Raw genomic sequence first — 57,671 nt, 5'->3', positions numbered from 1 at the left:
ATTCAGATAAAAAAATGTTTCAAGTTTAGAGTTTCAGTTTTAACATTAACATGAAACTTTAAACAATACAACCTTAAACAAAAATAAGATGATTTTAGAAATGAAAGTCCCATCACCAGGGGAATCAATAAAAGAAGTTGAAATTGCAACTTGGTTAGTAAAAGACGGAGATTATGTAGAAAAAGATCAGGCAATTGCTGAAGTTGATTCAGATAAAGCTACTCTTGAATTGCCTGCTGAAATGAGCGGTGTAATTACACTAAAAGCTGAAGAAGGTGATACAGTAGCAGTTGGTGCTGTAGTTTGTTTAATTGATACTGATGCGGCAAAACCATCTGGTTCTGCAGCTGCACCAGCAGCAGAAGCTCCTAAGGCTGAAGCTCCAAAAGCAGAAGTAAAAGCTGAGGCTCCAAAAGCGGTTCAGGCTCCGGCAGCAACAAGTTATGCAGCCGGGACTCCATCTCCTGCAGCAAGAAAAATATTAGACGAGAAAAATATTGCTCCGGCAACTGTTTCAGGAACTGGTAAAGGCGGAAGAATTACTAAAGATGATGCTGTAAATGCAGTGCCTTCTATGGGAACTCCAACTGGTGGAAGCCGTGGAACTGAGCGTACTAAATTATCAATGTTACGTCGTAAAGTAGCAGAAAGATTAGTTTCGGCTAAGAACGAAACAGCTATGCTTACTACTTTTAACGAAGTAAACATGACGCCAATCAACCAAATTCGTAATGAATACAAAGACGCTTTCAAAGCTAAACATGGTGGTTTAGGTTTAGGTTTTATGTCTTTCTTTACAAAAGCAGTAACAAGAGCTTTACAATTATATCCTGAAGTGAACTCTATGATGGACGGTGATTACAAAATCGCTTACGATTTTGCTGATATCTCAATCGCGGTTTCCGGACCAAAAGGATTAATGGTTCCTGTTGTTCGTAATGCTGAACTTTTAACCTTCCGTGGAATCGAAGCTGAAATCAAAAGATTGGCTTTAAGAGCTCGTGACGGTCAAATTACAGTTGACGATATGACTGGTGGAACTTTTACAATCACTAATGGTGGTGTTTTCGGAAGTATGTTATCTACTCCAATCATCAACCCTCCTCAGTCAGGAATCTTGGGAATGCACAACATTATCGAGCGTCCAATCGCTGTAAACGGTAAAGTTGAAATTCACCCAATGATGTATGTTGCTCTTTCTTACGATCACAGAATCATCGACGGACGTGAGTCAGTTGGTTTCTTAGTGGCTGTTAAAGAAGCTTTAGAAAATCCGGTAGAATTATTGATGAACGGAGATGCTAAAAGAGCATTAGAGTTGTAATCAAATAAATTCTTAGAAATAAAAAAATCCGTTTAGAACTTCTAAACGGATTTTTTGTTTATTTGCCTAACTAACCAACTCATTTATGTCAACCAAAAAAAAACAGGCAGCAATAGGCTTTATCTTCATCACCATGTTAATCGATATTACCGGATGGGGAATCATCATTCCGGTTATTCCAAAACTGATTAAAGAATTAATACACGGAGATGTGAGTGAAGCTGCAAAATATGGAGGCTGGTTGACATTTGCTTATGCGATGACACAATTTTTGTTTGCGCCGTTAATTGGTAATTTAAGTGATAAATTTGGGCGAAGACCTATAATTTTAATTTCCCTTTTTGCTTTTGCACTGGATTATGTTTTACTGGCATTTGCTCCAACCATTACATGGCTTTTTATAGGAAGAATAATTGCCGGATTAACCGGGGCAAGTATTTCAACCGCTTCGGCATATATAGCCGATGTGAGTACGCCGGAAAACAGAGCCAAAAATTTCGGAATGATTGGTGTAGCTTTTGGACTCGGATTTATAATTGGGCCAGTTCTGGGTGGTATTCTGGGACATTACGGATCGAGAATTCCGTTTTATGCAGCAGCAGTTTTGTGTCTACTTAATTTTCTGTACGGATATTTTATTCTACCCGAATCATTATCAAAACAAAATAGGAGATCAGTTAATCTAAAAAGAGCTAACCCGATTGGTGCTTTTTTGAACTTAAGGAAATATCCTTCGCTTTATGGATTGCTGATTGCCTTATTTTTGATTTACATAGCAGCACATGCCGTGGAAAGTAACTGGAGTTATTTTACGATGTATAAATTTAACTGGAACGAAAAGATGGTCGGAATTTCGCTGGGCGTTGTCGGAGTTTTAGTAAGTCTCGTTCAGGGCGGTTTGATACGATGGACCAGTAAAAAATTAGGAAACAAAAAAAGTATCTATATTGGAATGTCTTTATACACCCTTGCCATGTTTTTGTTTGCTTTTGTTTCAGAAAGCTGGATGATGTTTCTCTTTTTGATTCCGTATTGTCTTGCGGGAATAGCCGGACCTGCATTGCGAGCCATAATTTCCGGCCATGTTTTGCCAACAGAACAAGGAGAAATTCAGGGTACAATTGCCAGTTTAATGAGTGCTGCAACGATTATCGGTCCACCGGTAATGTCGGGTCTTTTTTATTATTTTACGCATCAGGACGCGCCTTTTGAATTTCCGGGAATGCCTTTTATACTTGGAGGAATCTTGATGATGAGCAGTGGAATTGTTTCTTACCTTTCATTGAAAAAACATTCGAATAATAATTAATCAAATTTATAAAAGTTTAAAATCCCAAATTCCAGTTAAGGAGTTTGGGATTTTTTATATGTAAATTTTAAGAGAGATTATTTATGCCCAAAAAGGAATGTATTTTTTATATTTTCTAGAATTACTGGAAGGATCATCATCTTTTATCAAACCTTCAATTATTGTGTCTTTTATAATTCTTGAGGCTATTGCTGAATTCTGTTCTTCAATTTGAAAACGCTCTCTTAAACTTTGATTTGTCATTATGTCATTTGACACATAACATAAACATGCATGTTGGTAACAAGCTCTAACTTTATCTTTTTTATCTAAATGATTAAGTTCTTTATAGCTAAACATTGTAATTCTGGTTCTTTTTTCAGATACAATAAAGTCTACTGCAGGTAATTGGTACATTTCATTGTAAAAAATCACTTTATCTATACCGCTTCCCTTTTCTTCGCATATACCAAATCTTCTTAAGATATCTGCTAATTTTTCATTTCGGGATATGTACTCATCAATAAAACGCTGAGGTGTTATTAGAGGTAAACCTGGATTGGAAATTTCGATTCTGTCTGAAAATATCTCAATCATAGGAAATCCTTTTTCATTAAAATCTTGATGGATAAGAGCATTAGCGACTAATTCTCTTATTGCAATCTCGGGATACATTTTTGTTTCTTTTCTAAAAGCTCTTCCTATTTCTTCATTCGCAGGTAACTGGCCATTTATCCAGTCAATGAGTCCGTCAAACCCGACGGCATATCCTCTTTTACCAATTTGTTCTCTTATTGTTTCGACTTTATTCTTTCCCTTATATACAATTACTCTAACCGCCTTTCTCCCTATTTCGTCAAATTCTTCAAGATTTTTAGCTAATAAAATAGCTCCTAATTTAGTTATATCATAATTGCCCTTACTCTTTTTTATAAATTTTTCAGAAATGAATTTTTCAATTACTCCTTCCTGAGTATTTGGGTACGGGAGTTTTAATAATTCGAAATAGGTCTGAGAATTAAGTAAACTAATTATTTCCGAAGAAGTAACATTTGTTTTTGCAACAAGGTTTTCTAATGGTTTATCGGGAGATTTTCTCCAAATTTTCCCTTCTTTTTCAGGGAATTCACTTAATTTTCTAGTATAGCTAGCTATTCTGATATATGGAATATGTAGAAAATCTACTGGACGATTGTCAGCGCTTGGAATTATAATCATAGAAATCCGTATTCCATCATCATAATCAAATTCATGAATTCTGAAATCAATTTTTGGGGCTAATCGATTAATAAGCCAGCTTTCCAAATCTTCTCCCCCTTTCTTATGTGATTTTATTTTAAAAGTTGTTCCTATAACTTTATGAGTTTTATCTTCTACTCCAAAAATCAAATAACCAAAAGGTTGGTTATGTAAGCAAGCTCCATTCGATAATGCTGATATTCTTTCACCTATTTCTTCAGCTGAATGATAGTTTAATTTAAATTCAACCCATTCACTTTCGTTAGGCTGTTTAGTTAAATCGTTTACGATATTTATTAACTTTTTTTGTTCCATAATCAAATAACCATCAAATAAGAAACCCTTGAATTTATTGGGATTAAAAGTAAAAATACATCTATTTGTCAAATAACTATCAAATAAGATTCTCTTTTTGGTTTTAATTGTTGATAACTTTTTATTTGTTTTTGATTAGTTTTTATTATTGCTTTAAGTACAAATAATGATTAAAATAATCAATAATCGCTTTTCCTTCCAGCAAAATATCAGCGCCAATGATGCCATGAACAGGTTTTGCTTTGTATTGCTGCAAAGCTTCATTAACGTGTGATAGGTCAAAAATTACCAGACTAAAATCGGTATTTTTCCAGGAACCCAACTGAAGCATATTGTGCTTCGAAATTTGTGTTTTCATTCCGGTTCCGCCGGCACCTGCAGCTTTAGTTTTAGATTTTTTTGTGGTTAAATCGAATTTTTCAATACTTTCAAAACCCACACAGGAATTTGATGCGCCGGTGTCTAAAATAAAAGTTCCAGAAACACCATTGATTTTGGCTTTAATAGATAAATGCTGTGTTTTGGTAACTTTGAATTTTATTTTTTTGTATTTCTCTTTTTTGAGAACCTCGTGAAGATTTTCCATTTTAGATAGTGATTGAAAACCAAAAATAAACCAATTACAGCCAATAAACTAATGATGTACCAGATATAATAGGCTGATTTTTCTTCTGGAGAAATAGAGCCGTAATAGACAAACGAACTCCAGTAATAAGGAGATTTTTTAGCGTTTGGAATCGATTTATCATTTAAGAAATCAAGTTTTGAGTTTGTATTGGCTTCAAAGTAAGTTTGCTTATTTTTGATATTTTTATAGAAATCAGTCATAAAAACCGACGTTGTATAATCGTTTACTTTCCATAACGAAAACAACAAATTCTGTGCTCCTGCAAACTGAAAACCTCTTGCTACACTCATCGCTCCTTCGGCTTTGTAAAGTTTTCCAATTCCGGTTTCACAGGCACTCAACACTACTAAATCCGGATTTATATTAAGATTGTACAATTCTGAATATAAAATTTCCTGATCATAAAATTTAATACTTGCAGGAGTTTGAATATCACCCGATGAAGCATGTGTGCTTAAATGCAGAATCGAATAATTAGAAACGTTATTTTTGAAATTATCGAAACGGGCATCGGTGTTTTCTAAATATTTGCCTTTAAAATTACTCCGGATTGATGCCAGTTCTTTCTTCGAATAACTCAATTCAAAAGCCGTTTTTTCGAAAACAGGAAAAACACCCAAAACGGTTTTTTCGGATTTAGAAATGGGTTTGGAATTCAAATAAATATTCGCCGAAGTATTATAGGCGATCTTAAAATCGTTCAGCAAATAATGCATTTTGGCAAAATTTGTTGTATTTGATGTACGTGTAATCAATGCTTCAAACGGAAGAAAATTCAAAATGCCATCAGGAACAATGATTAGGTTTTGATAAATCGAATTACCAGGCAATTGTAATAGATTATAAACATTATTTCCGGAACGATTATAACCCGCAATATCATTTATAATAGCATTGGCGTCATTAAAATAGTCCAGAAAAAAAAGAATATCAGCTAATTTTCCGTCTCCAATAGGAACTCTGTTTAATGAAATTTGATTGTGTTGTAAAGTAAAATAATACAATTTTTCAACACCCATGAAATAATAAACCATAATGGCTTTGTCATTTTGTAATTTCTTGAACAATGATTTTAAATCACAATTTTCCGGAATATAATCTTCATTTTCAGTCTGAATTTTCTTCAGTGAAAGCGTCAATTCATTTTGCTTTTGGATAAGATTATTGATTTTCGAAATATCTGCAGCATCTTCTTTTTGCTGTTCTTTTAAAATGGCATTATTTAAATTTTGAAATTCCTGCAAAAGCTGTTTTTCTTCTGCGGAAGCGTTTTTAATATTCGAACGATAACTTTTTAAAATTCCAGATTTAGTTCGTTCAGATAATTGAAAGGCTTTATTCATATATTCAGTTTTTCCTTCCTTTTCATATAAATTTTTATAAATCGAAATACATTTTTCAGTTCGGTTTCGTGATCGCAATTGCATCAGGATTTTGGAGTTTTCGTAAACCAAACCGTTCATCAGTAAATCTTCAATGTAAAACGAAAGTTCAAAAGCTTTTAATGCTTTTTTTGGCTGTTTAAGCTGTAGCATTTCTGCCTGAAGGTCGATTGCATCTGTCAAAACAGTTTCCGGATATAACTGGTTTTGATTTGGCAGAAGGTTTTTAGAATTATAACTTGGAATTAAAAGTTTAAAAACACCCGAAATTTGCTTTGTACTTTCGTCATATTTTCTTTCATCAAAAAGTAATAAAGCTTTTTCATAATAAAGTTTAGCCAGTTTTCGAGGCTGATGGTTGGGCGTTTTTAAAAACAGTTCTTCAGCTTTTTCTATATAAGAGTTTGCTGTTTCGAAGTTTCGTCTTTTTCGGTTAAGTGTTGCAAGATTTCGATAAGAATTCGATAAAGTTTCATATTCATCTTTTTCTTTTTGAAGAAATTTTATTGAGGATTCAAATGCTTTTTCAGTCTTTTCTCTTGTTCCGGGGAATAGTAAATTTCCTCCTGAACTTAGTAAATAATTACTTCCCAGATTATTCAATAAAATTCCTCTCTGGACATTCGATAATTTTTCAGTTTTTAAAGTATTTTCCAAAAGTTCAATGGCCATTGAGATCTTGCCCGAACTCTGATAAACATTCGATAAATTGAGGATTGCTGCTATTTTTTGTGATTGGTTTTTCTCTGTTTCAGCAATAAAATAATACTGTTTGATCGTATTTTCAGCACTGTCATAATCGCCCAAAACAGTGTATAAATTGCCCAGGGGTTTCAGGCAATACTCAATAATATCGTAATTGTTAAGTTTGTATTTTTGGTACAATTGCCAGGCTTTTTCATAACCTGAAACCGCATTGTGTGTCTGTCCAAACTGATTTTGATAATACGCCTTGTTGCAGTTTAAAACCACTATGGACAATAATTCGTCTTTGGTTTTTGGTTTTGGATTTTTCCAGAAAGCGGTTTCGGTATTGGTTAAGTTTTGCAGCGCTTTCGCAGAAGGATGGGCAACAAATGAATCAATTGCGTTGTAAATTTTGTCTTCGGGGTTTTGTCCAAAAACAGTTAGATTCAGGAAGAAGAGAATTAAACCATATAAGCAATATAAGTTCATATAATGTACTGCGTGTTTTGTTGTTTCACAGAGATACACAAAAGTTTTTCACAAAGATGCACAAAGATTTAAAATGAATTTGCGAATCTCTGTGTGGTCTTTGTGAAACTCTGCGGAATAACTTTTAAAACTTCCAAATCCCATAAATCTGAAAATAATTAAAATTTTTCTCAAAATTCATCACATAACGAGCCCCTAAACTAGGGCCAATTCTTGCAAATCCTGCAGTTAAATCGAACAAAAGTCCTGTATTTAAATTTGCCATTGATGCTTTAGCAGAATTTGATTCTGTTCTGGTATTAATTATAAGTTTATCGGAATCTCCCTCGTAAAGGTCTATTTTTTTGCTCTGACGCTGTTCCTGCGCAACATTTATGTTTGCCTGAAAACCGGCACCAATTCCTATGTAATTATTGATGTTATAGCGAATAAGAACCGGCACTTCCCAATTAACGCTTTTGTTTTCTGTACTTGTTGTGGTGCGTTGTCTTTGCTTTACACCATTTGCATTGGTGATTGTTTCTGTAACCACATTAACTGCGCTATCATAATTATTTAAACTGTTAACCCATTCTGCCTGCCAGTAAAAGCGGTAGGATTTAAAAGGAGAAATAGTTGCACCAACAAAATAGCTCGTTGAATTATCTAAATCAGGATAGAAATTATACCCGGCTTTAGCGCCAATCGATATTCCGGGTAAAAATCGGGTAGTGGCGTAATTGGTAATGATAGGTTCATTTTTGTCAAAAATTATTGCTGTTCGGCTTTTGGTTTTTACCTTATGAAAGTCTTCATTAAATTTCATTGAATATCGTACAAAACCTTTAGTACTGTCTTTTTCCTGAACGTTTTTTTGTTCAGTTCCCGGCAAATAAATATTCTTGAAAGTAAATATGATTTGTTTTTGCTTGATGATAGTGTCGAGACAGCTTATGGTTGGTTCTTGGCCTTTTGGACAAATAGGGCATTCAGGATACATTCCTTCAATCTGGAATGTTTTTTTGTCGAACATATCCGGAATATCGGTTTCTAAACGAATTTTTCTGGCAGGTCCTTCTCCATTGTTTTGAAAACGGGTTTTAAATTTCACTCTTTTAAATCGGACGAATCTATAATTAATCAAACTTCCGTTAGACCCCATTTTGTTGGGATCGTGAGAGGTTACGATTTCCATTTCGAGGTTTTTGACTTTATGGTTTTTAAAACTGCGGTTTGGCACAAAAATCCCGCGCATGGTAACTGTTGCACTGGTATCTTTGATCATTTCCGGAGTGGTTTTGAAAGTATAAAAGACATTTCGGGTTTCATTTGGATTGGCTTCGTCAAATTCCAGGATCGAAACATTGTGATAAAGAGTATGTGCCTCTTTTAAACTTGCCTCTAAATCTTCTTCGGTTGTAGTATTTTTATATTTTTTGAATTTAAAAGTGTTTTCGGCAGAAGCCAGATAGGATTTCGTATCATCTAGATCGTCAATTGAAGCTACTGTGTTTTCTTTTACTTCACGTTCGCCTGAATAGGTTCGGAAATCGACCAGTTCGAAATTATTGTTTTTGAATTGCTTCTCATTATAAAAAAGATACAGTTTCCCATTTGAGACATAATTTTCCAGATTTTGATAACTCACTACAACTAGCATTTCCTGTTCCGGAATGGGGTCACAGTTTTTTTGAATGGCAAATCCGTTTTGGTCGGCAATCGAGGCGATGTCCTGATAAGGATCATCTGCTATTTCGTTAACAGCGACTTTTTTTGGCCGTGTAGCAGGAGGTTTTCCGTTATCATAATTGTTGGTAACGGCTAATCGGGCGGTGTAATTCCCCTTGTTTTTGTAGACGTGTTTGGGTTCTGCCTGTTTGCTGTAATGTCCGTCTCCCATTTCCCATAAATAAGAGTAGCTTGGTTTTGGCGCACCGGCAATTGGAATTAATGGAGGTGTTTCGGGTTTAAACGTTACCGAGTTTCCTTTTTGGGTATAGCTTATATTTGCTCTTCGGGTGATGGTGTCTTTTACTTTGGTTTGCGCCAACACCATTGCTGATGATAGAAAAATAAAACAGCATAAAAGTTTTTTCATGGTCGAGGAGGTTTTTTAGCCCTGATGGGAGCGGCATCCTTTTTCTGGCTTCTTTAGACAGAAAAAGATACAGCGGACAGCAGGATTAGCTTCTGAAAATCATCAGAGTTAGTTTAAAACAGCATTAAATGTAAAAAAAAGTGATGAGCAAATCATCACTTTTTCCTAAAAAAAGTATTTGAAAGTTACTGAATGGCATTGATTGCTGCTACCAGTTGAGCTTCTGAACCTACTGTTGTTTCAGCCAAAGTAAAGCTGTAGGTTTGATTAGCGGCAATTGTAACACCTTTGATAGCATAACGCCATTGACCGTTATCTTCGGTAGCAAAAATGATGTGACAAGCTAAACCAACAGGAATCTGGCCATAGTGTTCGCTGAATAATCCGGCAGCTGTGTAAGTATCTAACTTAGCCAATGCATTTTGTCCTTCTCCGTCATAAGATAAGTAAATTGCACAATTGTTATTGTCATAACCTTCTGGAGCATCTACTAAAATAGTAGTTTTAGGTCTTGGATCGCTGTAGAATTTATCAACATTTGTCCATCCGAAGTTTCCAAAAGTTACATAATAATTGTTTCCTTCGCCCTGAACCCCGCCTTTTCCGCCTGTACCGTCAGCACCGTCTTTGGCTTCTCTCCACACTAAGTTTTCATCTTCATCAATGTTTCCAAACCAAAGTGTCATGGCATTATCCAAACCGCCAGTTAAATTAGTTGGTACAACCAGATTTATAGAGCAAGAAGTTGCCAGATCTACACCACCTTGCGTTGCTTTAATAAAGAATTCACCTCCGGAGATCAATAGGTTTTTCTTTCCGTCTGCCATTAAACCCATAGTTGGTTTATTGGTTACAAGCATATTTCCTTTGTCAAAAATTTCAACAAAATCAATGTTAATAGCACCTGTTACAGCGTTTCCTGCTTTAGTAAGACAGTTTCCGTTAATGGTGATTTTTACACCTTTTGCTGATGTAAGCGTAATAGCACCTGCACCTGCTGTTGCTGTAAAATGTTGTGTTTTTCCTGCCAAAGCCTCATCTCTTACAGCTGCAAATTCTGATGCCGATGGTGGTATAATTTTTTCGTCTTCACTGTTGCTGTCATCACAGCTTGCAAATGTTGCTAATGCTAAAAATAATAGTCCGATTTTTTTAAAATTTGTGTTCATGATTTCTAATTTTTATAAATCTGAACTGATTTTGATCAGTTGGTTTTCAGATTCCGGTTGTTAATTTAATTTTTATATTCTTATATCAATTCAGGTTTGATATTGTTACCCTTATTTTTAAAAATTCTTTTTATACCGTTATATCAAATCGCCTTTACAATTGTTACCCCTTTATTCGAAGTTTTTTTGAAACTATTTAGAAAGGCACTTTTCTTCAAAAACATTTCCGTCTTCGTCTAGTGCCACCAAAATTTGTTTTTTGCGAAGACTGATCAGTAAATAAAGCCAGACTATTGACCAAAGTCCTATGGTTGCAAAAACCAAAGTCAGCTGCAAAGAAGAATTGATTTGTTTTTTTTCTTTGGATAAAACCACATAAGGAAGTTTGTCGTTTTTTTCAATCACGATAAATCCATTGCGAATTTTGTTCGACAGTATCTGTTGAAACTTGGCAAAATCTTTCTCGGTTGTAAATTGATAACTTCCCATTTCTATGTGATTTTTAATTCTAAATAACCCTTTATTACTCTATATCAATTTGCGGTTATTATTGTTACCTCCTTTTCTGTAACTTTTTTCAGATTCTTTTTTTTACTTTAGCTAATAATTTTCGATATGGAAAAAAGTAAAACACATTCTGACCAAATGTATATTGACGGTATAGCGGCAAATGACTCGGCAATAATCCGTTCTATCTATAAAAATTTCGTTCCCAAAGTGGTTTTCTATATAATGAATAATTCCGGAGACAAGGATCAGGCTCAGGATGTAGTTCAGGAAATCATGATTTTGCTTTTTAATCAGGCAAAAGCCAATACATTACAGCTGACTTGTCCGTTTGATGCGTACTTCTTTTTGTTGTGCAAAAGGAAATGGCTTAACGAATTGAAAAAAACTTCGAATAAAGGGGTAACAATTAATGAAGATTTTGCATCTATCAATGAATCTGCTCTTGAATTGGTTCAGGAAGCCGAACAATTTGATGAAAAACAGCAGCTTTTTGATATGATGTTCCAAAAATTAGGAGATAAATGCCAGGAGGTGCTAAAACTGAGTTTCGCCATTAAATCGATGGAAGAGGTTGCCGAAAAACTAAACGTAACTTACGGATATGTCCGTAAAAAGAAATCGCTATGTATCGGACAGCTGACACAATGGATTCAGGAAGCAAAAAATTTTAAATCTCTTAAAAATAATTAGCCATGAACGAAGAACGCTACCTATTATTTGATCAATATCTGCTGGGAGAAATGACTGTTGAGGAAAGAAACAGCTTTGAAAAAGAGATCTCAGAAAATCCGGAATTTGCCGCTGAATTCAGAACTTTCAAAGAGGTTCAGGTACAACTGGAAAATAAATTCGGGCATGAGCAGGAAAGAAAAGCGTTTAAAGAAAACCTGTCCAATATTGCGAATAAACATTTCAATAAAGAAAAGCCAAAAGTGGTATTGATGCGTCCCTGGTATTATGCGGCGGCGGCATCTGTGGCAATTTTATTCGGATTGTTCTTTTTTGACTACAATCAAAATCCGTCTTTTAATGATTATAACCATCCCGGACAAGCTCATTTTACAGAAAGAAGCAATACAAATGTAAACCTGATACAGGCCGAAAAAGCTTTTAATGACAGAAAATTCAAAGAAGCGATTCCGTTTTTTGAGGCAGTTTTGAAAGACAAAAAAACATCCGAAATTCAATATTACTATGGTGTTTCTTTGGTGCAAACAGGCCAATATAAAAAAGCAGAGGGAGTTTTTAATGAATTGAAATCAGGAAACTCTGTTTACAAAGACAAATCACTTTGGAATCTGGCTTTACTAAAATTAAAACAAAAAGATTATAATGGATGTAAAGAAATCCTGGAGACTATTTCTCAGGACTATGAAGACTATGATGAGGTTCAGGAGCTTTTGGATGCTTTGGATTAGATATTTTACTAAGAAACACTGAGAATTTTACATAGAGATTCGCAAAGTTTTTAAAATACTTTGCGAATTTTTTTTATTGCTTTTTGCCATTCTGAGGAACGATGAATCTCCATAAATAATTCCATCCAGAGAATCGCCAATCTTTGTCGAGTTTCTAGCGAAGATTCCTCGTTCCTCGGAATGACAAAAAGGATAAAAAAATCTGTTAAATCCGCGTTTTTACAAAAGTGAATCCGTTTCATCCGCGTCCCAATCTGCACAATTGCTATTCTTTTAATATTGTCGTAATTTTGACAACTTTAAAAAACATACAATTGAATTCAACGACAATTATTACCGATACCCACACGCATTTATATTCTGAAGAATTTGATCAGGATCGTGACCAAATGATTCAGAGAGCCATAAACGCAGGAGTAACCCGTTTTTTTATTCCCGCTATTGATGCTGCAGCCACACAATCAATGTATGATCTGGAGCAAAATTATCCGGATCATGTCTTTTTGATGATGGGCTTGCATCCCACTTACGTGAAAGACAATTATCTGGACGAGCTGCAGCATGTTGAAACAGAGCTTTCAAAACGGAAATTTTATGCCGTTGGTGAAATCGGAATCGATTTGTACTGGGATAAAACGCATTTAAAGGAGCAGCAAATCGCTTTTAAAAGGCAAATTCAGATGGCAAAGCAATACAGACTGCCAATCGTGATTCATTGCCGCGACGCTTTTGATGAAATATTTGAAATTCTGGAAGAAGAAAAATCAGCTGATCTGTTCGGAATTTTTCATTGTTTTTCCGGAACGTATGAGCAGGCACTTCAGGCTATTTCGTATAATATGAAATTAGGAATAGGCGGAGTAGTGACTTTTAAAAACGGAAAAATCGACCAATTCTTAAACCAGATTGATTTAAAACATATCGTTTTAGAAACCGATTCACCTTATCTGGCGCCCATTCCATACAGAGGTAAACGCAACGAAAGCAGTTATTTAACGAATGTAATTGCAAAACTGGCTGAAATTTACGAACTTTCAGAAACTGAAATTGCAGAAGCAACAACGCAAAACTCTAAAGACGTTTTCGGGATTTAATCCCCTGATTACAATACTTTGATTTTTTTTTTGTTCTTTTGCCCACCTAAATTGATATTTATAATGCAGAAATTTGACGCGATTCGACCATTTTATGATTCTGAAGTAAATGAAGCACTTCATGGAGTTGCCAATCATCCGATGATGAAAACCATGATGAATTTTACTTTCCCGGAATTAAATGATGAAGTCTGGAAAGAACAATTAAGGAAAACGCACTCTATCCGTGATTTTCAATGCAATTTTATTTATCAGACCATTCAAAAAGTACTCGAAAAAAGTTCAGAAGGACTTACGACTTCGGGTTTTGAAAAGTTAGAAAAAAACACTCCTTATTTATTTATTTCGAATCACCGTGATATTTTACTGGATACGACTTTACTGAATGTTTGTCTTTTCGAACACGGTTTAGTAATGACAGCATCGGCAATTGGTGATAATCTGGTAAAAAAAGCATTTTTGAGCATACTGGCAAAACTGAATAGAAACTTTTTGGTTTTAAGAGGTTTAACGCCGCGTGAAATGCTGCAAAGTTCTAAATTACTGGCCGAATATATGGGGCAGTTACTGCTTCGCGAAAATCGTTCGGTTTGGATTGCACAGCGAGAAGGCCGTACCAAAGACGGAAATGACGAAACCAATCCGGGTGTTTTAAAAATGATCGCAATGGGTTCTGATGAAGCAAACCCGATGGATTATTTCAAAAAATTAAAGATTGTTCCGGTTGCTATTTCCTACGAATACGATCCTACTGATGTGTTGAAAATGCCACAATTAATGGCAGAAGCCAACAATGAGGTTTACGTAAAAGATAAAAATGAGGATTTCATGACCATTTTAAGCGGTATCATGGGAACTAAAAAAAGAATACATATCTCAGTGGGAGATGTTTTAGATGCTGAAATTGATCAGATTGTTGCCGAAAATGATAATTCGAACAAACAGATCCAGGCTTTGGCACAAGTGATAGATGATTCTATTTTGCAGAATTACCAATTATGGCCAACCAATTTTATTGCCTATGATATTCTGAATGAAACAGATAAATATGCACATTTATATAAAGAAAACGAAAAATTACTCTTTGAACGTCGTTTAGAAATGCGTATTGGAACTGACAATGGCGTAGCCAGACAAGGATTTTTAGCCATGTATGCCAATCCTGTGGTGAGTAAATTAAAATACCAGGATGTCATCTAAAGCTAAAATACTCTTAATTTATACCGGTGGAACCATCGGAATGAGTAAAGATTTTGAAACAGGGGCACTTAAAGCTTTTGATTTTGGAAAATTGCTCAAAAATATCCCCGAAATAAAACAACTGGATTGCGAAATCGAAACGGTTTCGTTTGAAAATCCAATTGATTCTTCGAATATGAATCCTCAAATGTGGGCTAAAATTGCCACTATTATTGAGGAAAATTATGAACAGTTTGATGGATTTGTAGTCCTTCACGGTTCAGATACCATGTCGTATTCTGCATCGGCATTGAGTTTTATGCTCGAAAATTTAGCAAAACCTGTTGTATTTACCGGCTCGCAATTACCAATTGGAGATTTGCGTACTGACGCCAAAGAAAACCTGATTACGGCCATTCAGATTGCTTCGCTTCAGGAAGACGGAAAACCTGTTATAAACGAAGTCTGTCTGTATTTCGAATACAAATTATACCGCGGAAACCGAACTTCAAAAGTAAATGCTGAGCATTTCAGGGCTTTTACAGCACCTAATTATCCGGAATTGGTAGAATCAGGCGTACATCTCAAATTAAACCGACATTTATTTCTTCCAATAAAAACAGATGCGAAACTGATTGTGCATAAAAACCTGAACAATCATGTAGCCATTATAAAAATGTTTCCCGGAATGAGCGAAACCGTTTTGGCTTCAATCTTAGCGACTAAAGGTTTAAAAGGAATTGTTCTGGAAACCTACGGCTCCGGAAATGCTCCAACTGAAGATTGGTTTTTGAACCTGATCAAAAAAGCGATTCAAAACGGCTTGCATATCGTAAACGTAACACAATGTTCAGGCGGAAGCGTGAATATGGGACAATATGAAACCAGTACTGTATTGAAATCTTTAGGCGTTATTTCAGGAAAAGACATTACGACAGAAGCTGCCATCACTAAATTGATGTATCTATTAGGCCATACGGTTACGATTCCGCAAACGGAGTTTAAAACCATTTTTGAAACGGCTTTACGGGGCGAGATTTCACTTTAGCAATAAATAATAGCGAGTATTGAAAGGATTTTTGAAAATTACTTTTCTAACTCATTTTTTTTCATGTTATTTGCAAACCAAAATAGAGAGGTGTCCGAGTGGTTGAAGGAGCTAGCCTGGAAAGCTAGTATATGGGTAACTGTATCGAGGGTTCGAATCCCTTCCTCTCTGCAAGAATTAAATCCCGCAATTTCATTTATTGAGATTGCGGGATTTTATGTTTTTACGATTTTTTTGGAGGCTTATTTTTGTAGAATTAGAATTTCAATTTTATTGCTCTCATATTGAAAAGATATTATGCTTTGTAAGTCAGTATGTTAAGTTTTTTTGTTCAACGTAAATAATTTAATAGATTAAAAAAATTATGTTTAGCTTTGCCGAAATTACTTAATTACCAAACACACCTTATTAACAAAAGTTAATAACTTTTGTTAATAAGGTGTGGAAGTATAATATTTATTGATTAAATTAGTTGATAGTAATGCAATTTTTTTAATAACCTAAAAAGATCTATTATGTATTTAGCACAAACAAGCACCTTGCAAACACAAGCGCCTTTTTATGTAAATATCTTACAAGATATAATATCTTCTAAGAATTTGCAAAATAAGGCTGATATTGACACAGCAATAACTGAAGCTAGAGAAATAGCCAAAGGGGAGAAAAATATTTTTGCTATTGATAATAATCATTATTTTCTTGTTACAACTCTAATATCAAAATATAAAGAAAAGCTCTTAGCTTTTCAAGATAATTCTTTTGAAAATGATACTTACAATGAAATTTTAGAATTGTTGAAGTAAATTTATTTATGGATTATAAAAGTATAGAGTTACAAATTCTACAATTAGAGGAATCTTTTTCGAAAAGCAGAAGTAATATTTATTCCGATCCAAAAAAGCAAACTCATTTTGATGAGTTACATATATTGTTTAAGGCAATAAAAAAAAGTGACTACAAACACTTTGATTTGTTAAATTTACAAAATCATTTTTTCTTACTAAACTATATTTTTAAAGGACTTGAATATCTTGATAATAGTACTTTAAATATCATACCTTATGAGATAATTTCATGTTTAGAATACGCTTTAGAAGATTGGATTGATAAGAATAAATTTATCATTGCTACCTCTTTATCAAATAAAAATTTGGATTTCTATTTTGAATCAACTGATAGCAACGAAGAATTTAATAATATTAATATTTTAATAGACGGTCTTTACTGTCATAAATTAACTCATAGATTAATTAAAATTAGTCTACCTAAAGTTCTTTCAAGGGATTATTTATCTTGTGTTGTGTTGTATCACGAATTAGGTCATTTTGTTGACATGGAGTTGAATATTTCAAAGAAAATTTTTTTGAAAAATTATCATAAAACTGATCCTACAAATTATGATGAATATAGATTTTTATGTCATAAAAGAGAATATTTTGCAGATTTGTTTGCAGCTCAGTATATAAATGACGCTTCAAATTTATTTCTTAATTATATTGCATTTGATAATCCTGATTGTGAGACTCATCCGGCAACTAACAAAAGAATTTCCGTGGTTGAAAATTTTTTAAAGGGACGAATTTGTTCAGAATTGAATGAATTTAATTCAGTTTTAAGTGTTTCAGGTCCGACGGAATTAAAAATTAGGTACAAAAAATTAGATATTAATAAATCTGATTTTTTAAAATTAATCCCTCAAAATATAAAAAATGTAGATGAACTACACTATATATTTAAATTAGGTTGGGATTTCTGGAATACTTCCGAAAGTAATTTTTTAAAGAATTTTGAATCAAGGCAAAAGTATCACATTATTAATAATCTGATTGAAAAATCAATTTCTAATTATACTATAACTGAAAAATGGCAAGAAATTTTATAAAAAGAATGTTTGGTTCAGATGCTAGTGGTACTCTTACAAAAGTAGAATTAGAAAAATTAATAAAGAAAAAAGAACTAATAATTTTGCCTTTATTAGATCAAGGTCAAATTGGAGAAGTAAGTATTGATTTAAGAGTAGGAGTTGACTTTTTAGCATTACATCAAGGTAGAGAAGCATTTATTGATACTACTGAAGATTCAATGTCAAAAAGACCAATTAAAAGTCATTTTACTGAAACGAGAAGGAAGGTAGGAGAAAGTTTTTTGTTGCATCCTTCGCAGACTATTTTATTTTCGACCTTAGAATATATTAAATTACCTAGTGATATATATGTAATTTTATCTTTGAGAAGTTCTTTTAGTCGGTTAGGGCTGACAATCTCAACAATTGTCCAGCCGGGATATTGTGGATGTGTTTCAGTAGAATTAGTAAATGCCGGAAATACTCCCATAAAAATAATGGTTGGTTCAAGATTTATTCAAGCGCGTTTTGTAAAGCTGAATAAAAAATCAAATTATTTTAATAGTACTAGAAAATATACTTGCCAAGTAAGACCAATGCCTTCCAAAGCAAATGAAGACGAAGAGTTAAAAAAACTTAAGAATTTATACGATAAACTGTAAAAAAATACTTTTATTGGTAATGTAATTCCAAAAGAACTCAAGACATTTTTAGATTCATTAAGGCAAATAAAATACAGAAATTTCTTTCAAAAAATAAGGTTGTAGATTTTGGTGATTTAGGATATCTTCTGTCTCGGCCTCCAATTCCAATAAAATAGGCAATTAAAAAAACAAAAACCTCTAATATAGCCCCGATAGAAATGACATCCTTTTGTGGCGGGGTTCGCCATAAAAGATAAAATGGATAGCGGGACTAAAGGTGTTTTGAAAACAGATTTCTGCTTCTTGAAAAACAATTACAAGGGTAAATAGTTTTGTTCGTGATTCTTTTTTACATTATTTTATTAAATAAATTATTATATATTTGGCGCCGTTGTCAATATATAACTTTAATGGATTTACCTCCTTATTCGCCAGGTCTTCATAAACTGGTTACCCTGCATGTCGATAAAATTTTAGCACTAACTGATAGTCAGGGTTTTGTTGCTGTAACCAATTCCGTTTTAGAAAAATATGAGTTAGAAAAGGTGGGTATGGTGGTGCATGATTTTGAAAACAGCAGTTTTACGATTTCGTTCTGCCTTAAAGAATCACATATTTGTATACACACCTGGCCAGAATACAATCAGCTCACTTTAGACGTTTATTTGTGCAATTATCTTCAGGATAACTCGCATAAGGTGCGTAGTGTAGTGGCAGATTATATCTCCTATTTTGAAGCGAAAATTATTAAGGATTTTGAAATTAACCGATAAAACATGAAAATTCCTTGTTACGATTGTAATACTGAAACCGAATTAGAGGTTGGTTTTGAAGTACTTAATTTTGTCTGTCCTAATTGTCTAAGCTTGTATGTAGCCGACGATGAGGGAAAATTTCGCAGAAAGTCACAATATAAAGCTGAACCAGAAGTTATTCCGCTGTCCATTGGCGATACTGGTTTTTTAAAAGGAAGCCAATATAAAGTGACTGGTATTTTGAGGAAAAAAGTGCATCCTGATTACAGATGGACAGAGTTTATTCTGCAAAATCAAGCCAAAGAGTTTCTTTATCTGTCGCTTTCAAACGGGCATTGGATGATGCTTACCGAAATGGAAAAGATTGACGATTTAAAAAAAGGGACTAAAATTCTGAAGTATGAGGGTAACGATTATGATTTATTTGAACATTCGGATGCTGAAATAGTTAACGCACAGGGATTTTTTGATTTTGAGATCCCGGTTAACAGATTAACACATCTTACTGAATTTATAAATCCGCCATACATTGTTTCGGTGGAAAGAATGAAGAATGTTCAAACGGCTTTCCATGGAGAATATGTCAGAAAGAGCGAAATCAAGAAAGCTTTTCCGGGAATAACATTGCCATATCAGTCAGGAGTCAGTATGATTCAGCCATACCGTTTTGATCTTAGAAATACGGGTATTATTTTCTGCCTTTTTGCTTTGCTGATTATAACCGCAAACTGGTATATTTATAAAGATCAGTTTGAACAGAATGTTTTTTCTAAAACAATAAAATTTAGCGAATTCGACAATAAAGAGGTTACAAGTGATGCTTTTGTTTTAAAAGGAGGTTCGGCTCCGTTAACGATCAAGGTTTCAACAAGTGTTGATAATTCATGGGCAAACCTGAATGTTGCATTAGTGAATGAGGATACAAATGATGAAATTTATGCCAATAAAGACATAGAATATTATCATGGATTTTCTGATGGAGAAAGATGGGCAGAAGGAAGCAGTTCTGAGGAGTTTAATATTTGCGGGGTAAAAGCCGGAAAATACCATCTTTTGATAACACCAATGAAAGCTCCTGAGGATATCAATAACAGCGAAATGCGGGTAAATGTAGTCTGGAACGAACCTTCGAGCCGAAATGTATGGTTAGTAGTTATCGGCATGATTGTTATTTACTTCATTATCCGATTTTTTAAATTAAATTTCGAAAAAGAACGCTGGGCAGACAGTTCTTATTCCCGTTACGAAGAATAGATATGAAAAGAATTTCTGATTTTATATACAATAACTCACCTGCAATAGCAATTGGACTCTTTTGTTTTGGAGTCTATCTGTATTTTGCAATTGCCGGAAACCGTATTTGCGACTGCGAATCTACTGAAACTTACAAGTCAACGGGAAGCCGTACATCCTATAACCGTTTTTATCACAAATAAAATTTAACAATATGGAATTTATACACGCACAGCCAATAGTTAATTCAATAATTTATTCTTTTTTAGGAATAGTCATTTTATTGATCGGATATTTTATCATCGAAAAACTGACTCCTGAAAGCACATGGAAAGAAGTTGTGGAAAAAAATAATGTTGCTGTAGCGATTGTTCTGGCAGCTTTTATCATTGGGCTTTCAATGATTATTAGTGCCGCAATTCATGGGTAAAAAGTTTCTCAGGTTTGAATTTCTTTTACTGTTTGCCGTATTTATAATCGCTACCTGCGGACTCATTTACGAATTGGTTGCAGGAACACTGGCGAGTTATTTATTGGGCGATTCGGTAAAACAATTTTCATTTATTATTGGAGTTTACCTGTTTTCAATGGGTATCGGCTCCTTTTTTTCAAAGTTTTTCAATAAAAATCTGCTCAACACTTTTGTTGAGATCGAGATATTGGTTGGACTGATTGGCGGATTGAGTTCGGTAGTTTTGTTTTTACTGTTCGAGAGCGTTGCATCCTTTCAGTTTATACTGTATTTATTCGTTTTTGTAACCGGATTTCTGGTCGGATTGGAGATTCCGCTTTTAATGAATATTTTAAAAGACAGAGTCGAATTCAAAGATCTGGTTTCGAATGTTTTTACGTTTGATTATATCGGAGCCTTGTTGGCATCGATATTGTTTCCTTTGGTTTTAGTGCCAAAATTAGGCATCATGGGAACGTCGCTTTTCTTCGGAATGATCAATGTCAGTATCGCCATTGTTTTGTGTTTTCTTTTAAAGGCCGAATTAAAAAGGCCTTATTTCTTAAGAGTTAAAGCCATTTTTTCATTTCTGCTTCTGCTGACTGTTTTTGTTTTTTCAGATTCTATTCTGGCTTATTCGGAAGGGAAATTGTATGGAGAAAATATTATTTACACGAATACAACTCCATATCAGCGAATTGTTTTAACGCATAACAAAAGTGATTATCGATTGTATTTAAACAACAATCTGCAGTTTAGTTCTGCCGATGAATACCGCTATCATGAAGCTTTGGTTCATCCGGCTATGTCAATGGCGAAGGATGTAAAAAACGTTTTGGTTTTAGGCGGTGGAGATGGTTTGGCCGTTCGTGAAATATTGAAATACAAAGAGGTTCAAAAAGTAACTTTGGTTGATTTGGATGAAGGAATGACAAAGCTTTTCAAAACGAACAAGGTATTGAGTAATTTCAATCAGAATTCATTAAATAACTCAAAAGTTACAGTTATAAATACCGACGCTTATATCTGGGCAAAAAGCTGTAAGGACAAGTTCGATGTTGTTATTATAGATTTTCCGGATCCTTCCAATTATAGTTTAGGTAAATTATATTCGCTGAATTTTTATCAAACCATCAAAACTATTTTACAACCGGATGCAGCAATTGTGATCCAGACTACTTCGCCTTATTTTGCGCCAAAATCATTTTGGTGTATCAATAAAACGGTCATGCAGGTTTTTCCTCAGGTTGATGCTTATCATGCTTATGTTCCTTCGTTTGGAGAATGGGGTTATACTATTGCTATAAATGGTTTTGGAACAACTTTTAATGAAGTAAACAGAAAAGTTTCCGGATTGAAATTCTACAATTATCAGTTCGACCGATTTAATTATTTTACCAATGATATGATCTCAAATGAAATTGAAATCAATCGTTTAGATAACCAGATTTTAGTACGCTATTTTGATGAAGAATGGGGAAAATTGCAATAAAGGAAGGCGAAATTTCGTAAAAGGAATTGGGGCTTCTTTGCTTTTAATTCCGTTTTTACAGTTTTGTTCCGATAAAATAGCTATTCTGATGATTCGTTTATCAGGGACTAACCATCTTTTGGGGCATCGGTTATGGATTAAGGATTTTCCGAAGCCGACAGCGCAAATTCAGATTCCGTATTTAATAATTGGAGGTGGTATTTCGGGTTTGAGTGCTGCGCGCCAGTTTCACAAAAAAGACATTTCAGATTTTTTGCTCCTTGAAATGGCAGATCATCTGGGCGGAAATTCCTCAAACGGTCAAAATAAATATTCAAAATATCCATTGGGAGCGCATTATTTGCCTCTTCCAAATTTTGATGATAAAGAATTGCTGCAGTTTTTGGAAGAAGAAAAAATTATCTTAGGTTATGATAAAAAAGGCCTTCCGGTTTTCGATGAACTGCAATTGACTTTTGCGCCTGACGAAAGATTGTTTTACAAAAACAACTGGCAGGAAGGCGTGGTTCCAAAAGAAGGAAATTCGGTTGACGATGATAAGGAGTTTATACGATTCTTTAAAGAAATGGATGCATTCCGAATTGCGAAAGGAGCAGATCAAAAATACGTATTCAATATTCCGATTCATCTTTCTTCGGAAGATGAAAATGCCCGAAATCTGGATAAAATAACGATGCAGAAATGGTTTGAAAAGCATAATTTCAAATCGAAACCATTATTTAATTATATCGATTATTGCTGCAAAGATGACTTTGGTTTGGGAATAGAATTCGTTTCTGCCTGGGCCGGGATTCATTATTTCGCCGGAAGAAAACAGGACTCGGTTACCGATAAAAATGAGAGCGTTTTAACATGGCCTGAAGGGAATGCCAGATTAGCCAGTCATCTTAAAAAATATACTGAGAAGAAAACCCTGAAAAACCATTTGGTTTATGAGGTAAAAGTCGAAAATAATAAAGTGGTTGCCAAAGCATTTGATGATGCTAAAAAAGTTTCGATTGAAATTATAGCAGACAAAGTTATTATGGCAACACCTCAGTTTGTCAATCAGTATTTGATAAAAAACCGTAAAGAATTTACAAAGGGATTTCATTATACACCCTGGCTTTTGGCGACCTTAACCGTAAATGATTTGCCGGACAATTTTAGTTTTCCGCTTTCGTGGGATAATGTGATTTATGACGCGAAAGGTTTGGGTTATGTGTATGCACAACATCAGACGCTGAATCAGGTTCATGAGAAAAAAGTAATTACCTATTACTATAGCTTTTCATCAGGTGATTTGAAGAAAACCCGAAAAGAAATCTACAAAAAAGACAAAGAATACTGGAAACAGGTCGTTTTTGACGATCTGAAAATTGCGCATCCGGATATCGAAGAATATATTGAAGAAATGGAAGTTTTTATATTAGGGCATGGAATGATTTCGCCAGTACCTGATTTTATTTTTGGCAAGGCCAAAGAGAATGCCGCAAAAAACATCGAAAACCGAATTTATTTTGCTCACACCGACCTGTCCGGAATCTCCATTTTTGAAGAAGCTTTTCATCAGGGAATTAATGCTGTAAACCAAATTTTAAATGATGCAACCCTGGATTCATAGAGCCAAAACAGATTTACTGTTTATCATTGGACCGTCATTTTTTGTACTGGCGATCATTTTTATGTTTCAGGATTATATAATTGAAATCGAAGATGATTATTCTTTTTATACCTGGCTTTTTCTAATTGTTTTTATCGATGTAGCTCATGTTTATGCGACTTTGTTTAAAACGTATTTTGTTGCAGATGAATTTCAGAAAAAGAAGAAACTGCTAATTCTCCTGCCGATTGTTTGTTTTGTGATAAGCATGATTTTGTTTTCTTTTGGAAGTCTGGTTTTTTGGTCTTTTCTGGCGTATGTTGCCGTCTTTCATTTCATTAGGCAGCAATATGGTTTTATGCGGTTGTATGCCCGTAATGAAGAAAAAACAAAGGTTTCAGTTATAACCGATAATCTGGCAATTTATGCGGCAACCGTTTACCCGATGTTGTTTTGGTTTCTATCTCCCAATAGAAAATTTAACTGGTTTGTTAAAGATGAGTTTTTTCATTTTAAGAATCAGGCCTTGTTGGAAATCCTGTTTTGGATTTACATTGGCATTTTATTATTGTATGTGGTTCGTACTGCAATTATTTCAGTGAAAAACAGCTTTTTTAACGTTCCGAAAAACAGTATTATTTTGGGAACAGCCTTGTCCTGGTATTTCGGAATTGTCTATTTTAATGATGATCTTGTTTTTACTTTGCTTAATGTAGTCTCACACGGAATTCCGTATATGGCGTTGGTTTATTTTAGAGAAGTTGAAAGCAAAGTTGATAACGGTTCAGGAGTTCTTGGCTTTTTGAAAAATTACAATGCCGTATTTATTTATGGACTGATTTTATTGGTAATTGCTTTTTCAGAAGAATTTCTTTGGGAGTTTTTTGTGTGGAATGAAAATATTTCCGTCAGTAATTTTGATTTCTCGGGCTGGCAGTTTGTGCTGGTTCCTCTGTTGAGTGTACCTCAGTTTACACATTATTTGCTCGATGGTTTTATTTGGAAATCTAAGAAAGCTGTATGATCGGTACGAATTATTTTATATTTTAATATTATGAAAAAACAAATTATACTTTTAAATTTTCTATTCATATTAATTTCCTGTTCTAAAAAACAAGAAGTCAGATCATTGCCTTCTGATAATCAGGAAGCCAAGCCATTTCCTTTTGATAATTTTGTTTTTACTTCAGCAGACTCACTTCATATTAATTCAATAAAATTTGCAAAAAGTGATACGATTTATGTTCATAAAAGTGATCCTTATCCAATAGAAAACGCTTATGCAATCCTTAAATCAGAAGAAAGAGAAAAACTTATTAAATTATTTAACGGAATAGATTTTACAAAGTTTGATAGTATTTATACAGAAGAGCATTTGTATGATCGTCAGGCTTATGTTTTGGGTATTTCTATAGGAGATAAGCGAAAAAAGATTTCTTTATATGGAAATAAATTTCCAAAAGAGCTCAAAATATTCATAGGTTCATTAGAACAAATAAATGCCAAATTAAAATTTCTCCCAACAAAAAAAGTTTTAGACTTTGGTGATTTAGGGCGTCTTTCGGCTCCACCTCCACCTCCGCCAATGTAAAAAAATGGGTTCTTTAAATTGAAAATTCTCTAATCTAGCCCCGATAGGAATGATATTCTTTTGTGGAGGTGTTCGCCACAAAAGATAAAATGGATAGCGGTACTAAATGTCTTATTGAAAACAGATTTTTTGCTTCTAAAATTTAATAAATATCTAATCTTGCAATGCTATTCTGGCTTTGGGCAAAAGACGCTCAACAAACGCAGCATAAGCAGATTCAGAAGGATGCAGTCCATCTGAAGTAACCAAATTTGGATTGCTCAGTCCTTGTCTTGTGATATCGGTAATTCCAACAAAAACTATTTCATTTGCCTTGCAATAATTCTCAGCAAAATTATTGTACTGATTTATTTCTGTGGAGATTTTTGTCTTTTGGCTATCACTTAAATTTTTTGCATAAGGAGTGTAAGCATAATCCGGAATCGAAACTACAATTACGTTTTTTTTATCGCCTTTTGCGAACATAATGGCTTTGTTTGCCAGTTCCGGAAATTCTTTTTCATACAAAGAGAAATCTTTTCCCTGATATTGGTTGTTGACACCAATTAACAGCGTCACCAAATCATAATTGGATTCGGGTTTTTGTTGGTTTATGGCCGAAATTAAATTGGTGGTTGTCCAGCCTGTGGTAGCAATTACTTTTAATGAAAAATTGGTTTGTGTATAAAACATTTTTAAGCTCGTTTTGAGCTGTTCCGGAAATCGGCATGTTTCGCAAACGCTTTGACCAATCGTATAACTGTCTCCCAAGGCTAAATAATGTATGGATTTAGCAATGGGTCCGCTTGGAATTTCCGGATTTGGGACTGATGGTGGAGGTGTAATTGGCACGGGAGTAACAGCGGTTTCAGTATTTGATTCGTCTGTACTGCAACTCAAAAGAAATGTAGAAAGTAAAACAATAACTATTTGTTTGAACTGTGGTTTCATAATTTGAATAAATTAGATTGGTCATCATTTCTAAACAAATAGTTACGTTAAAAAAGCAATTATGGTTTTATACCATTTCAGCTTTCATTGAAATTTCTTCTTCAATGGCATTCCAGAGTCCGATTCTTTTTTCCAGGGCAAGAATTGAAATTTCTTCAACATCAGACCATTTTTCAGCATCATTTCCGCATAAATCCGTAATCATTTGCATGGCCATTGGTCCGTGTTCATCGGCATCCAATTCAATATGTCTTTCAAAATAATAAAGTAATTTACTTAAATCGGTTTCCGGAAGATTTTTTTGAAAGTTCTTTAAGATTTGGGTAAACATAGCCGGAATTAGGTCTTCTCGTCCAAAAGTAAAGGCAGCGGCAATTTCATGCGGTTTTCCCTGTTCAATAACTCTGAAGGTGAAATCTAAAAATGATTTTACATCAGGATGTAATGAACTTTGTTTGATGGCCACAAAAATATTATGAAGCGAATTTACTTCGGATAAAAATTTGTTAATTGCAGTAGTATCAGCGCCACAATCTTCCATAGCTTCAAAATACATTTCGTAATGACTTTGTCTCCTTCCATCAATAGTCAGGTCGGTTTCTTCGGCAAGAACAATTTCGTTGATTAAATATCGGGTTTCGGGATTTTTTGTTGGAAACCACGGCGTAGTTGTGCAGGTAAGTTTAGCCTGTAAAGCCTTTAATAATGACATAAAGTCCCAAACTGCAAAAACATGACTTTCTAAAAAACGGTGTAAGTCATCGATGCTTTGAATTTTATTGTACAAAGAATGTTGTAAAAGCATTTCCTTTTGAGGATGAATGCGATTGTTGATGGTTTCAATATTCATAGACGTGGTATTTTCGGTAAATATAAAAAAGCTTCCCGATTAGAAGAAGCTTTTTGCATTGATTTTCAATATATTTTAATAGAGAGTTCTTATTTGAATGCTGAAATTCCGGTTACATCCATTCCGGTTATCAATAAGTGAATGTCATGAGTGCCTTCGTAGGTAATAACACTTTCGAGATTCATCATGTGACGCATGATCGAATATTCGCCTGTAATTCCCATTCCGCCCAGCATTTGTCTGGCTTCGCGTGCAATATGAATCGCCATGTCAACATTATTTCGTTTGGCCATTGAGATTTGGGCTGTTGTAGCTTTTCCTTCATTTCGCAAAACACCCAAACGCCAGGTTAATAATTGTGCTTTTGTGATTTCGGTAATCATTTCTGCCAGTTTTTTCTGTTGTAATTGTGTTCCTCCAATAGGTTTTCCAAACTGGATTCTTTCTTTGGCATAACGCAAAGCCGTGTCGTAACAGTCCATTGCTGCTCCAATTGCTCCCCAGGCAATCCCATATCGTGCCGAATCTAAACAGCCAAGCGGTGCACCTAATCCGGATTTATTTGGTAACAGATTTTCTTTAGGAACTTTCACGTTGTCAAAAATTAACTCACCTGTAGATGATGCACGAAGCGACCATTTATTATGGGTTTCAGGTGTTGTAAAACCTTCCATACCGCGTTCTACGATTAATCCGTGGATTCTTCCTTCTTCATTTTTCGCCCAAACGACAGCAATATCGGCAAACGGAGCATTCGAAATCCACATTTTGGCACCATTTAAAAGATAATGATCACCCATGTCCTTAAAATTGGTAATCATGCTTCCCGGGTCAGAACCGTGGTCGGGTTCTGTTAATCCAAAACATCCCATGAATTCACCGGTGGCCAGTTTTGGTAAATATTTCATGCGCTGTTCCTCATTTCCGTATTTCCAGATTGGATACATAACTAATGAAGACTGAACAGATGAGGTAGATCGCACACCTGAATCACCACGTTCAATTTCCTGCATGATCAATCCATATGAAATTTGATCTAAGCCTGCTCCTCCATATTCAACCGGAATGTAAGGGCCAAATCCTCCAATTTCTCCAAGTCCTTTTATAATTTGTTTAGGGAATTCGGCTTTTTGGGCATATTCTTCTATGATGGGAGAAACTTCACGCTTTACCCATGCACGCGCCGACTCGCGAACCAGTTTGTGTTCTTCTGTCAATAGATCATCTAAATTGTAATAATCGGGTGCTTGAAATTGGTCTGGTTTCATTTTTAATAGTTTTACTGAACAAATTTAAAAAATATAAATATAACAAAAACATTATATATTGTTGTATTCTTAAAGCAAAAAATGAAGATATAATTAAAAATGGCTGGATTTAAATTATTTAACCATAATCTCAAAAGATTACATTTTCAAATAAAACTCTTTTGTTAATTCAATATACCCAGCAGTATAAATATGTCTGTCAATTTCGATAATCAATTCATCGATTTCAATATGTGGAGATTCATTTCGGCTGAAAGCCAATAAACTGCGTTTAATTTCTGAAGTTGGGGTGCCTTTAACGCGTGTAATTTTGGTTGGATATAATTCAGCTTCTTTTGCTAAAGCTATAAATTTTTCTTCTTCTTTGAATGGGAGAATCAGCGCAAATATTCCGTTCTCTGAAAGTAATAAATCGGTAGCTTCAATTAATTCTTCAAAAGGCATTGCATCCTGAAAACGGGCTAAGTCGCGTTGCTCGTTTTCTGTTTTATAATCTTCGGAATAAAAAGGCGGATTTGAAACGATCAAATCGTATTCATCTTCCGGTTCTTCAATAAATTCGTCTAAACCGGCATGAAAACAAAAAAGACGATCTCCCCATGGTGAGTTTTCGAAATTTTCTACCGCTTGTTCGTACGCCTCTTCGTCAATTTCCAGCGCATCAATTTGTTCCGCATTCGTTCTTTGAGCAAGCATCAATGCGATAATTCCGGTTCCTGCACCTATATCTAAAACACTAAATGGATTATGATTTATTGGAGCCCATGCGCCAAGTAAAACGCCATCGGTACCTACTTTCATGGCAGTTTTGTCTTGCTGAACAGAGAATTGCTTGAATTGGAACATGATAATTTAAGGATGATGGTTAACAATTATTGATTTTTGATTTTCCTTTCAGAAATGAATAATCTAAAAATCTAAATTAAAGATACATCTCTACTAATCCTTCAGGCAGATCCATGATTACTTTTTTATTTTCCCGGTCAATTTTTACAAGAAAATGATCAATCATTGGAATTAAGATTTCTACTTCACCATTTAAAACTTCGAAAAGAGGTTGTGCAGAAGAATCATTAATAGAAGTTATTTTTCCGAAAACACCTAAACGCTGGTCTTCGATTTCAAAACCAATAACTTCGTGGAAGTAAAACTTGTTGCCTGAAAGTTTTGGCAGCATAGTTAAAGGAAGATAGACAGCATTTCCAACTAAGGCATCTGCATCTTCTTCGGTATTTACATCTTCAAAACGAACCCTTAGAAAATCGTTTTTGTGTAAAGAACTTGTTTCAATAAAAAAAGGAACCAAGTGTTTGTTGTGCTCAACAAACACTGATTCCAGATTTTCGTATAACTCAGGTTCGTCTGTGTCTAAATAGATCAGAACCTCACCTTTGAAACTAAATTTTTTAGCGATTTTACCTAAATAAAAACATTCTTCTTTACGCATTATCGCCAGATAAAATTATGCTTCAGTTGTTTCGTTATTCTCTTCAGCAGCTTCTACTTCAGCAACTTCTTCTGTCGCTTCAGCAGCAGATGCAGCAGCGATAGCATCAGCTTCAGCCTGAGCTGCAGCAGCTAAACGTTTAGCATTTACTTCTTGTTCTGCTTTTAAAGCTTTAGCTTTAACATCAGCTTGTGCTTTTGTTAAACCGTCTTTTTTAGCATCAACTTTTCCAGCTTTAGCTTCTAACCAGGCAGCTAATTTTGCGTCAGCTTGTTCCTGAGTTAAAGCTCCTTTACGAATACCTCCATCAAGGTGGTGTTTCAATAAAGCTCCTTTGTAAGAAAGGATAGCTCTTGCAGTATCAGTTGGTTGTGCACCATTGTGTAACCATTTTACAGCGCTATCAAGGTTTAAATCGATAGTTGCAGGGTTAGTGTTTGGATTGTAAGTACCAATTTTCTCTAAGTATTTACCATCTCTTTTTGAGCGTGCATCTGCAGCTACAACCCAGTAAAAAGGTTTTCCTTTTTTACCGTGTCTTTGTAATCTAATTTTTACTGACATAATCGTATGATTAAATTTTGAGGTACTCGACCTCTGTTAATTAAGGGCGCAAAGATATAATTTTTTTCTGAATTGTAGGTTCAAAAAGACATTAAATATAAGAAGAGTAGAATTTTCAGATTTTTGAATATTTAGAATTCAAATTTATATTCTAATATAGTGCCTTTTGCTTTAAATTATTTTAATGAAGTACGTCATAATTTATATAAAAAACTATGGAATTGGTTTCTATATGGATTTTAATAAAATTTCGGTTTCTCATTAATTGATTATTTTTATAGCAATATATTGTGATAAAATCAAAATAAAAACATAAATAAGCTAATATATAGTAGATTACAAAAAAATAAGATTACATTTGTTTTATTATTATAAATAAGTACATATGAACATTTTTGTTGGAAGCCTTCCATTCAGTATTGAGGAAGCAGATTTAAGAGAGTCTTTCGAGGCTTACGGAGCAGTAGATTCAGTTAAGATCATTACTGATAAATTTACTGGAAGAAGCAAAGGATTTGGTTTTGTTGAGATGCCAAACGACAGCGAAGCTCAAAAAGCAATTGATGAATTGAACGGTGCAACTGTTCAGGGACGTGCAATTGTTGTTAATAAATCTGAGCCAAAACCTGAAGGTGAAAGAAGAAGCTTCAATAATAACAGCCGTGGTGGAGATTCACGCGGAGGTTATGGTGGAGGAAACAGCCGTGGTGGAAATGACCGTGGTGGTAACAGAGGAGGATATTAATATTTTTTTCTAAATATATAAAAGGCGTCAATGAAAATTGACGCCTTTTTTGTTTGATAAACTATTTTTGTGAAGCTTTTTTAGAATAGATATTATTTCCAAAAATAAATGCGGAGAAGACAAAAGGCATTATTGGTGAAATTTGATAAAAAAGATTTACACCCGATTTAAAACCATCTGTTAAAATGTTATTTATGCCTAAACCAATAAAAAATAGGCATATAACAAAAAGTAGAAACTGTATTTTTAAATTTATTTTTATCATAATTGATTTTTAGTATAAATATTGGATAATGAATCTAGTATCTATAATCTCATTATCATTTATTCTTATAAAAGTAATCATAATTTGTAATTTAAAATAAAAATTAATCTCAGCTATAAATAAAAAAGGCGTCAATGAAAATTGACGCCTTTCTATATCTTAATATCTTTATTGTAAAGTATTAGATGTTGGCAGCTAACCAGTCACCTACTTCTTTGGTACCGTATGCTTTTCCTCCATCAGCTAAATCTTCTGTAACTATTCCAGCTTCTAAAGCTTTGTTTACAGCATCTCTCATCGCTTTCCCTTCCTCCATTAATCCGAAGTTTTCGAACATCATAGCAGCAGATAAAACAGTAGCCATTGGGTTAGCAATGTTTAATCCTGTGGCTTGTGGATAAGAACCGTGAATAGGTTCAAATAAAGATACTTCGGCTCCCATAGAGGCAGAAGGCATTAATCCCATTGAGCCTGAAATTACAGAAGCTTCATCTGTTAAAATATCTCCGAATAGGTTTTCAGTAATCAATACATCATAAGAGTTTGGCCATTGTACCAAACGCATCGCAACTGCATCAACAAATTCGTAGCTTACTTCAACTTCCGGATAGTCTTTTTCCATTGCCTGAACTGTTTCTCTCCATAGACGTGAAGTTTCTAAAACGTTAGCTTTGTCAACACAACACAATTTTTTAGAACGAGTCATTGCCAATTCGAAACCTTTTTTAGCTAAACGCTGTACTTCAGCTCTTGTGTAAACGCAGTTATCAAAAGCAGTATCACCGTTGTCTCTTCTTCCTTTTTCACCAAAGTAAATTCCACCTGTTAATTCTCTTAAGAAAACCAAGTCAGTTCCTTCGATTCTTTCTCTTTTTAATGGAGATTTATCCAATAAAGAAGGGAATGTAAAAGTTGGTCTTACGTTGGCAAACAAACCTAATGCTTTACGCATTTTTAACAAACCTTGCTCCGGTCTTACAGGTGCAGAAGGATCATTGTCGTATTTAGGATGGCCAATTGCTCCAAAAAGAACTGCGTCAGCATTTTTACAAACTTCGTGTGTAGAATCCGGATAAGGTTCACCTACTGCATCAATTGCAGCAGCACCGGTTAAAGCTGGTTTCCATGTAATTTCATGTCCAAATTTTTGTGCAACAGCATCTGATACTTTTACTGCCTGATCAATTACTTCTGGTCCGATTCCGTCTCCGGCTAAAAGGGCTATGTTAAATTTCATTTTATTGATTTATGGGTTTATTTACTATTTCAATTATTTATTTTATTTCAGTTTACTGCGTAATAACATTCAGCATTTTTTGAGTTGCAATAATGGCAGCAACTGTCTGATCCGAATCTAATCCGCGGGTTTTGAATTCTTTTCCGTTATTTACCCAGGTAATAATAGTTTCGCATAAAGCGTCAGAACTACTTCCGGGTGGGATTCTCACAGCATAATCAATCAATTTTGGGAGTGTCAATTTTTTGCTTTTGTAAATTTTGGTTAATGCATTCATGAAGGCATCAAATTGACCATCGCCCTGAGCATTTTCTTCAATTATTTCTCCATTAAGATTTAAGGATAGCGTAGTTGATGGTCGCATTCCTTTAGAATGAACCAGCATATAAGATTCGATTTTGATTTTTTCTTCGTAAGTGTGGCTGTCCAAAACATCAGAAATAATGTATGGAAGATCTTCCTTTGTTACAGTTTCTTTTTTGTCGCCCAATTCTATAATTCTCTGGGTAACCAATTTCAAATCTTCCTGATTTAATTGTAGACCCAGTTCCTGAAGATTTTTTTCGATATTGGCTTTTCCTGAAGTTTTTCCAAGAGCGTATTTTCTTTTTCTTCCAAAACGCTCCGGAAGAAGATCATTAAAATACAGATTATTTTTGTTATCTCCGTCAGCGTGAATTCCTGCAGTTTGCGTAAAAACATTATCCCCTACAATTGGTTTGTTGGCAGGGATTCTGTATCCGGTAAACGTTTCGACCAATTTGCTTACAGAGTATAAAGAAGTTTCTTTGATATTGATGCTAACTTCTGGTAGATAATCATTGATTACGGCTACAGTACTTTCAAGCGGAGCATTTCCTGCACGTTCTCCCATTCCGTTTACTGTAACGTGTAGTCCGTGAATTCCGGCTTTTATAGCTTCCATTACATTGGCGACACTTAAATCGTAATCGTTATGTGCGTGAAAATCAAAATGTATTTGTGGATATTTTGCTGTTATTTGTGAAATGAATTCGAAAGTTTGAGTAGGAATCAATACACCCAAAGTATCAGGAAGTAAAATTCTTTTTACAGGCTGTTGTACTAAAAAATCTAAATATTGAAAAACATATTCAGGTGAATTTCGCATTCCGTTACTCCAGTCTTCCAGATAAACATTGGTTGAAATTCCGTTTTCATTTGCTAAAGCAATAGACTGTGCGATTTCGGCAAAATGCTGTTCAGGTGTTTTTTTTAATTGATGTGTCAGATGATTTAAAGAGCCTTTAGTCAAAAGATTTTGCACTTTGGCACCTGCTTTTTTCATCCATTCAATTGAAACTCCTCCATCAACAAAAGCTAATACTTCGATACGATTGGCATAGCCTTTTTCTTCAGCCCATGACATAATGCCTTTTACACCTTGAAATTCGCCCTCACTTACACGAGCCGAGGCAATTTCGATTCTATCAATATTTAATTCTTCCAACAATAATTGTGCAATGGTCAGTTTTTCTGCGGCAGAAAAAGATACTCCAGAGGTTTGTTCACCATCACGGAGTGTTGTATCCATTATTTCAATTTTTCTTTTTTCCATTCTAAATATGATATGACTTTTGTACGATTTGATAATTATCGAATCGAATTTTGTAAAATTGTAAAAAGCAGTTACGAAGCCCAACTTTAGAATTGAAACTTACGTAACTGCATTTGAGTTGGTTGTGTTTAGTAAGGAAGCTTGTCAGCGAAAGCTTTAATATCTTCCTTAATGTTTTGTAAATAATCAATATCATCAAAGCCATTGATCATATTGTTCTTTTTGTATCCGTTGATTGCAAATGATTCCTGCTCACCTGTTGACAATAAAGTAATAGTCTGAGCCGGAAGATTGATTTCCAATTCTGTTTTTGGATCAGCTTCGATGGCGCTGAAAATATTTTCAAGAAACTCAGGACTGATTTGTACCGGTAAAACCCCAATATTCAAACAGTTTCCTTTGAAGATATCGGCAAAGAATGAAGAAACTACAGCACGGAATCCGTAATCGTAAACCGCCCATGCAGCATGCTCTCTTGAAGACCCTGAACCGAAGTTTTTTCCTCCAACAAGAATTTTTCCGCTGTAAGTTGAATCGTTTAAAACGAAATCTGCTTTTGGAGTATCGTCTCCGTTATATCTCCAGTCTCTGAAAAGGTTGTCTCCAAAACCTTCACGTTTTGTAGCTTTTAAGAAACGAGCCGGGATAATCTGATCTGTATCTACGTTCTCAATTGGCAGCGGCACTGCACTGCTTGTAAGTATATTAAATTTATCGTATGCCATTGTGATTTGTGATTTTTGATTAACGATTTCTGATTTTAGATTTATTCGAATGTAAAATAGTAGGCGTTAATTTTTTTTTGTAAAATGTAAATTGAATTTTAAAAGATTTTTTAATTGTATTAACGAAATCTGAAATCAAAAATCGTTAATCTTCATTTATAAATCTTTTAAAAAAGCTCTCTTGGATCTGTTAGTTTCCCTGTAACAGCAGCTGCAGCAGCCATAATTGGACTTGCCAATAAAGTTCTTGAACCAGGACCCTGACGGCCTTCAAAGTTTCTGTTTGAAGTACTTACTGCATATTTTCCAGCCGGAACTTTATCATCGTTCATTGCTAAACAAGCAGAGCATCCAGGCTGACGTAATACGAAACCAGCTTCTGTCAAAATATCTAAAATTCCTTCTTCTTTAATTTGTGCTTCAACAACGTGAGATCCGGGAACTAACCAGGCTGTAACATTATCTGCTTTTTTTCTTCCTTTTACAATTTCAGCGAAAGCTCTAAAATCTTCAATACGTCCGTTTGTACAGCTTCCTAAGAAGACGTAATCGATTTGTTTTCCGATCATTACATCATCTTCATTGAAGCCCATATAAGCTAAAGATTTTTTGTAAGTTTCCTCACCGCCTTCAACTTCTTTTGCATTTGGGATATGTTTTGTGATACCAATTCCCATTCCTGGGTTAGTACCATAAGTAATCATTGGTTCAATATCTTCCGCTTTGATGTTTAATTCAGCATCAAACACAGCATCAGCATCCGTTTTTAAAGTTTTCCAGTATTCAACTGCTTTAGTCCAGGCTTCGCCTTTTGGGGCGTATAATCTTCCTTCAAGGAAATCGAAAGTAGTTTGATCAGGAGCAATCATACCTCCACGAGCACCCATTTCGATAGAAAGGTTACACACAGTCATACGACCTTCCATAGACATTTCTTCAAAAACATTTCCAGCGTATTCAGCAAAGTATCCTGTTCCTCCAGAAGTAGTCAATTTAGCAATAATATAAAGCGCAACGTCTTTTGGACCAACACCTTTGCTTAATTTACCATTTACGTTGATACGCATTTTCTTTGGTTTTGGCTGCATGATACATTGCGTAGAAAGTACCATCTCAACCTCAGATGTTCCGATACCAAAAGCGATAGCTCCGAAGGCTCCGTGAGTAGACGTATGCGAATCCCCGCATACAATAGTAGCGCCTGGCAAAGTAATTCCGTTTTCAGGACCAACTACGTGTACAATTCCATTTTTTTGGTGACCTAATCCCCAGTGCGAAATTCCGTATTCATTCGCATTGTCTTCAAGTGCTTTCAGCTGGTTAGCTGATAAAGCATCCGCTACCGGTAGATGTTGGTTTATAGTTGGTGTATTGTGGTCTGCAGTTGCAAAAGTACGTTCCGGGTATAAAACGTTAACGCCTCTTGATTTTAATCCTAAAAAAGCAACAGGACTCGTAACTTCATGAATGAAATGACGGTCAATAAAAAACACATCTGGTCCATCTTCAATTTTACGCACAACGTGTGAATCCCATACTTTGTCAAATAATGTCTTACTCATTTTTTATTTTTTTTTAATTGTAATTTCTATAAGCACAGCTATCCTGTTCATTATATTAGCAAAACAAAAGTAAAAAAAGATACGAAGGCGTCAATTTCAATATTTCATTATATACGATACCCAAACTAAAATACAATTACGAATGCGCTTTTGCAGAATCAATTTTGATCAAAAGATGAAGTAGAAATTAATTTTGATTTTCTTTTTTTGCTTAAATTTTTATTGATTGGTTTAATTTTTAATAGTTTGCAAATTTATCTCAAATTTGCTATAAAATATAGTGTTTAATTTGAAAAAATGTAACAAAATGTATAAAAATAGTAACAATTGTTAGTTTTGATTTCTGTAATAAACTATCTGTTTTTTGATTTTTTCAAGCTCTAAAAACTCTTTTTTACGTGTTATTTAGAATTGATAAATGATAAAAATCTACGACATCCAAGAAGTGAAATTTTATGAAATTTCATGAATTTTAAGAGGAAATCTGATTTATTAATAAGAGTGTCTTTTTAAGAAATTATCCGTTTTCTTTCTCCAAAAAAAGCGTAAATTTGACTTCCTTCCATTTTTCATTTCGTATTTTGTTATGTTTCATGTTATCAAATGTTTACAATATGAAAGTTTTGGAATTTGGGACTTTAAAATTTGACTTTTCTATAAAAATATATGTATTTAATATTCGATACCGAAACAACCGGATTACCAAAACGCTGGGATGCACCAATTACCGATTCTGATAACTGGCCTCGCTGTATACAGATCGCATGGCAGCTTCATGACGAAATGGGACAGCTTATCGAGCATCAGGATTATTTGGTAAAACCCGAAGGATTTAATATTCCATACGATGCTGAACGTATTCACGGAATTTCTACTGAATTGGCGCAAGCCGATGGAATTACGCTGGCTGAAGTTTTAGAGAAATTCAATATCGCTTTAAGTAAAACGAAATTCATCGTAGGTCAGAATTTAGGTTTCGACGTTAATATCATGGGGGCCGAATTTCATAGAATGGGAGTAGAATCTCAAATGAGTTCAATGCCTGTTTTAGATACCTGTACTGAAGTGACGGCTTCTTTATTAAAGCTTCCCGGAGGTCGTGGAGGAAAATTCAAACTTCCGACCCTAACCGAATTACACGAATATCTTTTTAATAAACCTTTCGCAGAAGCGCACAATGCAACTGCCGACGTTGAGGCAACTACGCGTTGTTTTCTCGAACTGGTTAGAAGAGAGATTTTTACCAAAGAAGAACTTGATGTTTCAAAGGATTATTTCAAAGAGTTTCAGGAAAGAAACCCACAAGAGTTTCCTTTAATTGGTTTAAAACATATCAATCTAAAAGCAGCTTCTGATAAAATCCGTGAGCAGATCAAGGCTTTACAAGTTGATGAGACACCAACTTTAGTTTCAGAATCTGCCAAAGCTGATTTCAAAGCGGCAAAATTTGCGCATTTACACAATCATACACAGTTTTCGGTTCTTCAATCGACAATTGGTATTGGGAATATTGTATCGGCTACAGCCAAAAATAAATTCCCGGCTGTTGCCATGACAGATACCGGAAACATGATGGGAGCTTTCCATTTTGTGAGTGCTGTTATGAATCATAATAAAGTGGCTTCAGGCAAAAACAAAGCTTTGGTTGAAGCAGGAGAGGAGCCAACAGAAACCGAAATCAAGCCGATTGTGGGCTGTGAATTCAATGTTTGCGATAATCACTTAGATAAGAGTAAAAAAGACAACGGAAATCAGATTGTATTATTAGCCAAAAACAAAAATGGTTACCACAATCTGGCTAAAATGTCTTCGATTGCTTTTACTGACGGATTTTATTATGTTCCAAGAGTTGACCGAAAAATTATCGAACAATATAAGGAAGATATCATGGTTTTGTCCGGGAATTTATACGGGGAAATCCAGAGTAAAATTCTAAATATTGGTGAAGTCCAGGCAGAAGAAGCCTTGATTTGGTGGAAGGAACAATTTGGAGAAGATTTCTATCTGGAAGTTATGCGCCACAATCAGGAAGATGAAAATCGTGTCAACAAAACCCTGATTGAGTTTTCTCAAAAGCATAATGTCAAATTAATTGCAACTAATAATACCTATTATTTAAATAAAGAAGATGCCAATGCACACGATATTTTATTGTGTGTAAAAGACGGTGAAAAACAGGCAACGCCAATTGGTCGTGGTCGTGGTTACCGTTACGGACTTCCAAATCAGGAATACTATTATAAGTCGGAAGAAGAGATGAAAAAACTCTTTGCCGATTTACCGGAAGCGATTATCAATATTCAGGAAATTGTTGATAAAGTAGAAATTTATTCGCTTTACCGAGATGTATTGCTTCCTAAGTTTGATATTCCGGAAGAATTTGTAGTTGCTGAAGATGAAGCTGATGGAGGAGTTAGAGGGGAAAATAAATACCTGCGACATCTTACAATGGAAGGTGCTAAAAGAAGATATGGTGAAATTACTGAATCGATTCAGGAACGTTTAGATTTCGAATTATTAACGATTTCGAATTCAGGATATCCGGGTTACTTTTTGATTGTTCAGGATTTCATCGCTGAAGCCAGAAAAATGGATGTTTCGGTAGGTCCTGGTCGTGGTTCTGCTGCTGGTTCTGCCGTTGCATATTGCCTTGGTATTACCAATATTGATCCGATTAAATACGATTTACTTTTTGAGCGTTTCTTAAATCCTGACCGTGTATCGATGCCCGATATTGATATCGACTTTGATGACGAGGGTCGTGGACGTGTAATGGATTATGTAATCAACAAATACGGACAGAAACAGGTGGCTCAGATTATCACGTATGGTAAAATGGCAACCAAATCAGCGATTCGTGATACGGCGCGTGTGTTGGATCTGCCGTTGTTTGAAGCTGATAGAATAGCTAAGTTGATTCCCGCAATGATGCCGGGTAAATGGAATCTGGCTCGTTTCCTTTCAGAATCAGAAGATGAGGTTAAAAAAGCATTAAAAGGTGCTGATGAATTTGAACTTGTAAAAGAATTAATCGCCATTGCCAATGAAGATGATTTGGCAGGAGAAACTATTCAGCAGGCCAAAATTCTGGAAGGGTCTATGCGTAATACAGGTATTCACGCCTGTGGGGTGATTATCACGCCATCCGATATTACGAATTATGTTCCTGTTACGACTGCAAAAGATTCGGATTTATATGTAACGCAGTTCGATAACTCAGTTGCAGAAAGTGCCGGATTGTTAAAAATGGACTTCCTGGGTCTGAAGACCCTTACACTTATAAAAGATACCGTAAAACTGGTAAAATACAGAACAAATATCGATCTGGATCCGGATACTTTTCCGATTGATGATCCTGAAACATATGCGCTTTTCCAAAGAGGTGAAACGGTTGGAATCTTCCAGTACGAGTCACCCGGAATGCAGAAATACATGAAAGATCTGAAACCAACGGTTTTTGGGGATTTAATTGCGATGAACGCCTTGTATCGTCCGGGACCATTGGAATATATCCCTTCTTTCGTTCGAAGAAAAAACGGTGACGAGGAAATTAAATACGATTTAGATGCCTGTGCCGAATATCTGTCTGAAACCTATGGAATTACCGTTTACCAGGAGCAGGTAATGCTTTTGTCTCAGTCTTTGGCAGGATTTACAAAGGGTGAAGCTGACGTTTTGCGTAAAGCGATGGGTAAGAAACAAAAAGACGTACTGGATAAAATGAAGCCGAAGTTCGTTGAACAGGCTTCAGCAAAAGGTCATGATGCTAAAACTCTCGAAAAAATCTGGAAAGACTGGGAGGCTTTTGCGAGTTATGCCTTCAACAAATCGCACTCGACTTGTTATGCGTGGATTGCGTATCAAACTGCATACTTGAAAGCACACTATCCGGCAGAATATATGGCAGCGGTGCTTTCGAATAACATGAACGATATCAAGCAGGTTTCGTTCTTTATGGAAGAATGTAAACGAATGGGCTTGCAGGTTTTAGGGCCTTGCGTTAATGAATCGTACTATAAATTTACCGTAAATGATGATTATGCGGTACGTTTCGGAATGGGAGCGATTAAAGGTGTAGGTTCCGGAGCTGTAGCCACAATCGTTGAAAGCAGAAAAGACGGAAGATATAAGTCCATTTTTGATCTGGCAAAACGAATTGATTTGCGTGCTGCCAATAAAAAAGCAATTGAAAATCTTGCTTTGGCTGGAGGATTTGATTCGTTTGAAGGAACAACCAGAGCACAGTATTTTCATGATGATGGCGACGGAATTACATTCTACGAAAAAGCGATGCGTTACGGATCAAAGTTTCAGGAAAACGAAAACTCGTCGCAGGTAAGTTTGTTTGGAGAAACCAGCGAAGTTCAAATTGCGGAACCTGTTGTACCGCCATGTGAAGACTGGAGCACGATGGAAAAACTGGCTAAAGAAAAAGAAGTTGTCGGAATTTATATTTCTGGACATCCATTGGATGATTTTAGGTTCGAAATGAAATACTTCTGCAATGCACGATTGGAAGCACTGAAAAGTATGAATGAATACGTAGGCAAAAATCTAACATTTGCTGGAATCATTAATAACGTACAGCATCGTGTAGCTAAGAACGGAAAAGGCTGGGCGGCATTCAATTTAGAAGGCTATGATGAAAGTTATGAGTTTAAGATTTTTAATGAAGAATATCTTAAATTCCGTCATTTCCTGATTCAGAATAATTTTGCCCATATAAAGGTATTAATTAAAGATGGCTGGGTGAATCACGATACAGGTAAAAAATCGGAGCCGAGACTTCAGTTTGTTGAGGTAAGACAGTTGCAGGATGTTTTGGAAGCATTTGCTAAAAAACTCATTCTTTTATTAAATATTAAAGATTTGCAGACCGATTTTATTCATAGATTAAGCCAGTTGTTCAATGCGTACAAAGGGGATAATTCAGTGACTTTTGAAATTATGGAATTAGAAAAGGTAAAACGTCTCGTTGAGGTTGAAACAGCAAATGGGTTTGAAGAGACAGACGACGCAGTTTTTACAGATGAAAATGATGATGGAGATGTCGCTCTTGAAGATACCAAAATAAAAGAAGTAACAGAAGTAGAAGAAATAAAGGTAGTGACTAAATTAACAATGCCAAGCCGTAGATTAAAAGTTAGAATATCTAATGAGTTATTAGAGGAATTAGAAAAAATGCAGATTAATTTCAAACTCAATTAAAATTTAACAGTTAAAATTTAATTGATAATGTATTTTTTAGGTTAAAATTATGCACGAATAGTAATTTATTTTTGGATTGTTATTCAAATTAATAATTATTTTTAATAGAGTGGGAATGCTGTAAAGAAAGAAATTTTAATTGTTATAATTTTGTAATAATTTAATAAAGAAAACTATGAAAAAGCATTTATTTTTAATCGGATTTATGATTTGCTCTATGGCCACAATAGCGCAAACTGAAGGTGCCGATAAACCGGAAAGCTGGTATTTTAAATTAGGAGGATCATACTTCATTCAGACAGCGGCAACGGAATTTCCAATTGTAAATGGTCAATTGCCTAATACAGATGTTTACGCAGCTAATGGAACTACTTTAATTTCCAGAGAAACTAATCATGGTTCATTTGGAGAAGGTTTTCGTTCCGGATTAACTGCAGGTTACCGTTTTACAACGCGTTTAGGAGTTGAAATGGGAATTAACTATTATTCCAGTGCTGATAAATTGATGGTTGAAACCCGAAATCGCTTAGTAGCTACTTCACCAGCAAGTATTTTTGTAACCGGAGATGCTGTAGGAAAAATTAGAGCTTGGGATTTATCACCTGCATTAGTATTATTTTTAGGAGAAAATAATGGTTTTGAACCGTATACAAAGGTAGGCGTTATTGTTCCTATTCATGGTGATTTAACTATTGAAACGAATCGTGAGTATTCTACTCCAGCATTAAATGGAGGAATGACAGTAGTAGCAAAAACATATGCCGAAGATGTTGTAAAACCTAATCCAACTCTTGGTTTTATGGCTGCGATTGGGACTTCATATAAATTAGGTAAAAAACTATCTTTATTTGCTGAAATTGAATATAGAAACTTTACAGTTCACGGAGATACAAAAGAAACTACTGTATTTACTGAAAACGGAGTAGATAAACTGCATACAGCATCTACTTTTAGACAAGATGCTTCGTATTCTGCAATTCATACAAATTATGTAGATAAATTAACTACAAATTCCAATAGTAAAGTAACTAATGCAGCTGGTTTTGATAGTACAAAAGCTACTGACGATATTAGTTCTTATGTCGGGATTAGTGGTGTAGGGTTGACTTTTGGACTAAAATACAGTCTATAATTTAGATCTAACATTTTTATATAGAAAAGAGGATATTCAAATTACGAATATCCTCTTTTTCTGTTCTTATAAAAACGGAAGCCCTAGCCCTGATGGGAGGGAAAATCCTTTTGTGCCGGGGTTCGGCACAAGAGATTGGAAGTACAGCAGGATCAGCTCCTGAAATTTACTATTTTGAATTTCTAAACTCCTTCAAAACCTCATCAATAACCCGTGAAGTTCTGGCTCCCGAAATTCCTTTTGATGGAGAAATTCCTTCGTTTCCTAAAAGCTCTTCAATAACGGTTTCTATAAAAGGCTGTTGAATATGAAGCGGATTTTCGATGGTAATAGTTTCTTTGTCCCCGTTTGTATATTCAATTTTAATAGGATCCTCTCCAAAAGTTGAAAAGGCTATTTTTCCTTTGTCACCTACAATTTCAGTAACATCGTAACGTTCAAAACTGGCGAAATTCCATAATCCCGTACCGTGAACTCCGTTTTCGAATAAAAAGGACATCGAAACTGAATCTTCGGCAGGATACGCTTTTAGCTGAGAAGTGGCATGTCCGCGTACGGATTTTATCGGGCCTAAAACAAAATCTAAAAAATCTAAAGTATGGCAGGCCAGATCGACAAAGATTCCACCGCCTGAAAGATGTGGCAAAACCGTCCACGGAAGATTGATTTCGTCGTCATAACGTTCTTCAAATGGATGGTACAAAACGCAATTTACGTGACGTATGTTTCCTAATTTTCCTTCGTCTATTATTTCTTTGATTTTTAAAAAGCGGGGAAGGCTTCTTCTGTAATAAGCTACAAATAACGGAACATTGTGTTCTTTGCAGGCACTGATCATTTCGTTACATTCTTCAAAGGTCAAAGCCATTGGTTTTTCAACATAAACCGGTTTTCCGGCTTTGGCACACAAAATCGTATATTCTTTATGTGAAGACGGAGGCGTGGCGATATAAACGGCATCAACTTCCGGATCGTTGATTAAATCGACAGCGTTGGAGTACCATTTTGGTACATTATGGCGTTTGGCATAATCTTCGGCAAGGGCTGCATCTCTTCGCATAACGGCTACCAAAGCTGAGTTTGGCGCTTTCTGAAACGCCGGACCGCTTTTAACTTCGGTTACATTTCCGCAGCCTATGATTCCCCATTTTATAATTTTCATTTGTTGTTTTTTTAAGTTATTTCAAATTTAAGGCTATTTGAAAAAGTTAGCCACGAATTCACGAATTTATTTTAATCTATTGTCTAAAAATGCTGTGCTGAATTCCCTGAATTACGAATTATTTTTCACGCAGATTTTAAAAGATTTAAGAAGATGCACACAGATTTTATTTTTAATCTGCTTGATCTGCGGGAGTAAAAATTAGTACGATAAAAAGTCATCAATTATTCTTTCTCGCAGATTTTGCAGATTGCACAGATTTTTTTAAACAGAATCTGCTGGAACAATAAAAACAAAGCCACGAATTCACAAAAATAATTCGTGAATTCGTGGCTAAAAGAATCTTAGATTAAAAATTTACTTTTTAGGTAAAGTTTTAAAACCCATATTGTAAAGCGTGAACGCCTGGATATCTACATTTTCCTGAATCGTAGCCGCAACAGATTTTCCTGCACCGTGACCTGCTTTAACGTCAATACGAATCAAAACCGGATTGTCTCCCGTTTGTTTATCTTGTAATTCAGAAGCAAATTTAAAACTGTGTGCCGGAACTACACGATCGTCATGATCTCCTGTCGTTACCATTGTAGCTGGGTAATGCGTTCCTTTTTTAACGTTGTGAACCGGAGAATATCCTTTTAAATATTCGAACATTTCTTTGTTGTCCTGAGCAGTTCCGTAATCAAAAGCCCATCCTGCACCTGCTGTAAAGGCATTGTAGCGAAGCATATCCATAACACCAACTGCCGGTAAGGCTACTTTCATTAAATCAGGACGCTGAGTCATTGTTGCGCCAACTAATAAACCTCCGTTAGATCCTCCACGGATTGCCAGGTAATCAGATGAGGTATATTTTTGAGCAATTAGATATTCTGCAGCAGCGATAAAATCATTAAAAACATTTTGTTTTTGGAGCTTTGTTCCTGCATCATGCCATTTTTTTCCGTATTCACCACCGCCTCTTAAATTGGCAACGGCGTAAACACCTCCGTTTTCCAGCCAGACTGCATTGGCAATACTGAAACTTGGTGTTAAACTAATATTGAATCCGCCGTAACCGTAAAGGATTGTCGGGTTTTTACCGTCTAGTTTTGTCCCTTTTTTATAGGTAATAATCATTGGGATTTTGGTTCCGTCTTTTGAAGTATAGAATACTTGTTTTGACTCGTAATCATCACTTTTGAAATCTACTTTTGGTTTTTGATAAATTTCCGATTTGCCTGATTTTGGCTCAAACGAAAAGATGGTTCCCGGGGTAGTGTAATTAGTAAAACTGTAATACAATATTTTTTCATTCTTTTTTCCTCCAAATCCGCCTGCTGTTCCAACTGCAGGAAGTTTGATTTCACGGACTAATTTTCCGCTGTAATCGTATTGCTGTACAAAAGAAACTGCGTCTTTGGTGTAATTAGCAAAAAAGTACCCGCCACCTGTAGACGGAGACAGAATGTTTTGGGTTTCAGCAATAAAATCTTTCCAGTTTTCAGGCTTCGGATTGCTTACATCTACAGTTACTACACGCTTGTTTGGAGCGTTAAAATCGGTATCAATAAACAATTTGCCTCCCTCGTTTTCTATGATATTATTATCGCTGTTAAAATTGTCTACAATAGTAACTATGGGACTGTCAGGTTTTGTTAAGTCTTTAATGTATAACTCATTTCCATAGGTAGAATTGGCAGCTGTAATCACCAGGTAATGATCGTCCTCGGTAACAGATCCTCCAACATATCTTCTTTTTTGGTCGGCACCAAAAATAACTTTATCGTCTTTTTGAGAAGTACCTAACTTATGAAAATACAATTTGTGCTGATCTGTTTTGGCCGATAATTCACTTCCTTTTGGCTTTTCATAACTGGAGTAATAAAAACCTTCATTTTTATACCATGAAACACCGCTGAATTTTACATCAACTAATGTGTCTTCCAGAACTTTTTTAGAAACGGCATCAATGATAATGACTTTTCTCCAGTCGCTTCCGCCTTCAGAAATAGCGTAGGCAGCTTTGGAGCCATCTTTAGAAAAATCCAGTCCGCCAAGCGAAGTGGTTCCGTCTTTAGAAAATGTATTTGGATCTAAGAAAACTTCTTCTTTGCCTTTTTCGTCTTTTCTGTAAACAACCGACTGATTTTGAAGTCCGTTATTTTTGGAATAATACGTAAATTTTCCTTCTGTAAATGGAGCGCCTATTTTTTCATAATTCCATAGTTTTTCCATTCGTGCTTTTAATGCATCTCTAAATGGAATTTGATTTAAATAACCGTATGTAACTTCGTTTTGAGCCTTTACCCAGGCACCGGTTTCATTAGATTTATCATCCTCCAGCCAACGGTAAGGATCGCTAACTTTGGTATCAAAATAGACATCAACAGTTTCACCTTTTTTAGTTTCGGGATACTGAATTTTATTTTGTGCCAAAGAAATTCCTGCAGTAGTTATTGCCATTATAAGAAATGTTTTTTTCATAGTTGATTTTTGTGTTTGTAACAAAAATAGCAAATTTTGTTGTGAAAAATAATTTAAACCATATGAGTCATATAAGTTCATTTTAGTTTAGGGATAATCAAAATTATTGTCATCCTGAGCGAAGCCGAAGTGGCTCAGCCTGACACCAATCTTTAGAAGAATAAATTGATTCTCCAAAAATTATTTATAAGACTCATATGGTTTAAAAATGTTACAGATTAAAATTAACTCCCAAAACAATATTTCGTCCAATGTTTGGGATTCCGTCTGTTTTTAATCTTGAAAGGTGTGCAATATATTTTTTATCGAACAAATTATTTCCGTTCAGATTTACGTCAAAAGCAGTTTTTCCCAGTTTTACGGTTCCTCCAAAACCTAAGTTGACCAAAGTATAGCCTTTTGATGCTGTTTCAAAACCACTCACATTATCCTGATTAAAAGTCGAAGAAACATTTAAAGAGGCGTAACCTTCTTTGAACCAGTTTTTGATATTAAATTCGGTCCTAAGGGTATTATTCCAGTTATTGGCCGGAATTAAAGGCAAATAATCATCGTTGTCTTTTTTACCGGTTACGGTTTCAAAACTGGTTTCAAAATGCAGCCAGTCTAAAGGATGCGGATGAAAATGAAGTCCAATTTCTCCTCCAAATAATTTTGCATTATCCTGAATGTAGGCAAAAACATTATTGTTATCTCTGATTTCTCCGGTTGGTGAAGTATAAATGTAATTGTTTATGTGGTTATAAAATCCGTTTACAAAGAATTCAAAATGCGAATTTTTGTATTCTAAATTCAAATCGGTCTGAACGTTTTGTTCGGTTTTCAAATCGCTGTTTCCTATTTCATAACGATTGGTTCCTTCGTGAACACCGTTTGAAGTCAGCTCGGCTAAGTTTGGAGCTCTAAATCCGGTAGCTACATTTAATCGAAGTGTTAACGGTTCTGCTAATTTTGTTTTGTATCCCAAAGAAGCATTAAAACTGTCAAAAGATCGGTCTAAAGCTTCAAAAGAGCCTTCTTCTCCCACAATTCCGTGTGCTTCTGAAGTAACATTTCGGTTATCAAAACGTAAACCGGCTTGCAAAACGCTATTATTCCATTCGTAATTAGCAGTTCCAAAAACACCAAAATCATTGGTTGTTGCATTCGGAATCAAATATTCTTCTCCGGAATTTGTATTGGTCTGATGCATTCCCTGAACACCTAAAATGGTTTCAATTTTACCGAATTTCGGAAAATGATATTTTGCATTATAATTAAAAGTGTTTAGTTTCATTCGAAGTGCAGCGTCGTTGCTATCTTCAAATTCGCTTCTGTCATTTGAGATGTAACCTAAATCAACGTCAAGTTTTGAGTTTTCAAAAAAGATTACATTGTTTAAACTAAACAAATGATTGAAAATTCCCTGTTTTGGAAACTGAGTGTCTTTGCTCGAAGATTGTTCTGCAATTCCATCTTCCGGAATCCCGATGTCCAGTTTGTTGTAGTTGTATCTTAAAACACTTGAAAATGTGGAGTTGCTGTAACCAATTCCAGTTTTAAAATCAGTTTCATTATAACGCGAATTCGTTACACGGTCGCCATCGGCAATTTTATAGTCAGAATGTGTGTTGAAACTTCCACGGGCGAGAAATTTCCAATTGTCTGTAGACGTTTTTAATCCGATAGAAGAGTTGCTTCCCTGTGTATTCGTAAAATATTTTTGACTGAAATTAGCTTTGAATGTACCCGCATCAGCAAATTTTTCAGGATTGAAATACAAAACGCCTCCCAATGCATCAGAACCATACAATAAAGAAGCTGGTCCTTTGATTACCTCGACACTTTCGATTCCGGCATCGTTTAAACCTAAACCGTGTTCATCTCCAAACTGTTGGTTTTCGACACGAACGCCCTGAGAATATACCAAAACACGATTTCCGCTCAGTCCGCGAATTACAGGTTTTCCAATAGAAGTCCCTGTAGAAATCTGAGAAACTCCCGGAATTGTTGCCAGGCCTTCAATCAATGTAGAAGTTCCTTTTTGTTGTAATGTCTTGATGCTTTCATGATCAATTTTCATTACGTTTTGTGACTGCAGTTTGTTAAAAGGAGTAGAAACTACGACTTCATCCATTTCCAGAATTGATTCTAAAAGCGTCACATCGAGCGTGTTTTCCTTTGTCAATTTTGCAATGGTTTTATTTTGATTTGAATATCCTACATAAGAAAAGGCAATACGCAAACTTCCGTTTGGAAGATTTTTTAATTCGTATTTCCCGTTTTCGTCAGTCGTAGTTCCTTTATGTAATTCGGAAGCGTAAACAGAAACACCCGGTAATGGCTGATTTTGATTATCGGTAACAGTTCCTGAAACTGAATTCTGGGCAGAAAGTATACCCGAAAACCCCAAAATTAGGGCTATTATTATTTTTTTCATTTGAAAATGATTGCTATAGTTAATGGATTTTTCTTTTAAAGAGAAGCAAAAGAAAAGTGAAGTTTACTGAATTTCCATAGAAATGAAAATCAGGAAACCTAACTGAACTTTGAATTCAATTAAAAGGGTTTTGTTTCTTGGGGCGAAACTTTATGAAACTATAGCTGAAGGAGGACCCCGCAGTGTGTAAAGACTTCCTGAAAAGGAAATAATACTTTCTGAAAATCCAAAGAAATAAGGGATTTCCTGATGATTACTAAAAAACTGAAACGTGAAATTTTCAGGAGTAATGTAACTTCCAAAAGAAAAATGACAAACAAAACAAGAGTCATCGTCATGATGCTGATGCGTAATTTCACCATTTACATCATTGTAATTATGATGACATTTTTTTTCTGAAAGCTGTTTTGAAATGTGCTCATAACTATGGATGGACTGAAACAGTATTGATAGCAATACCATCAGACCCAAAGTAAAACCGGTTATGAGCTGTCTTTTTTTCATTACGGTACAAAGGTATAAAAGGCAAATATAAAAATGTTTGATTTTAACGCTTTTTATTGAAAATAGTGCAACAGAATATTTTTATGAAGAGTGAAAACAGAATAATTAGCATTGCAACCAAATCATAAACAATCATTATATTTGTGTGTCAAATAAATATTTCTAAAAAACGTTTATTTAAAATCCTCATAAAACTCAAACAAACTATGCGATTATTTTTTAGTTGTTTATTTCTGATATCGTTTTTCAATGTTTTTTCGCAGGAAGAAAGACCTCAAGAAAAGCCGGTAATTAAAATTGATTCATTGTACAGGGAAGATCAGTTTTATTTTACGGTGGGCTATAATCTGTTGACTCAGAATCCGGAAGGGCTTAAACAGGATAAATTTTCTGCCGAGATTTCTGCCGGTTTTTTAAGAGATATGCCAATCAACAAAAAAAGAACTGTTGCCATTGCAGCAGGTTTAGGTTTAACGTATCAGAATTATTTTCAAAACCTGACTATTTCTGAAAGCCAGGACGGAACACTAATTTATGGAGTAAATGATTATAATGAGTTTGTTTCAAATAAATACAGGCAATATTTGGTAGATCTTCCCATTGAGTTTAGATGGAGAAATTCTACTTATGAAAGTCATAAGTTTTGGAGGGTTTATGCCGGATTAAAATTAAGCTATGTTTTAGCCAGCAAATCTGTTGTAGATGATGGCGAAAACACTTATATAGTTCGAAATAATTCCGATATCAACAGGTTTCAGTATGGCGCAACTATTTCTGCGGGTTACAACACCTGGAATGCTTATTTGTATTATGGACTGAATCCTTTGTTTAAAGACGTTAAAACTGTTTCAGGAGAAAGCGTAAAAATGAAAACCATGAGTGTGGGGCTTATTTTTTATATTTTATAACCACAAATACAGAAATAAAACCTGCGGAATTATTCCGATTAAAAATCCTATTAACAATTCCTTGTACGTATGGGCATTCATTTCAAGGCGAGATGAAGCTGCGATTCCGGTCAGTAAAATTAAAAGTGCCGGCCAGTACGGATTATGTAATTGCAAATGCATATTAAGTCCAATTACAAAAACGGCACAACCACTAATTGCCATCATATGCAGGCTGGCTTTTATCTTAAAAAGAGAATAAATCAGAGCCATAATAGTACTGAATAATCCGCCCAGAAAAAAGAAATGCAGTTCAGGGTAGCGAGTAATAACAATGCTTCTTTTTACCAGTAATATAAATAAAAAACACTGTAAAATTAAGGGTATTATTCGTTGCGAGGTTTCATGTATCATGACCGATTTTACATTACCGGTGGAGCGAAGCAATAGAAAAAATAATAAAGGGACAATAACGGTAATAATGAGTATTTGAAATAAAACAAAATATTTTTCCTGGATAGTAAAGGCATCATCCTTATAAAAAAGATAAAATAAGGTCGCATACATCGATATAAAAATTGGATGTAATATATAGGAGAATATCGGAAGTATTTTTTTCAAAATGCAGTAATTTGAGGTGTCTAACAAATATAATTGAAATATAAATAGCTTTTTGTAAACCCTTTATTTTTTAAGAAAATCACAACTCTTTTCAGTCTTTAATGTTTAATTTTGAAAAAAAAGAAACTTCTAAATGAGCGTAAACTTAAAAAGCCTTGTTTCGGTTCTTCATGCCGAATGGATTGGCTCAGATCTAACTGTTTTTATTGAACAGATTTCGATTGACAGCCGTTCACTGCAAAACGGTTCTCAAACTTTATTTTTTGCATTGTCCGGAGTAAATAATGATGCGCATTCGTATGTTTCTGAACTTATAGATAAAGGAGTTCAGAATTTTGTAGTTGAATATATTCCTGAAAATTGTGTCGGAAAAGCCAATTTTTTAGTCGTAAAATCTACTTTAGATGCCCTTCAGAAGTTTGCCGCTCATCACCGGCATCTTTTTGACTTTCCTGTTATCGGATTAACGGGAAGTAATGGAAAAACGATCGTAAAAGAATGGCTTAATTTTTTATTAAGCCCTGATTATAATATTATACGAAGTCCTAAAAGTTATAATTCACAGGTTGGAGTGCCACTTTCGGTGATTGCGATTAATGAGAAACATAATTTAGGCATTTTTGAAGCCGGAATTTCGACGGTTAATGAAATGGAAAAATTAGAGCAAATCATAAAACCCACAATAGGACTACTTACCAATATTGGAACTGCACACGACGAAGGATTTTTAAATCTAGTACAAAAGATTGATGAAAAACTGCTTTTGTTTAAAGACTGTCCGGTTATTATATATCAGAAAAATGAAATTGTAGATTCCTGTTTATCTCAATTTTCGGCCGAATATATGCTGCATCCCCGAAAACTTTTTTCATGGAGCTATATCGATAATACAGCCGATGTTTTTGTTTCGAAAAGAGAAAATAAAAATGAAACGACGCGTATTCAGTATCATTACAAAGGGAGAAGTCATGACTTAAAAATCCCTTTCAGTGATTCCGCTTCACTGGAAAATGCAATTTCCTGCTTATTGGTATTGCTTAATTTTGAATATGATGCTGAGACGGTTCAAAATCGGATGTACGGATTGTATCCGGTTGAAATGCGTCTGGAAGTCAAAAATGGAATTCATAATTGCAGCATTATTGACGATAGTTATAGTTCTGATTTTCAATCGCTTAAAATAGCACTGGATTTTTTAGAAAGCCAAAAAAAGAATGCATCCAAAGCAGTTATTTTATCTGATATTTTTCAAAGCGGATTTTCAAACGAAGAATTATATTCTAAAGTTTCCCAACTAATTGCAGATAATAAAGTCAATCGTATAATTGGAATCGGCACAACCATTTCGTTATTTAAAAACAAATTTTCGAGTTGTATCACATATCAAAACACTGCTGAATTTATCAATGATTTTGAAAATCTGAATTTTAATAACGAAACCATTTTAATAAAAGGAGCAAGGTCGTTTCAGTTTGAAGAAATTGTAACTTTACTGGAAGAGAAAACGCATGAAACGATTCTTGAAATCAATCTGAATTCCATTAGCCATAATTTAAATTTCTTTAAATCTAAATTAGCAAGTGATGTTAAAATTATGGTTATGGTAAAAGCATTTGGCTATGGAAACGGAGGATTGGAAATAGCAAAATTGCTGGAACATCATAAAGTTGATTATTTAGGAGTGGCTTTTGCCGATGAAGGAATTTCACTTAAAAATGGCGGAATCAAATTACCAATCATGGTCTTAAATCCTGAATCGACGAGTTTTGCATCGATTATTCAATATCAGTTAGAGCCTGAAATTTATAGTTTGAAAGGATTAAATGCTTTTTTGAAGATTGCCCGTGAAAAGAATCTAAAAGATTTTCCGATCCACATCAAACTCGATACCGGAATGCATCGTCTGGGTTTTGAAGAAAATACAATAGACGAATTGATTGCTGCTTTAAAAGGAAATTCAACAGTACGCATCCAGAGTATTTTATCGCATATGGCGACTAGCGATGATATAAAGCATTATGAATTTGCAATGTCGCAAATTCGATTGTTCGAAAAACTCTCTTCAAAATTAATGAATGAATTAGGAGTAAACCCAATCCGTCATATTCTGAATACTTCCGGAATCAGTAATTTTCCGGATGCGCAATACAACATGGTACGTTTGGGAATTGGACTTTATGGTGTTTCAAACGATCCCTCAGAACAAAAATACCTGGAAAATGTAGGGACTTTAAAATCGATTATTTCGCAGGTTCGTACTATTCCTGCAGGCGACAGTGTCGGCTATGGAAGAAGATTCATGGCCGAAAAAGAAACCAAAATAGCAACAATTCCGATTGGTTATGCTGATGGGATTTCAAGATTATGGGGCAATCAGATAGGTTATATTACAATTAAAAATCAAAAGGCGTCTATTGTAGGAAGTGTCTGTATGGATATGCTGATGGTAGATGTTAGCGAAATTGATTGTAAAGAAGGTGATTCGGTTACCATTTTTGGAGAATCTCCAACAGTAATAGAAATAGCAGAAGCTTTAAAAACAATTCCTTATGAAATTCTGACCAGTATTTCACAAAGAGTAAAAAGGGTATTTTTCAGATAGTTTTTAAAGAAACTTTCAATAAAATTACGTATTTTCGATACCTATTAATTACATAAAAATAAAGAATTATGGGATTTGTTTCAGAATTTAAGGAATTTGCAACGAAAGGCAACGTAATTGATTTGGCTGTCGGTGTAATTATTGGTGCTGCTTTCAATAAAATTGTAAGCTCATTAATTGATGATGTTATAACACCATTGATATTAAAACCTGCTTTAGAAGCTGCTCATTTATCAAGTATTGAACAATTAACGGCTTTTGGAGGCATAAAATACGGAATGTTTCTTTCGGCAGTAATTAACTTTATAATTGTTGCTTTTGTTTTGTTTCTAATTATTAAAGGAATAAACAATCTGAAAAAGAAAGAAGCACCTGCTCCTGCACCGCCTGCCGGACCAACGCAGGAAGAATTGCTTACACAAATTAGGGATCTTTTGAAAAATAAACAATAATATACATACCGCTACACTAAAGTCTAACTTAACCGTTCCATAATTGGGACGGTTTTTTCTTTTTGTTTAATTTGTAACAATTTGTTATTTTTTGTGAATCGAATTGTAATCGTTTTTATTATCCTTACTTTTGCATTCTAAATTAGAACATTCATATAAAAAAATATAAAATGAGAATAGCGGTTGTAGGCGCCACCGGTATGGTTGGCGAAATAATGTTGAAAGTTTTAGCAGAAAGAAATTTTCCTGTTACAGAACTAATTCCAGTTGCTTCAGAGAAATCTGTGGGTAAAGAAATCGAATATAAAGGTCAGAAATATAAAGTTGTTGGTTTGCAGACTGCGGTTGATTTAAAAGCTGATATTGCTGTTTTCTCTGCCGGAGGTGATACTTCATTAGAGTGGGCTCCAAAATTTGCTGCTGCCGGAACAACGGTAATTGACAATTCATCTGCGTGGAGAATGGATCCGACCAAAAAACTGATCGTTCCTGAAATCAATGCCGAGTCTTTGACGAAAGAAGATAAAATTATTGCAAACCCAAACTGCTCTACGATTCAAATGGTATTGACATTGGCTCCTTTGCACAGAAAATACAATATCAAAAGAATTATCGTTTCGACTTACCAATCGATTACCGGTACCGGTGTAAAAGCGGTGAGACAATTAGAAAATGAATACGCAGGAGTTGAAGGTGATATGGCTTACAAATATCCAATTCACAGAAATGCAATTCCACAATGCGATAGTTTTGAAGCTAATGGATACACTAAAGAAGAAATGAAATTAGTTCGTGAAACTCAAAAAATACTTGCAGATAATACCATCAGAGTTACGGCTACTGCAGTTCGTGTTCCTGTTGTTGGAGGTCACAGTGAGGCTGTAAACGTTGAGTTTACAAATGATTTTGATGTAAAAGAAGTTCGCGAAATTTTACAAAATACTGATGGAGTAGTGGTTCAGGATGACCTGGATGCGTTTTCTTATCCAATGCCTTTATTTGCAGAAGGTAAAAATGAAGTTTTTGTTGGAAGAATTCGTCGTGACGAAAGCCAGCCAAATACATTAAACATGTGGATCGTTGCTGATAACTTAAGAAAAGGAGCAGCTACAAACACAATCCAGATTGCAGAATATTTAATTCAGGCAGGTTTGGTATAAATCAGAGGTTACAAAAATTGTTATAAAAAAACCGTAATTCCTAAAAGTGACTACGGTTTTTTGTTTTATAATTTATCATAATTTGCAGTTTAAATTTATGACAATATATGGCATTTCCAATAGATCTAAAATACATAATTGAGGCAGAAAGGGAGTTAGAGGTTGAATTTCCATATGAATTCAAACAAAAAATGATCAACCTCAATGGAGGTGAATTAATAACAGAAGATGATCACTGGCAACTATATCCCTTTTTTGATAAATCTGATAAAAAAAGAATAAGCAGAACTTGTAATCACATTGTTTTAGAAACAAAACAAGCTAAAAAATGGAGTGGTTTTCCTCTAAACGCAATTGCCATTGCAACAAATGGCTGTGGGGATAAATTGATTCTTTTTCCATTAAATGGTAATGAAAAAAAGTTAGGTGAAAATATATTTTTATGGTTTCACGAAACTGGAAAAACGCAAGAAGTAGCAGAAACTATAAGCGAACTTATAGAAGAGTAATTTTTTGATAATACAAAAAAAGCGAGAACTATACATTCTCGCTTTTTTATGTTTTTAATATTCCGGAGCCAGTTCAAGTTCCAGTCCTTCTAATTCTGTAGTAATTGGAATCTGACAACCTAAGCGGCTGTTAGATTTAACATAAAATGCTTCAGAAAGCATGGCTTCTTCATCATCTCCCATCTCCGGTAATGCAACATCATTTAGAACATAACACTGGCAGGAAGCGCACATAGCCATTCCGCCACAGGTTCCTTCAACAGGAAGTTCGTATGCTTTGCATAACTCCATTATATTCATTGCCATATCAGTTGGAGCCTGTAATTCGTGTATAACTCCTTCTCGATCTTTAATCTTTATTAATACATCCATTTTAAAATATTGGAATTTTACTTACTTAGAATTTGATAACGTGAACAAACTCTAAAATTATTTACTAACTATTTGGTTTTAAGCTAAATGCAAATTCTTTTCTGCTGCTTTCTTTCAGGTGCATTTTAGCCCCTAATATATTTCCGCCTTTTTCTAATAATGTAACAATGGCAATTACTGAATAATAATCTTTATCCAATTGAAAAATCAAAGTACCTTCATAAGTATTATTTACTACTCCTTGTTTATCTGTTGAAGATGATATTTTTCTTGGATGTGAAAATTCTGCTGAATTGTAAGCCGCCTTATTTGAAAATTTTGGCTTCCCTTCGCAAAAATCATATAAAAAATCATAATTACCTAATCTAAGGCTGCCTTCTTCATTGTTGTTGATAGAAAATACAATCTTTCCAGAATAGGTATAATCGGACCATTCTTCTGAATCATTAAGCCATGCTTTGTCTACAATTAATGTCTCTGAACTTTGTTGTGCGTAATTTATGCTAATAGAAAAAAATAATATAAATAGAATGTAATATTTTTTCATGATTTAAGATTTTAAGGGGTTATGTTGCAAATTTAAGTTAAAAATGCAACAATTTCTCAATAGAATACCTTAAATCTTTATATTGTTTTTTATCAAAATCATAAAAAAACATGTGTTTTAACAGCTTTGTATAAAAAAATATTACAAAAGAGGTTAAATGGCTATTATTCTTATTGATTATTTCAAATTTAAAAAAAGAATAAGTTACCCGTTTATTACATTATATTGACTACTGTTTCTATTTGTGGAGCATATTTTTTTATAGTTGTTTCTACACCCGCTTTTAAAGTCATCTGATTTACACTGCAACTTATGCATGCGCCTTCAAGACGAACTTTTACATGTTTATCGTCTTCAATTGAAATCAGTGTAATGTCACCACCATCAGAATTCAAAAAAGGTCTGATTTCATCAAGAGCTAATAATACGTTGCTTGTTAATTCTTCTGTTGTCATAATATTAATGTATCAATTAGAGAATGTTGCTAATTAGAGAATGTGTCAATTAGAGAATGTGTCAATTAGGTAATTCTTAAAACGATCCCAATTATTTCATTATCTTATTTTCAAATTATCTAATTAACTCATTGTCTCAATTATCTAATTTTTTTTAACTGCTGAACATCCTGCCATTGTTGTAATTTTTATGGCTTCTGTTGCAGGCAGGCTTTCGTTTCTGTTTACTGTTTCCTGAACTACATTTCTGGTAATTTCTTCAAATACAGTTTCAATTACTGAAGCAGTTTGCAAAGCTGCTGGGCGGCCATAATCTCCTGCTTCACGAATAGACTGAACAATTGGTACTTCTCCTAAAAACGGAACATTCAAATCTTCTGCAAGATTTTTTGCTCCTTCCTGTCCAAAGATATAATATTTATTGTCAGGTAATTCTTCTGGTGTAAAGTACGCCATATTTTCAATAATTCCCAAAACCGGAACATTAATATTATCCTGCATAAACATAGAAACACCTTTTTTTGCATCTGCAAGTGCCACTGCCTGAGGTGTACTTACTACAACTGCT

At 34.7% G+C, this 57,671-nt stretch carries 52 protein-coding genes and 1 tRNA gene (2 of these 53 only partly in view); 28 read left to right on the top strand and 25 right to left on the bottom strand.

Annotation, left to right across the window (positions count from 1 at the left end; translation table 11 throughout):
• The 3 genes from FLACHUCJ7_RS03895 to FLACHUCJ7_RS03885 all read left to right on the top strand — a co-directional run.
• Window positions 1-10 carry the 3' portion of a 2-oxoglutarate dehydrogenase E1 component gene (locus FLACHUCJ7_RS03895; protein WP_180907972.1) on the top strand. 2,771 nt of this gene lie to the left of the window's left edge, so 10 of the gene's 2,781 nt are visible here — the last part of the coding sequence; its start codon lies off the left edge, out of view; its stop codon occupies window positions 8-10.
• A 78-nt stretch (window positions 11-88) separates the two neighbouring features.
• Entirely contained in the window at window positions 89-1,324 is a 1,236-nt protein-coding gene (gene odhB, locus FLACHUCJ7_RS03890; RefSeq protein ID WP_180907971.1) for a 2-oxoglutarate dehydrogenase complex dihydrolipoyllysine-residue succinyltransferase, read from the top strand.
• Window positions 1,325-1,409: 85 nt separating this feature from the next.
• Window positions 1,410-2,633 (top strand): TCR/Tet family MFS transporter, encoded by a 1,224-nt coding sequence (locus tag FLACHUCJ7_RS03885; protein WP_078226959.1) that lies wholly within the window; start codon window positions 1,410-1,412, stop codon window positions 2,631-2,633.
• An 81-nt stretch (window positions 2,634-2,714) separates the two neighbouring features.
• Here the strand turns inward: FLACHUCJ7_RS03885 and FLACHUCJ7_RS03880 are convergent, their stop codons facing one another.
• The 6 genes from FLACHUCJ7_RS03880 to FLACHUCJ7_RS03855 all read right to left on the bottom strand — a co-directional run bounded on the left by FLACHUCJ7_RS03880 (window position 2,715) and on the right by FLACHUCJ7_RS03855 (window position 11,087).
• A complete protein-coding gene (locus FLACHUCJ7_RS03880) occupies window positions 2,715-4,166 on the bottom strand; it encodes an ATP-binding protein (protein WP_078226960.1) in 1,452 nt (483 codons plus the stop codon).
• A 145-nt stretch (window positions 4,167-4,311) separates the two neighbouring features.
• Window positions 4,312-4,752, bottom strand: a complete 441-nt coding sequence (locus tag FLACHUCJ7_RS03875; protein ID WP_078226961.1) for a retropepsin-like aspartic protease — start codon at window positions 4,750-4,752, stop codon at window positions 4,312-4,314.
• A complete protein-coding gene (locus FLACHUCJ7_RS03870) occupies window positions 4,704-7,352 on the bottom strand; it encodes a CHAT domain-containing protein (RefSeq protein WP_180907970.1) in 2,649 nt (882 codons plus the stop codon). Before FLACHUCJ7_RS03870 ends, FLACHUCJ7_RS03875 begins: the two co-directional genes overlap by 49 nt.
• 124 nt (window positions 7,353-7,476) lie before the next feature.
• Window positions 7,477-9,429 carry a DUF7849 domain-containing protein gene (locus FLACHUCJ7_RS03865; RefSeq protein ID WP_180907969.1) on the bottom strand — a complete coding sequence of 651 codons (1,953 nt, stop codon included), beginning with the start codon at window positions 9,427-9,429 and terminating at the stop codon, window positions 7,477-7,479.
• A 185-nt stretch (window positions 9,430-9,614) separates the two neighbouring features.
• Window positions 9,615-10,598, bottom strand: coding sequence for a hypothetical protein (locus FLACHUCJ7_RS03860; RefSeq protein ID WP_078226963.1), 984 nt, complete (start codon window positions 10,596-10,598; stop codon window positions 9,615-9,617).
• A 192-nt stretch (window positions 10,599-10,790) separates the two neighbouring features.
• Window positions 10,791-11,087, bottom strand: a complete 297-nt coding sequence (locus FLACHUCJ7_RS03855; protein WP_078226964.1) for a hypothetical protein — start codon at window positions 11,085-11,087, stop codon at window positions 10,791-10,793.
• Window positions 11,088-11,213: 126 nt separating this feature from the next.
• On the opposite strand from FLACHUCJ7_RS03855, the gene FLACHUCJ7_RS03850 reads away from it, so the two are divergent.
• From FLACHUCJ7_RS03850 to FLACHUCJ7_RS03770, 17 genes are all read left to right on the top strand, one after another.
• The gene (locus FLACHUCJ7_RS03850) at window positions 11,214-11,798 is read left to right on the top strand and encodes an RNA polymerase sigma factor (protein ID WP_078226965.1); all 585 of its coding nucleotides are present in this window, start codon (window positions 11,214-11,216) and stop codon (window positions 11,796-11,798) included.
• A gap of 2 nt (window positions 11,799-11,800) precedes the next feature.
• The gene (locus FLACHUCJ7_RS03845) at window positions 11,801-12,526 is read left to right on the top strand and encodes a tetratricopeptide repeat protein (RefSeq protein ID WP_180907968.1); all 726 of its coding nucleotides are present in this window, start codon (window positions 11,801-11,803) and stop codon (window positions 12,524-12,526) included.
• 314 nt (window positions 12,527-12,840) lie between these two features.
• On the top strand, window positions 12,841-13,620 hold the full coding sequence (locus FLACHUCJ7_RS03840; protein ID WP_180907967.1) for a TatD family hydrolase: 780 nt from the start codon (window positions 12,841-12,843) through the stop codon (window positions 13,618-13,620).
• A gap of 63 nt (window positions 13,621-13,683) precedes the next feature.
• Complete coding sequence (locus tag FLACHUCJ7_RS03835; protein WP_180907966.1) at window positions 13,684-14,820, top strand: 1-acyl-sn-glycerol-3-phosphate acyltransferase; 1,137 nt, start codon at window positions 13,684-13,686, stop codon at window positions 14,818-14,820.
• Complete coding sequence (locus tag FLACHUCJ7_RS03830) at window positions 14,810-15,847, top strand: asparaginase (RefSeq protein WP_180907965.1); 1,038 nt, start codon at window positions 14,810-14,812, stop codon at window positions 15,845-15,847. Before FLACHUCJ7_RS03835 ends, FLACHUCJ7_RS03830 begins: the two co-directional genes overlap by 11 nt.
• A gap of 84 nt (window positions 15,848-15,931) precedes the next feature.
• Window positions 15,932-16,018, top strand: a tRNA-Ser gene (locus tag FLACHUCJ7_RS03825).
• Window positions 16,019-16,362: 344 nt separating this feature from the next.
• Window positions 16,363-16,650, top strand: coding sequence for a hypothetical protein (locus tag FLACHUCJ7_RS03820; protein WP_180907964.1), 288 nt, complete (start codon window positions 16,363-16,365; stop codon window positions 16,648-16,650).
• 8 nt (window positions 16,651-16,658) lie between these two features.
• Complete coding sequence (locus FLACHUCJ7_RS03815) at window positions 16,659-17,729, top strand: hypothetical protein (protein WP_180907963.1); 1,071 nt, start codon at window positions 16,659-16,661, stop codon at window positions 17,727-17,729.
• Window positions 17,711-18,352, top strand: a complete 642-nt coding sequence (gene dcd, locus FLACHUCJ7_RS03810; protein ID WP_219634055.1) for a dCTP deaminase — start codon at window positions 17,711-17,713, stop codon at window positions 18,350-18,352. The genes FLACHUCJ7_RS03815 and dcd overlap by 19 nt, the downstream gene beginning before the upstream one ends.
• A 392-nt stretch (window positions 18,353-18,744) precedes the next feature.
• Window positions 18,745-19,107: an S-adenosylmethionine decarboxylase family protein gene (locus tag FLACHUCJ7_RS03805; RefSeq protein ID WP_180907962.1), complete on the top strand. Its 363-nt coding sequence runs from the start codon at window positions 18,745-18,747 to the stop codon at window positions 19,105-19,107.
• A gap of 3 nt (window positions 19,108-19,110) precedes the next feature.
• Window positions 19,111-20,343, top strand: a complete 1,233-nt coding sequence (locus tag FLACHUCJ7_RS03800) for a DUF4178 domain-containing protein (RefSeq protein ID WP_180907961.1) — start codon at window positions 19,111-19,113, stop codon at window positions 20,341-20,343.
• Window positions 20,344-20,345: 2 nt separating this feature from the next.
• Entirely contained in the window at window positions 20,346-20,525 is a 180-nt protein-coding gene (locus FLACHUCJ7_RS03795) for a hypothetical protein (protein ID WP_078226974.1), read from the top strand.
• Window positions 20,526-20,536: 11 nt separating this feature from the next.
• Window positions 20,537-20,752, top strand: a complete 216-nt coding sequence (locus FLACHUCJ7_RS03790; protein WP_078226975.1) for a DUF350 domain-containing protein — start codon at window positions 20,537-20,539, stop codon at window positions 20,750-20,752.
• Entirely contained in the window at window positions 20,745-22,265 is a 1,521-nt protein-coding gene (locus FLACHUCJ7_RS03785) for a polyamine aminopropyltransferase (RefSeq protein ID WP_180907960.1), read from the top strand. The genes FLACHUCJ7_RS03790 and FLACHUCJ7_RS03785 overlap by 8 nt, the downstream gene beginning before the upstream one ends.
• Window positions 22,240-23,868, top strand: coding sequence for an NAD(P)/FAD-dependent oxidoreductase (locus tag FLACHUCJ7_RS03780; RefSeq protein ID WP_180907959.1), 1,629 nt, complete (start codon window positions 22,240-22,242; stop codon window positions 23,866-23,868). The genes FLACHUCJ7_RS03785 and FLACHUCJ7_RS03780 overlap by 26 nt, the downstream gene beginning before the upstream one ends.
• A complete protein-coding gene (locus FLACHUCJ7_RS03775; protein ID WP_078226978.1) occupies window positions 23,846-24,871 on the top strand; it encodes a hypothetical protein in 1,026 nt (341 codons plus the stop codon). Before FLACHUCJ7_RS03780 ends, FLACHUCJ7_RS03775 begins: the two co-directional genes overlap by 23 nt.
• A 30-nt stretch (window positions 24,872-24,901) precedes the next feature.
• Window positions 24,902-25,438: a DUF6438 domain-containing protein gene (locus FLACHUCJ7_RS03770; RefSeq protein WP_078226979.1), complete on the top strand. Its 537-nt coding sequence runs from the start codon at window positions 24,902-24,904 to the stop codon at window positions 25,436-25,438.
• Window positions 25,439-25,591: 153 nt separating this feature from the next.
• Here FLACHUCJ7_RS03770 and FLACHUCJ7_RS03765 read toward each other — a convergent pair whose 3' ends face one another.
• From FLACHUCJ7_RS03765 to FLACHUCJ7_RS03740, 6 genes are all read right to left on the bottom strand, one after another.
• The gene (locus FLACHUCJ7_RS03765) at window positions 25,592-26,368 is read right to left on the bottom strand and encodes an SGNH/GDSL hydrolase family protein (RefSeq protein WP_180907958.1); all 777 of its coding nucleotides are present in this window, start codon (window positions 26,366-26,368) and stop codon (window positions 25,592-25,594) included.
• A 67-nt stretch (window positions 26,369-26,435) separates the two neighbouring features.
• A complete protein-coding gene (locus FLACHUCJ7_RS03760; protein WP_078226981.1) occupies window positions 26,436-27,218 on the bottom strand; it encodes a DUF3050 domain-containing protein in 783 nt (260 codons plus the stop codon).
• A gap of 89 nt (window positions 27,219-27,307) precedes the next feature.
• Complete coding sequence (locus tag FLACHUCJ7_RS03755) at window positions 27,308-28,486, bottom strand: acyl-CoA dehydrogenase family protein (RefSeq protein ID WP_180907957.1); 1,179 nt, start codon at window positions 28,484-28,486, stop codon at window positions 27,308-27,310.
• 138 nt (window positions 28,487-28,624) lie between these two features.
• On the bottom strand, window positions 28,625-29,332 hold the full coding sequence (locus FLACHUCJ7_RS03750; protein ID WP_078226983.1) for a tRNA1(Val) (adenine(37)-N6)-methyltransferase: 708 nt from the start codon (window positions 29,330-29,332) through the stop codon (window positions 28,625-28,627).
• A 76-nt stretch (window positions 29,333-29,408) separates the two neighbouring features.
• On the bottom strand, window positions 29,409-29,933 hold the full coding sequence (gene rimM, locus FLACHUCJ7_RS03745) for a ribosome maturation factor RimM (protein ID WP_180907956.1): 525 nt from the start codon (window positions 29,931-29,933) through the stop codon (window positions 29,409-29,411).
• A 15-nt stretch (window positions 29,934-29,948) separates the two neighbouring features.
• Window positions 29,949-30,497, bottom strand: a complete 549-nt coding sequence (locus FLACHUCJ7_RS03740; protein WP_180907955.1) for a 30S ribosomal protein S16 — start codon at window positions 30,495-30,497, stop codon at window positions 29,949-29,951.
• Between the two features lie 385 nt (window positions 30,498-30,882).
• Here FLACHUCJ7_RS03740 and FLACHUCJ7_RS03735 point away from each other — a divergent pair, with 385 nt between their 5' ends.
• Complete coding sequence (locus FLACHUCJ7_RS03735) at window positions 30,883-31,242, top strand: RNA recognition motif domain-containing protein (RefSeq protein WP_031454128.1); 360 nt, start codon at window positions 30,883-30,885, stop codon at window positions 31,240-31,242.
• Between the two features lie 446 nt (window positions 31,243-31,688).
• On the opposite strand, the gene leuB is transcribed toward FLACHUCJ7_RS03735, so the two are convergent.
• From leuB to leuC, 4 genes are all read right to left on the bottom strand, one after another.
• Entirely contained in the window at window positions 31,689-32,744 is a 1,056-nt protein-coding gene (gene leuB, locus FLACHUCJ7_RS03730; protein WP_031454130.1) for a 3-isopropylmalate dehydrogenase, read from the bottom strand.
• 52 nt (window positions 32,745-32,796) lie between these two features.
• Window positions 32,797-34,320 carry an alpha-isopropylmalate synthase regulatory domain-containing protein gene (locus FLACHUCJ7_RS03725; RefSeq protein WP_078226987.1) on the bottom strand — a complete coding sequence of 508 codons (1,524 nt, stop codon included), beginning with the start codon at window positions 34,318-34,320 and terminating at the stop codon, window positions 32,797-32,799.
• Between the two features lie 128 nt (window positions 34,321-34,448).
• Window positions 34,449-35,045, bottom strand: a complete 597-nt coding sequence (gene leuD / locus FLACHUCJ7_RS03720) for a 3-isopropylmalate dehydratase small subunit (protein ID WP_078226988.1) — start codon at window positions 35,043-35,045, stop codon at window positions 34,449-34,451.
• A gap of 167 nt (window positions 35,046-35,212) precedes the next feature.
• Window positions 35,213-36,607, bottom strand: coding sequence for a 3-isopropylmalate dehydratase large subunit (leuC, locus tag FLACHUCJ7_RS03715; protein ID WP_031454133.1), 1,395 nt, complete (start codon window positions 36,605-36,607; stop codon window positions 35,213-35,215).
• A gap of 666 nt (window positions 36,608-37,273) precedes the next feature.
• Between leuC and dnaE the strand changes: the two genes are divergently transcribed.
• Together dnaE and FLACHUCJ7_RS03705 are read left to right on the top strand one after the other, a co-directional pair.
• Complete coding sequence (dnaE, locus tag FLACHUCJ7_RS03710; protein ID WP_180907954.1) at window positions 37,274-41,815, top strand: DNA polymerase III subunit alpha; 4,542 nt, start codon at window positions 37,274-37,276, stop codon at window positions 41,813-41,815.
• A 175-nt stretch (window positions 41,816-41,990) separates the two neighbouring features.
• On the top strand, window positions 41,991-42,947 hold the full coding sequence (locus FLACHUCJ7_RS03705) for an outer membrane beta-barrel protein (RefSeq protein ID WP_180907953.1): 957 nt from the start codon (window positions 41,991-41,993) through the stop codon (window positions 42,945-42,947).
• Window positions 42,948-43,116: 169 nt separating this feature from the next.
• Here FLACHUCJ7_RS03705 and FLACHUCJ7_RS03700 read toward each other — a convergent pair whose 3' ends face one another.
• The 4 genes from FLACHUCJ7_RS03700 to FLACHUCJ7_RS03685 form a co-directional block, all read right to left on the bottom strand.
• The gene (locus FLACHUCJ7_RS03700) at window positions 43,117-44,109 is read right to left on the bottom strand and encodes a Gfo/Idh/MocA family protein (protein ID WP_180907952.1); all 993 of its coding nucleotides are present in this window, start codon (window positions 44,107-44,109) and stop codon (window positions 43,117-43,119) included.
• A gap of 357 nt (window positions 44,110-44,466) precedes the next feature.
• A complete protein-coding gene (locus FLACHUCJ7_RS03695) occupies window positions 44,467-46,575 on the bottom strand; it encodes a prolyl oligopeptidase family serine peptidase (RefSeq protein ID WP_180907951.1) in 2,109 nt (702 codons plus the stop codon).
• Window positions 46,576-46,786: 211 nt separating this feature from the next.
• A complete protein-coding gene (locus tag FLACHUCJ7_RS03690; RefSeq protein ID WP_180907950.1) occupies window positions 46,787-48,994 on the bottom strand; it encodes a TonB-dependent receptor in 2,208 nt (735 codons plus the stop codon).
• Between the two features lie 150 nt (window positions 48,995-49,144).
• Window positions 49,145-49,498, bottom strand: a complete 354-nt coding sequence (locus FLACHUCJ7_RS03685; RefSeq protein ID WP_078226996.1) for a hypothetical protein — start codon at window positions 49,496-49,498, stop codon at window positions 49,145-49,147.
• Between the two features lie 206 nt (window positions 49,499-49,704).
• Between FLACHUCJ7_RS03685 and FLACHUCJ7_RS03680 the strand changes: the two genes are divergently transcribed.
• Window positions 49,705-50,406, top strand: a complete 702-nt coding sequence (locus tag FLACHUCJ7_RS03680) for a porin family protein (protein ID WP_180907949.1) — start codon at window positions 49,705-49,707, stop codon at window positions 50,404-50,406.
• On the opposite strand, the gene FLACHUCJ7_RS03675 is transcribed toward FLACHUCJ7_RS03680, so the two are convergent.
• On the bottom strand, window positions 50,401-51,006 hold the full coding sequence (locus FLACHUCJ7_RS03675) for a hypothetical protein (RefSeq protein ID WP_223255412.1): 606 nt from the start codon (window positions 51,004-51,006) through the stop codon (window positions 50,401-50,403). The genes FLACHUCJ7_RS03680 and FLACHUCJ7_RS03675 overlap by 6 nt on opposite strands.
• A gap of 133 nt (window positions 51,007-51,139) precedes the next feature.
• Between FLACHUCJ7_RS03675 and FLACHUCJ7_RS03670 the strand changes: the two genes are divergently transcribed.
• The 4 genes from FLACHUCJ7_RS03670 to FLACHUCJ7_RS03655 all read left to right on the top strand — a co-directional run bounded on the left by FLACHUCJ7_RS03670 (window position 51,140) and on the right by FLACHUCJ7_RS03655 (window position 55,729).
• On the top strand, window positions 51,140-53,608 hold the full coding sequence (locus tag FLACHUCJ7_RS03670) for a bifunctional UDP-N-acetylmuramoyl-tripeptide:D-alanyl-D-alanine ligase/alanine racemase (protein WP_180907948.1): 2,469 nt from the start codon (window positions 51,140-51,142) through the stop codon (window positions 53,606-53,608).
• 68 nt (window positions 53,609-53,676) lie between these two features.
• Window positions 53,677-54,060: a large conductance mechanosensitive channel protein MscL gene (mscL, locus tag FLACHUCJ7_RS03665; protein WP_031454144.1), complete on the top strand. Its 384-nt coding sequence runs from the start codon at window positions 53,677-53,679 to the stop codon at window positions 54,058-54,060.
• A gap of 170 nt (window positions 54,061-54,230) precedes the next feature.
• On the top strand, window positions 54,231-55,220 hold the full coding sequence (locus FLACHUCJ7_RS03660; RefSeq protein ID WP_078226999.1) for an aspartate-semialdehyde dehydrogenase: 990 nt from the start codon (window positions 54,231-54,233) through the stop codon (window positions 55,218-55,220).
• Between the two features lie 107 nt (window positions 55,221-55,327).
• Window positions 55,328-55,729, top strand: a complete 402-nt coding sequence (locus tag FLACHUCJ7_RS03655) for an SMI1/KNR4 family protein (RefSeq protein ID WP_180907947.1) — start codon at window positions 55,328-55,330, stop codon at window positions 55,727-55,729.
• Between the two features lie 54 nt (window positions 55,730-55,783).
• On the opposite strand, the gene FLACHUCJ7_RS03650 is transcribed toward FLACHUCJ7_RS03655, so the two are convergent.
• The 4 genes from FLACHUCJ7_RS03650 to FLACHUCJ7_RS03635 form a co-directional block, all read right to left on the bottom strand.
• Window positions 55,784-56,101 carry a 2Fe-2S iron-sulfur cluster-binding family protein gene (locus FLACHUCJ7_RS03650; RefSeq protein WP_007805184.1) on the bottom strand — a complete coding sequence of 106 codons (318 nt, stop codon included), beginning with the start codon at window positions 56,099-56,101 and terminating at the stop codon, window positions 55,784-55,786.
• 64 nt (window positions 56,102-56,165) lie between these two features.
• Window positions 56,166-56,648, bottom strand: coding sequence for a hypothetical protein (locus FLACHUCJ7_RS03645; RefSeq protein ID WP_031454147.1), 483 nt, complete (start codon window positions 56,646-56,648; stop codon window positions 56,166-56,168).
• 215 nt (window positions 56,649-56,863) lie between these two features.
• A complete protein-coding gene (locus FLACHUCJ7_RS03640; protein WP_017494691.1) occupies window positions 56,864-57,103 on the bottom strand; it encodes a NifU family protein in 240 nt (79 codons plus the stop codon).
• A gap of 144 nt (window positions 57,104-57,247) precedes the next feature.
• A protein-coding gene (locus FLACHUCJ7_RS03635) for an Mrp/NBP35 family ATP-binding protein (RefSeq protein ID WP_180907946.1) crosses the window boundary here: on the bottom strand, window positions 57,248-57,671 show its final stretch. 707 nt of this gene lie beyond the right edge of the window; the window shows 424 of its 1,131 coding nt (coding positions 708-1,131); the start codon falls outside the window, past its right edge; it ends in the stop codon at window positions 57,248-57,250.

This window comes from Flavobacterium salmonis, assembly GCF_903819435.1.
Lineage (GTDB): Bacteria > Bacteroidota > Bacteroidia > Flavobacteriales > Flavobacteriaceae > Flavobacterium > Flavobacterium chungangense.
The sequence above is the reverse complement of the archived record's forward strand: the minus strand, read 5'-3'. Positions and strand labels throughout refer to the sequence as shown.

Excerpts from the sequence above, each read along its gene's own strand:
- odhB (WP_180907971.1), top strand. The coding sequence starts at position 89 with ATGATTTTAGAAATGAAAGTCCCATCACCAGGGGAATCAATAAAAGAA.
- FLACHUCJ7_RS03885 (WP_078226959.1), top strand. The coding sequence starts at position 1,410 with ATGTCAACCAAAAAAAAACAGGCAGCAATAGGCTTTATCTTCATCACC.
- FLACHUCJ7_RS03880 (WP_078226960.1), bottom strand. The coding sequence starts at position 4,166 with ATGGAACAAAAAAAGTTAATAAATATCGTAAACGATTTAACTAAACAG.
- FLACHUCJ7_RS03875 (WP_078226961.1), bottom strand. The coding sequence starts at position 4,752 with ATGGAAAATCTTCACGAGGTTCTCAAAAAAGAGAAATACAAAAAAATA.
- FLACHUCJ7_RS03870 (WP_180907970.1), bottom strand. The coding sequence starts at position 7,352 with ATGAACTTATATTGCTTATATGGTTTAATTCTCTTCTTCCTGAATCTA.
- FLACHUCJ7_RS03865 (WP_180907969.1), bottom strand. The coding sequence starts at position 9,429 with ATGAAAAAACTTTTATGCTGTTTTATTTTTCTATCATCAGCAATGGTG.
- FLACHUCJ7_RS03860 (WP_078226963.1), bottom strand. The coding sequence starts at position 10,598 with ATGAACACAAATTTTAAAAAAATCGGACTATTATTTTTAGCATTAGCA.
- FLACHUCJ7_RS03855 (WP_078226964.1), bottom strand. The coding sequence starts at position 11,087 with ATGGGAAGTTATCAATTTACAACCGAGAAAGATTTTGCCAAGTTTCAA.
- FLACHUCJ7_RS03850 (WP_078226965.1), top strand. The coding sequence starts at position 11,214 with ATGGAAAAAAGTAAAACACATTCTGACCAAATGTATATTGACGGTATA.
- FLACHUCJ7_RS03845 (WP_180907968.1), top strand. The coding sequence starts at position 11,801 with ATGAACGAAGAACGCTACCTATTATTTGATCAATATCTGCTGGGAGAA.
- FLACHUCJ7_RS03835 (WP_180907966.1), top strand. The coding sequence starts at position 13,684 with ATGCAGAAATTTGACGCGATTCGACCATTTTATGATTCTGAAGTAAAT.
- FLACHUCJ7_RS03830 (WP_180907965.1), top strand. The coding sequence starts at position 14,810 with ATGTCATCTAAAGCTAAAATACTCTTAATTTATACCGGTGGAACCATC.
- FLACHUCJ7_RS03820 (WP_180907964.1), top strand. The coding sequence starts at position 16,363 with ATGTATTTAGCACAAACAAGCACCTTGCAAACACAAGCGCCTTTTTAT.
- FLACHUCJ7_RS03815 (WP_180907963.1), top strand. The coding sequence starts at position 16,659 with ATGGATTATAAAAGTATAGAGTTACAAATTCTACAATTAGAGGAATCT.
- dcd (WP_219634055.1), top strand. The coding sequence starts at position 17,711 with ATGGCAAGAAATTTTATAAAAAGAATGTTTGGTTCAGATGCTAGTGGT.
- FLACHUCJ7_RS03805 (WP_180907962.1), top strand. The coding sequence starts at position 18,745 with ATGGATTTACCTCCTTATTCGCCAGGTCTTCATAAACTGGTTACCCTG.
- FLACHUCJ7_RS03800 (WP_180907961.1), top strand. The coding sequence starts at position 19,111 with ATGAAAATTCCTTGTTACGATTGTAATACTGAAACCGAATTAGAGGTT.
- FLACHUCJ7_RS03795 (WP_078226974.1), top strand. The coding sequence starts at position 20,346 with ATGAAAAGAATTTCTGATTTTATATACAATAACTCACCTGCAATAGCA.
- FLACHUCJ7_RS03790 (WP_078226975.1), top strand. The coding sequence starts at position 20,537 with ATGGAATTTATACACGCACAGCCAATAGTTAATTCAATAATTTATTCT.
- FLACHUCJ7_RS03785 (WP_180907960.1), top strand. The coding sequence starts at position 20,745 with ATGGGTAAAAAGTTTCTCAGGTTTGAATTTCTTTTACTGTTTGCCGTA.
- FLACHUCJ7_RS03780 (WP_180907959.1), top strand. The coding sequence starts at position 22,240 with ATGAAGAATGGGGAAAATTGCAATAAAGGAAGGCGAAATTTCGTAAAA.
- FLACHUCJ7_RS03775 (WP_078226978.1), top strand. The coding sequence starts at position 23,846 with ATGATGCAACCCTGGATTCATAGAGCCAAAACAGATTTACTGTTTATC.
- FLACHUCJ7_RS03770 (WP_078226979.1), top strand. The coding sequence starts at position 24,902 with ATGAAAAAACAAATTATACTTTTAAATTTTCTATTCATATTAATTTCC.
- FLACHUCJ7_RS03765 (WP_180907958.1), bottom strand. The coding sequence starts at position 26,368 with ATGAAACCACAGTTCAAACAAATAGTTATTGTTTTACTTTCTACATTT.
- FLACHUCJ7_RS03760 (WP_078226981.1), bottom strand. The coding sequence starts at position 27,218 with ATGAATATTGAAACCATCAACAATCGCATTCATCCTCAAAAGGAAATG.
- FLACHUCJ7_RS03755 (WP_180907957.1), bottom strand. The coding sequence starts at position 28,486 with ATGAAACCAGACCAATTTCAAGCACCCGATTATTACAATTTAGATGAT.
- FLACHUCJ7_RS03750 (WP_078226983.1), bottom strand. The coding sequence starts at position 29,332 with ATGTTCCAATTCAAGCAATTCTCTGTTCAGCAAGACAAAACTGCCATG.
- rimM (WP_180907956.1), bottom strand. The coding sequence starts at position 29,933 with ATGCGTAAAGAAGAATGTTTTTATTTAGGTAAAATCGCTAAAAAATTT.
- FLACHUCJ7_RS03740 (WP_180907955.1), bottom strand. The coding sequence starts at position 30,497 with ATGTCAGTAAAAATTAGATTACAAAGACACGGTAAAAAAGGAAAACCT.
- FLACHUCJ7_RS03735 (WP_031454128.1), top strand. The coding sequence starts at position 30,883 with ATGAACATTTTTGTTGGAAGCCTTCCATTCAGTATTGAGGAAGCAGAT.
- leuB (WP_031454130.1), bottom strand. The coding sequence starts at position 32,744 with ATGAAATTTAACATAGCCCTTTTAGCCGGAGACGGAATCGGACCAGAA.
- FLACHUCJ7_RS03725 (WP_078226987.1), bottom strand. The coding sequence starts at position 34,320 with ATGGAAAAAAGAAAAATTGAAATAATGGATACAACACTCCGTGATGGT.
- leuD (WP_078226988.1), bottom strand. The coding sequence starts at position 35,045 with ATGGCATACGATAAATTTAATATACTTACAAGCAGTGCAGTGCCGCTG.
- leuC (WP_031454133.1), bottom strand. The coding sequence starts at position 36,607 with ATGAGTAAGACATTATTTGACAAAGTATGGGATTCACACGTTGTGCGT.
- dnaE (WP_180907954.1), top strand. The coding sequence starts at position 37,274 with ATGTATTTAATATTCGATACCGAAACAACCGGATTACCAAAACGCTGG.
- FLACHUCJ7_RS03705 (WP_180907953.1), top strand. The coding sequence starts at position 41,991 with ATGAAAAAGCATTTATTTTTAATCGGATTTATGATTTGCTCTATGGCC.
- FLACHUCJ7_RS03700 (WP_180907952.1), bottom strand. The coding sequence starts at position 44,109 with ATGAAAATTATAAAATGGGGAATCATAGGCTGCGGAAATGTAACCGAA.
- FLACHUCJ7_RS03695 (WP_180907951.1), bottom strand. The coding sequence starts at position 46,575 with ATGAAAAAAACATTTCTTATAATGGCAATAACTACTGCAGGAATTTCT.
- FLACHUCJ7_RS03690 (WP_180907950.1), bottom strand. The coding sequence starts at position 48,994 with ATGAAAAAAATAATAATAGCCCTAATTTTGGGGTTTTCGGGTATACTT.
- FLACHUCJ7_RS03685 (WP_078226996.1), bottom strand. The coding sequence starts at position 49,498 with ATGAAAAAAAGACAGCTCATAACCGGTTTTACTTTGGGTCTGATGGTA.
- FLACHUCJ7_RS03680 (WP_180907949.1), top strand. The coding sequence starts at position 49,705 with ATGCGATTATTTTTTAGTTGTTTATTTCTGATATCGTTTTTCAATGTT.
- FLACHUCJ7_RS03670 (WP_180907948.1), top strand. The coding sequence starts at position 51,140 with ATGAGCGTAAACTTAAAAAGCCTTGTTTCGGTTCTTCATGCCGAATGG.
- mscL (WP_031454144.1), top strand. The coding sequence starts at position 53,677 with ATGGGATTTGTTTCAGAATTTAAGGAATTTGCAACGAAAGGCAACGTA.
- FLACHUCJ7_RS03660 (WP_078226999.1), top strand. The coding sequence starts at position 54,231 with ATGAGAATAGCGGTTGTAGGCGCCACCGGTATGGTTGGCGAAATAATG.
- FLACHUCJ7_RS03655 (WP_180907947.1), top strand. The coding sequence starts at position 55,328 with ATGGCATTTCCAATAGATCTAAAATACATAATTGAGGCAGAAAGGGAG.
- FLACHUCJ7_RS03650 (WP_007805184.1), bottom strand. The coding sequence starts at position 56,101 with ATGGATGTATTAATAAAGATTAAAGATCGAGAAGGAGTTATACACGAA.
- FLACHUCJ7_RS03645 (WP_031454147.1), bottom strand. The coding sequence starts at position 56,648 with ATGAAAAAATATTACATTCTATTTATATTATTTTTTTCTATTAGCATA.
- FLACHUCJ7_RS03640 (WP_017494691.1), bottom strand. The coding sequence starts at position 57,103 with ATGACAACAGAAGAATTAACAAGCAACGTATTATTAGCTCTTGATGAA.